Raw genomic sequence first — 57,671 nt, 5'->3', positions numbered from 1 at the left:
CTGGTCGCGGGCGCGTGAAGGTGGCATCTGGGAAGATTTGCTGACGGATAAAGACGGGCAATATATTGAGGCACAGTCGGGTGTGACATTCAACCAGGCGGCGGAGCGAAGCGGGTTCCATAGTCCGTATAACCAGAAGTCACTGGGACCATTTTATTCTGAGACCAAAACAGAATACTGGTTCCCGGTCAAAGGCGCGGGCGGGATGGTGGATGCATCGCCTTATGGTACGCTGAATGTGACATCTGCTGGTGATAGTTTGAAAATCATTATCAACCCGATTTCTTTCATTCATGATACGCTAAAAGTGGCGGTTAGCGGAAAAACGATTTTTCAAAATCCGCTGCAATTGAAACCGATGGAGGTCTTTGTGAAAACAATTCCGCTGTCGGGTATCGATCAAAAATCAGTTCGCGTAAGTGTTGGCAATGATCGGTTGGTGTATGCTGCTCAGCCCGAAAAGATTTTAGACCGACCTATTATTTCAGCCGAAAAACAGGATCCACATTCAGCGGAGCGCATTTTTGAATTGGGTGAAGATGAAAACGCGATGCGCAATTTTCAAGGCGCACATCAGCGTTTCCTGGCCGTCTTGGAAAAAGAACCGACGCACAGCGGCGCGTTGGTTAGGCTGGCGGAGTACCATTATCGCAAAGGTGAATATGCGCAGGGTCTGGATTTTGCAAGAAGAGCTCTGGCTGAAAATACCTATCACGGCGGCGCAAACTATTTATATGGAGCACTTCATCGCAAGCTCGGCGACCTGACGAAAGCGGAAGAAGCATTGTCGGTTGCAACCTGGACAATGGAATATCGATCGGGCGCCTACGCGCAGCTGGCGGGTATTGCATTGCAAAAGCAGGATTATGAAAAAGCGGAGCACGATGCGAGGAAAGCACTGGATTACAACCGCAACAACCTGACTGCCTATCAATTGCTAGGTACTGCGTTGCGAAAGTTGAACAAACCGGAACAAACCGCGCAGGTTTGGAAAGAACTGCTGGAAGTCGATCCGCTTAGCCACTACGCTCATTTTGAGCAATATCTGCTTGCGCCCAATAAAGAAAACCAGACCATTTTCCAGCAGGCGATCCGCAACGAGCTACCACATGAAACGTACCTGGAACTGGCGATGGATTATGTCAATCAGGGCCAGAATCAGGAAGCGAAACAGGTGCTCGCATTAGCACCCGCCTACCCTACTGTTTCTTACTGGCTAGCCTATTTAAATCGTGATTCCGCGCCTGCTGAAAGTAAAAAGCATTTGCAGGATGCCATTGCAATGTCGCCGGAGTTTGTATTTCCTTTTCGTTTGGAAACCATTCCCGTATTAATGTGGGCTGAAAAGCAGCTTCCTTCCTGGAAAAACCGCTATTATCTGGGTCTGATTTACTGGCATCTTGCGGATAAAGAAAACGCGAAGACGCACTTTGCAGCCTGCAAAAACGAACCCGACTTTGCACCTTTTTATATGGCGAGGGGAACACTTTTTCAAGGCGACGCTGCTTCCAAACAACAGGCGCAGCTTGATCTTGAAAAAGCAAACCAGCTCAATCCCAAGGAGTGGCGCACATGGCATTACCTAACCCAGCATTTCAATACTGGGGGCGAGAGCGTGCGGGAAAAAGCCTTAACCAACGCGCAGAAGGCGTACGAACGTTTTGCTGATAACCCGGTAATCGGAATTGATTATGCAAAATCGCTATTGAATGCAGGCAACTTTTCGGCAAGTTTGCGTGTGCTTGAAAAAGTGAAAGTACTACCGCAGGAAGGTGCGCGGGAGGGACATACATTATATGTAATTGCAAATCTGGCAAATGCGCTTACTTTGGTTGAAAATAAAAAGTACAAGGAAGCATTAAAATCACTTGAAAAGGCCCGCCTCTGGCCTGAAAACCTGGGCACCGGAAAACCCAACGAACCGGATACGCGGCTGATCGATTACCTGGCTGCCTATTGCGAAAAGCAACTTGGCCACGCGGAAAGAGCCCGCCAGTACGAGCAAAGAATTATTGACTATTCCCTTAATCCTGACAAAGCAGGCAACCGCAATGCATTCAGCAACTACCTTGGCGTGAAGCTGTTGAGGGATTCCGGCAAACCGGATCTGGCATCGAAATACCTGACTGAGTTTAAAGCAGAGCAGGATTCACTGCGCAAATGGGAAATTTTACCAGGCTCCGACGCGCCGGAAGTGAAATGGATTTTAGCCCAAACCGTAAACGATAAAACGCTCGCTGACAAGCTCAGAAAAGAATTAACAGCAGATAAAAAATACAACCTGACTACGCTCTTTTTTAGAACACTTGATCTGGTCGAAATGCGCAAAAAGGAGGAACAGTAATGCATGAACTCAATGATTTTGTTTAAAAATAAAAACACGAAAACGCAGCTTCTTATCGGCTTGCTATTATTGGCAGCAAGCCTGATTTCCTACGCGCAGTCGCCGCAGCCGAAAGGAATTATCGAAGACGCGAAGCATTATAGCGAGGTATTCAACGAGGAGCGTAATTTTCGGCTGATTTTGCCGGCTGATTACCACCAGCATCCCGAGCGTCGCTACCCGGTGATTTACTATTTTCATGGGAATGCGGGGCGGTTTAATGGTCCGGCGGAAGGTGAGGTTTCCCGCTCTGGTGAGGCACGCTACTATGATGATTTTAATGGAAACTACGCCCGCACCGGACCGGATTCGCTGGATAACTTTACGAGCTATGTAGCAGATAACGATGTGATTATTGCCAAATGGGACGGTTTTGTGCCCGCGCAATATCCGCGCCCTTACGACATTGCACCGGTGAAAGAAGACCGGCAGTTTGTGGACTACTTCCCGGAGTTTGTTAAATACATTGATTCGCATTATCGGACAAAATCGAACCGTGAAAGCCGGGCGGTTTCGGGGCTGAGCATGGGTGGATTTATGTCGATGCTGGTGGCTTCCAAGTACCCGCATTTGCTGTCGAGCGCTTCATTTTTTTGTCCGTCGGCATCATTTACAGTGGGACCGAAAGCCTTGCAGATTTTCACGCCGTTTAAGGAAATGGGCCGCAACTTTGTGGGTTTGCCGATTAGAATGCATCTGGGCAGCAAGGATTTTTTGCGGCAGCACGATCAGGAAATTGACAATGCTTATAAAACCTTGGAGCTGAATTACGAAAGCTGGCATTACGGGATCGGCTACTTTCGCGGCTTTCACAATGCAGTGAATATCAAAGGGCAGTTTGATTTTCACATGAAGTACTTCCGGATGCCGCTGGCAAAGCCTGAAAAGTGGCATCACATTGATCTTTATCCTAATTTTTCAGTCTGGAATTATGATGTGAAAACAGATCGGAAAATACCAGGATTCAGCATAATGGACGATGTGCGTAAAGAAGGATTTGGTTTACAAACCAAAAAATGGCTGCCCGACGGTCCGACGGTTTCTGGTTTGTCAGTGAAGATTGTTACCGATAGCATTTACACACCGAATACGCGCTACGAACTCATTCAGCTGGATGTTCCTACCCGTAAGATTTCTCGCACCAATGTGCGGAGCGATGCAAAAGGCCGTATTCAATGGCTGGGAACAGGAGAGCAAACAAATGTTGGTATTTATAAAAGCGGCGATCCCGGCCACATTACAATGGCGACGTACACGCTCGACCGACAGATGCCTGCTGTTGGGGACATTATCCCGCTGTATCCGGTGCTATTCAATAAAGGCGGCGCGGCGGTGGATTCCATTCGGGTTGAGCTGATTGCACAGGATGAAGACGTGGAAGTGATCAGTCCGGCGATGACGATTGCAAAGCTGGCGCAAGGAGCTTTGCATGAAAAGACAGGTTTCAAAATACGCTCGCGGAATGCCACCTTAGACCGCGCGAAGCTGAAATTAGTATTGAATTATAACGGTAAAAAAGACCAGTTTTTGCTGGAAGTACCATTTTATTCATCCGAAAAAAGACTCACAAATTTCATCATTGCAGACGGGCGGAATGTGAATCTGGAAGTCGAAAAGCAAACGCGTGTCGGTGAAGGAAATGGGGACGGAATCGCTAATCCCGGCGAATGGATCAGCATTTTTACCAAATCTGACCTGGATTCGCTGCATGACTTTGGTCTCCGGCTTTATACCGAAGATCCTTATGTGGCCATGGAAAATCGCCGGATGTTGTTCTTGGCCCGGGCCGATTGGTCGGGTGCGGAGCGGCTGACTTCGCAGGTGCAGATTAAGCCCAATTGCCCGGACGGACATGAAATTACGTTTTACGGCATTTACGAATATCCCAAAACCGGCAACACGCGCCGGGACAGCCACGGGGCGCATTCGTTTATCTCGGAGACGAGGCGGGTTGCATTTAAGGTGAAAGTCAAAAGATAGTTCGATGGAAAATCAGCCAGCCGGTCCGAGCCGGATATCGATCTATGCCAGCGACGTGAACAATGTTTTGAGCCGCATTTTGCATACTTTCGGCAAAAGCCGGTTTGACGTGCATTACATTCAGATCTTCAAAACCGAAGATCCTGAATTGAAACTCATTATTGTGGAAGCCTCTTTCCCAAAAGAAATGATGACGCTGATTATCAGCCGCATTGAAAAGATTATCGAGGTGCACCGTGCTTTTGCGCATTTGGAGGAAGAACAGGAAACGAAGGCACTCTGATTACGTTCCGACCCGTTTTTGCACAACCATCTGACTGAATGTTGCTACATTTACGAATCAAAAGATTTTAATTCCATGAAAAAGACTGCGCAGCGCCGCTCGCTCATACTTCAAAAACTGGACGAGCTGGGCGAAGTGAATGTGAACGATTTGAGCGAGATGCTGGAAGTGAGCGAAGTGACGATTCGCAACGACCTCGACAAACTGGAAAATAGCAACCTGCTCGTGCGGGCGCACGGCGGGGCTTTTAAAACAAATAACATCGCGCTGACCGTCACCGAAAAACGTAAGATCAACCATGACACCAAGCGCCTGATCGGCCGCAAAGCCGTGTCGCTGATTAACGAAGGCGACAGCATTATCCTCGATTCGGGCACGACGACTTTTGAGATTTCGAACAATCTCGAAAAATTCAAAAGTCTGACTGTGATCAGCAACGCGCTGGACATCGTCAACAACCTGGCCCAATACGAAAACCTGCAAGTGTACATGCCAGGCGGCTATCTGAAAGAATTCTCGATGTCACTGGTTGGCCCCATGGCCGAGCGGAATTTTAAGCAATTGTATTGCAACAAACTCTTCCTGGGCATTGACGGCATGAAGGCTAATGCCGGCTTTTTCACGCATTACATGGAAGAAGCGCATCTGAACCAGATCATGATCGATATTGCCGAAGAGGTCATAATTGTCTCTGATTCATCGAAATTCAAGAAATCAGGGCTGGCATTTATTTGCGGTTTTGAGAAAATTCACAAAGTAGTGACGGATGATAAGATCGAAGAGGCGGATTTGAAGATGCTGAAGCAGCATAATATTGAGGTGATTGTGGCGGAGGGGTAAATCACGAAGTAACTTCTATAAAAGCTCAAAAGGCAATCGGCTTCGCGCTGGTTGCCTTTTGAGCTTTTATACTGATCCCTAATACCAGATTTTCAAATATTTATTTTAAAAAAACCACCCGACACTTTTCGTTTGTTACCTAATTAGCTAACTTTACAAACAAGACTTACACCACTATAAAAACAATGAGCAAAAAGTTTATCAGGGATATCTTCTATTATGACAATCACTATCTCGACTTTTTTGGGAAGCTGAAACCCGAAGTAAAGAAGAAATTCAACTGGATATTACAGCTCATTGCGACGATTGACAAAGTGCCTGAGAAATACTTCAAGCACATGACTAACTCAACTGGAATTTATGAAGTCAGAGTAGAAGTTGGGTCTGACATTTATCGCGTTTTCAGCTTTTTTGACAAAGGAAACCTGATTGTATTGGCAAATGGATTTCAGAAGAAAACACAAAAAACGCCTAAAAGCGAACTAGATCTGGCAGAAAAACTCAAAAAACAATACTTCAATGAGCAACGAGACTCCAAATAAAAAGTTAACATCCTTTTCCGCACATTTGGATGACCAATATGGAAAACGGGGCACAGCCGAACGAGAGCAATACGAAGAGGAATTTGAAGCCTTCAAACTAGGCGCAATGATTCAGGAGCTACGCAAGAAACAAGGCCTGACACAAGAGCAACTCGCCGACAAATGCGGCACTACGAAAACGTACATTTCAAGAATCGAAAACAATGCGAGCGACATCAGACTTTCTACTTTGATGCGGATTGTGAGGGAGGGTTTGGGAGGGAATTTGAGGTTGAGCGTGACTGGGTGACACCAAGAACAAAATTAAAGAACAACACACTGTTTCCCAATTGGGAAATTTATGACTTTGATCTATCTTTGCATGAAAGCACACTTTGAAATTGAATTTTTGCCAGACGCTGTCAAATTCTTAGATAATCTTGATGAAAAGACAAGAGACAAGATTTATTACAACATCAGAAAATCTCAGTTTGTAAATGACAATGAGCTATTCAAGAAATTGAATGATTTTATTTGGGAATTTCGAACGCTATATAATGGCAAAGCTTATCGGCTTTTTTCTTTTTGGGATAAAACTGATGGTGAGGAAATAATGGTTGTTGCAACTCACGGACTTGTAAAGAAGACTCAAAAGACGCCGGCAAAAGACATTAAAAAAGCTGATGAAATAAGGAGGCAATATTTGAATCACAAAGCAAAAGGGAAATGATCATGGATAAATTTAAGACAGTTTCGCTTGACCAAATGATCGATAAACATATTGGCGAGCGGGGAACTGAAAAAAGAGAAGCATTTGAAAATGAGCTTAGAATTGATTTGCTAGGCCACGCCATTAAACAGGCAAGACAAGAGCGCAATTTGACTCAGGAACAATTAGGCGAACTTGTTGGTGTACAAAAGGCGCAAATTTCAAAGATCGAGAATAGTGTGAAAAATGCACGGTTTGAAACTATTCTGAAAGTGTTCGACGCGCTTGGAGCAACAGTTCATTTTAATGTAGAGCTTAACAATAAGAAGTTGGCTTTCTAATAATGTCATTTAGCTGAACACCCACACTCTGTGAAAACCTCCCTCTCCCACCTCCCCGAAGACAAACAAGAAGAATTAAAAACCATCACCAAAATCATCTTAGAAAAAATCCCAGCCGAAATGATTATCCTTTTCGGAAGCCACGCGCGTGGTGATTGGGTGGAGGATTTTCAGGAGCATACTCAGTATGTAAGCGACTACGATATATTAGTTATCGCCAAAGACAAGAAATCTGCAAAAGCTGACGAAAAGTGGTGGAACCTGAAAAAGGTTATAAATAACAATGGTGAGCAAACAAATATCAGCCTTATTCATCACGGTATTGGCTTTGTCAACAATGCGATTGAGCAAAATCAATATTTCTTTGTCGATATTTTAAAAGAAGGGATAATGCTTTTCAATTCGGGAAATTTTACTTTATCCGAGCCAAAGAACATGAATCCTGAGGAAAGACAAAGAAAAGCATTGGATCAGTTTGGCCCTTGGTTTAAGTCTTCAAGCCGGTTTTTAGAAGGCTTTGAAATGTATTTTCAGAAAGGAGAAGATGATCCCGAGTATTATAAAGAAGCTGCTTTTTTACTACATCAAGCTACTGAGAGATTCTACGTTGTCATTCTTTTGGTCTTCACAGATTACAAACCAAAAATTCACGATATAGAGGAATTGGGAAAGCAAGTTGAAAAACTTAATTCCGCCTTTGAATCGGTTTTCCCGAAAAACACTCCTGTGAAAAAGCGATTATTTGAGCTTTTGCAGAAGGCGTATATCGATTCTAGGTATAATATGAATTACAAGATTGAGAAAGAGGAATTGGAATATTTATCCGAGCGCGTGAAAGTGCTGCGGGATTTGACAGAGCGGATTTGTATGGAGCGGATTGGGGAGTTTATGGAAAAATAAAAATGATAACCTTAAAGCTTTATAGCTCAGAGGCAACCCTTTTCCGAACATTTGCGACATAATTTACAGTTACATCTAGAAAGACAGCGATCTGCTCATCAGTGAGCGATGATAGCTTGATCATTCTTTTTATAGCATCAAGGGCTTTTTCCTCCTGGCCCTCCTTCCGGCCTTTTTCTACGAATTGTTCTAAGGTGTCCATAATCGATTCTTTGTTTGGAAATGGTGGTAACGATGTAATCAGTTCTAAAAATTGTTCCCTACCTAGCGGATTCCCTACTAATGTATAAACTATCAAAGTGTTTAGCAAGTTCTTCTCCATGTCGCTTCCCAGCGTTAATATCGTGGGAATTAGTGCATTCAAATGTTCTTTAAACGCACTGTATTTCATCGCCAGAAACGATGCAGCCAGAAATCTGTTATGCAATGCTACAATATCCTCATCTGGAATCTGGCCCAGATTGTGAAAAATATACTGATAGTCAGGCACAAATCCTTGCAACACTGGTTCCAGATCTTCGAAGAGATCCACCAGCGTTTTGTACTCCCAGCGGTCTTTGCCGTGATAAAGTAGTATTGGGATGATCAGTGAGGGGCTTTCCTTGTTGCCGATTTGTTTCAGAAGTCCGGAGAAAATGTAACTCCCAATCTGGATCGGCACGTATTTGTCGACGTAGCTCTTATGCTCCACTAACAGTGAGATTTTTACTTCGCCTTTCCCGCCTGCCCTCTTGCAGGTGTACACAATGTCCGAAATGGACTTTTGCAGCTCCTTAGAAACGTATGTGTCCGGAAGTTGTTCGAGAGTCGAAAAATCGAGCAGATCCTGGATGTTTTGCGGGAGGCAGGTCCGGAAATAGTCCAGGGCGATCTCCTTGTTGGCCATGATGGCTCTTAGGAAGGTGTCGTGTTTTTGTGTGTGTTTGTCCATGCGGCAAATATAGAAGTTTGGCGCATATCTAATTCCAAGGCTGTGATCTCTGGTGTTTGCAATCTCTGCGAAATTCAGGATATACTATATCAGGAAATTAGGTTGAAGGCAGGCAAGTTAAAAAGAACCATTTGCAGCCCACGCCTAGCTCCGGAGGAGCACCCTGCCGCTCTGCGGCTGACTTCTATTTCCACGTATCCGCCGGATACCTTCTATATTTTACCATTTCACAAACAGGAAATTTCCCAAAAACCTCCGTTACCTTTCTTTTTGGATCGACAATATTATTTTTTTCTTACGAAAAGATTTTACTTTTGATAAAAACATTATATTTGTTTCGATACCTTTCGATTCAATCATTTCTAGACCACTAACCTTCCTATCTTATGGGAAACAAAATGTTTACTGAAAGTTTTTGTTATTTCCGCAGTACTGGCGGAGTGCCGCTGCGGATGCTTTTCGCAGTGTTGTTTCTGTTTTTATGTTGCAGTCCAGGACAGGCGCAGAATGCCGGACGGGCGGGGCAAGTTGCTGTAAGCGGACAGGTTACCGAGAAATCTACCGGCGAGCCGCTGGTCGGTGTATCGGTTCGTGTAAAGAATAGCACCGACGGGGTGGTTTCCGATGCGGATGGAAAGTACAGCATTCAGGTGCCGGCAAACAGCACTTTAGTGTTTACGTATATAGGCTATGGTGATGTGGAAGAGGTGGTAGGAAACCGTTCCAAAATTTCACCCCAGCTTGAATCCAGCGACAAATCGTTAAATGAAGTTGTCGTAGTTGGTTACGGAAGCCAGTCCCGGCGTGAGGTTACAGGTTCGGTCGTTTCAGTCGGCGCGAAGCAGATCCAGGACAGACCCGTGGTTTCTTTTGGTGAGGCATTGGCCGGACAAGTGGCCGGGGTGCAGATCCAGCAGACGTCGGCAGCACCGGGCGGTGGTTTGTCGATTAAAATCCGCGGTACAGGATCTATTACGGCAGGTATACAACCTTTATATGTGGTCGACGGCGTGCCGCTCGATAACTCGGTAACCAATGCGGCGGCACAGGGCGGTGATATCGGGAGCCAGTCTCCGGTAAACCCGCTGGCCAGCATTAACCCGGGCGATATCCAATCTATCGACATCTTGAAAGATGCAGCGGCGACTTCCATTTACGGATCGCGCGGCTCCAATGGTGTGGTGATTATTACTACCAAGCAAGGTGCGGCAGGTAAATCGCAGATCAGCGTGAATGCGAGCTACGGTTTCCAGCGGATTGCAACGAGAGTTGGCCTGATGACTAACGAAGAATATGCACGCCGCCAAATCGATATCCGGAACAACGACTGGGTACGCGCAGGCGGAAAAGCGACAGACCCTAACTCGGTTCGAAGCGGGCCGGGCTTCAAAATTCCCGAAGAATTCAAAAATCCATCCGCCTACCCTTATACTGACTGGCAGGATGAACTTTACCGCAGCGCGCCCATGCAGAATTACCAGATCGCGGCTTCGGGCGGAACGGAAAGTGCACGTTATTACGTATCCGGTAACTACCAGAACCAGGAGGGGATTATCGTCAATTCCGGCTTCAAAAAATATGCATTCCGTTTGAATGTAGACGCAAAAGTAACGGATAAAATCAGGGTTGGCGCCCGCGTGGCCCCATCTTACACCAACAACCGCATTGCTACGTCGGGTGGTATCCAGGATTACGGCGCGGTAGCTGTAACGGTGATGTCGACCCCGGGCTTTTATCCGGTTAGAAATGCGGACGGCTCTTATGCAAGATCTTTCACACTACATTACGACGATGGTACCACGCAGAACATCATTTATAACAATGCACTCGCATTTGGTGAAGGGATTCAGAATACAATGAACCAGTTCAGCACCGTCGGAAGCTTGTTTACTACTGTTGATATCTTGAAAAACCTGCAATTCAAAACCAGCATCAATGCGGATGTGAATACATTCAGTAACAACAAGTTTTCTCCGTCATACATCAGTGTAAATCCGTCTAACGGTCAATCTTTTTCATCCGCCAACATCAGCTGGATCAATGAAAATACGCTGACTTACGACAATTCGTTTGCAGAAAAACACCATGTAAATGTTTTAGTGGGTGTGACAGGACAAAAATCCTCATTCAATTCTACTTCGGTCAGCGCAAACTCATTCCCGAACGACCTTGTGCCTACATTGAATGCAGGTATTATTACTGGCGGAGGTTCGAGCCGCTCGCAGTGGACGCTCCTCTCCTTCCTGAGCCGCGCGACTTACAATTACGACGAGAAATATTTCCTGACAGCCACTTTCCGCCGCGACGGTTCATCACGTTTCGGAGCTGACAACAAATGGGGTAATTTCCCTTCTGTTTCGGCCGGATGGAGGATCGGACAGGAGAAATTCCTGGCTAATGTACCAACCATCAGCGAGCTGAAAGTCCGGGCGAGCTATGGGATGATCGGTAACAACCAGATCCCCGACTACGCATCTGTGGGACTGATCTACGGATCCAATTACATTCTCGGATCAGGGGACGGCGGGATCGTCAATGGTCTGGCGCAGGGCTCGCTGGGCAACTCGATTTTGGGTTGGGAAAAAGCCAGAGAATTTGATTTAGGAATTGATCTGGGATTATTCCAGAACCGCCTGTTCCTGAATGTCGATTACTATAACAAGCTGACTTCCGACCTTCTCCTCAATGTGCCCGTGCCGCTTTCAACCGGTTTTGAAACTGCATTGCGTAACCTGGGAAGTCTGCGTAACAAGGGGCTTGAATTTGCCGTGGAAACAAGAAATTTTGCGCGGAAAAATTTCACCTGGAATACCAACGCAAACATTTCATTTAACACGAATACCGTAGAATCACTCGGAGCAAGCGGCGCGCCGATCATCGTGGCCAACCGTGCGCAGGAAAACTCCCTGACCCACATTACGCAGATCGGCAAACCACTGGGCAGTTACTACGGCCTTGTTTTCGAAGGCATTTACAACACACGGGCGGAAATAGACGGTTCTGCACATTTGCCGAACACATTCCCGGGTGATGTCCGTTTCAAAGACCTGAACGGAGACGGGCAGATTAACGATCTTGACAGGACGATCATCGGAAACAACCTGCCGAAGTTCACCTACGGTATTACGAACACCTTGAATGTCGGTAGTTTCGACTTCGGTGTATCGCTGCAAGGTGTACAGGACGTGGATGTGCTTAACCTGACCAAGCGGAGCGTTTACCGCAACAATGCGTCGATCTCGAACAACTACTGGCGCTCACCGGAAGAGCCTGGCGATGGTAAAACGTGGGGACCGAATAACAACGCCATCAACCGCAACATTTCATCCTATTATGTAGAAGATGCGTCTTTCCTTCGCGTCAGAAACGTGACGATCGGATATCGTTTCGACAAGATATTCGGTGGAAAAGTGGTCAAGAATGCACGGGTATATATGAACATTCAGAACCTGTACACTTTCACGAAATACAGCGGATATAACCCTGAGGTGAACACGACCGAAGGCGACCCGTGGATTTCTTCTGCGCTGACGCCGGGTATGGATTATGGTACCTACCCCGTGGCAAGAGCGTTCGTATTTGGCCTTAACCTTGGTTTCTAATTCAACCCGGACCAATCTTTAACATTGATAATGATGATCTCAAAAAATATCAAAATAGCTGTCGCTCTGGTTGTCCTGGCTTTTTCAGGAACCTCCTGCGAAGACTTTCTCGAATCAAAACCTATCTCACAAATCGGCGAAACGGACTTTTTCAAGACTGAGTCCGACTTCGGTCAGGCCGTCGTGGGATCTTACTCTGCGCTGGCACAGGTGTACTCCGGCAATGGGTACTATCACCTGCTGGTAGACCTTCGCTCCGATAATACCAGCGAGCTGGTAGCCGGAGCCTCGGGTAATGATGCAAAAAAGAACATTGACGAATTCCGTGAAACAACCGACAATGAGCACCTTAACGCATTCTGGCAAAACAGCTACAACCTGATCGCAAGAACAAACAGCATCCTCGTCCGCATTGACGCCTCCCCCGTAGCGGACAACATGAAAAAGCAATACACCGGTGAATCACTTGCCATGCGGGCACTCGCGTATTTCAACCTGGTGCGTTTCTTCGGCGGTGTACCGCTGGTAACGGAGCCGGTTACTGATATCGATGCGAGCTACAATGTGGGCCGTGCGAGTGTTCAGGAAGTGTATGCACAGATTGAAGCGGATCTGGTGAAAGCACAGGAACTGGTACCTGCCTCCTACGATGATGCCAATGTGGGAAGAATTACAAAAGGTGCGGCGCAAAGCCTTCTGGGACAAGTTTACCTCACGCAGAAAAAATACGCCGAGGCGGCGGCAGAGTTCAAAAAGGTGGTAACGTCTGGTACTTACAGCCTGCTTCCTGTGTATGCAGACTTGTACAAAGCCGGTCAGCAGGGAAACCCGGAAGCTATTCTGCAGATCCAGTACAAAGGTGCGGCAAATGGTCTTGGATCAAACCTGCCCAACCACTTCGCGCCTACCGGCTCGGAAGGTATCACCATTCCGTCGGGTGGAGCTTACGGGTTTAACCAGCCTACTGACGATATCGCTGCGGCTTATACCAAGGGCGATGTACGCAGGAACAATATCGCTGACGGTTATATGCTCAATGGTGCGATGGTGGCAGCGAAATATGTGCGCGGCTATGTGGAGCGCGAAACGGGCGGCGGGTTTGGTGACTCAGGCGCGGATTGGTACGTAGTCCGCTATGCCGACGTGCTGCTGAATTACGCCGAGGCGATTAACGAAGCCGGCAAAGCACCCAATGCAGATGCTTATGCGGCGATCAACCTCGTGCGCAAACGGGCGGGACTGACGGACCTGAGCGGGCTTACCTACGAAACGTTCAAGACAGCCGTTTACAATGAGGAAAGACTCGAATCACCATTTGAAGGACACCGCTGGTTTGATCTGCTGCGCACTGGTCGCGCGATGGAGGTGATGAATTCAAAACTATCCGGTCCAGGCAAGCCGACGGTAGGCGTCTCCACGCCGATTAAAGAATACCAGCTCCTCTACCCGATCCCTACGCTTGTGGTTACGACCAGCAGTCCGGCCATCACGCAAAATCCGGGGTATTAAGAGCTATCCAATTTTTATAGATCCTGAACAAAAGAGTAGCTGGCGCGAGCTGGTTACTCTTTTACTTAACCATTAAAGATTTTCTTTTGAACACGACTCACATGTACCGGAAGATTTTTCTATTGATCCAATGCTGCTTTCTGATCCAGTTTGCGACCTATGCGCAAATGGCGGCTTCTAAAAAATTACCAATCAACAAAATGCAGCCCGGATCTGGGTTACTGCCGCTGCCGCAGCAAATGCGGCTGGGCGATAAAAGGTTTGTAATTGGTAAAAACTGGACCGTTGTAGCAGATCCTTCACTGGTAAAAGAACAATCTGTGCTGAGCTTGCAGGAGGGACTCAGGGAGGTAAACCTTCCATTGAATGTAGTCGGAAACATAGCCGCTGCTGGCAAGTCGCCTGTGATCCAGCTTGTTGTTCAAAAAGGTTCGGTTGAAATCGGAAGCACTGTTGATACGAACCGCGTGGCACTGGCGCGGCAGGCTTATAAGTTGAGTTTGAAGCCCGGGTCAGTGACCATTTCAGCCAATGCGCCGCAGGGTTTGTATTATGGTGTTCAAACTTTTTTACAATTACTTAAAACAGAAAAGCAGCTTCCCGAGGGTGAAATCACCGACTGGCCGAATGTGGAATTGCGCATGATTTACTGGGACGACGCGCACCATTTGGAGAAAATGCCTGCCTTAAAGCGCATTATCAAACAGGCTTCCACCTACAAGATCAATGCATTTTCAATCAAACTCGAAGGTCACTTTCAATACAAATCCGCGCCTGCAATTGTAGAACCCTATGCATTAACTCCGCAGGAATATCAGGAACTGGCCGATTTTGCCAAAGCCCATTACATTGACTTAGTACCATTTCTGGACGCACCCGCGCACGTTTCGTTTATCTTAAAACACCCGGAATACAAACATTTGCGGCTGATCGACGACATTAATTACCAGTTTTCGGTCACAAATCCCGAGACTTACAAGCTGCTCGACAACATGTTCGGCGAGCTGATCAATGCAAGCAAGGGCAGCGAGTACATTCTGCTTTCCAATGATGAAGCCTATTATACGGGTAAAGCACCTTCGGAAAAAGCGATGGCAGATAGTTTGGGTGGAAACGGGAGGTTACTGGCCTGGTTTATCAAGAAAATGGCCGACCGGTTGCACGAGCAGGGCCGTAAGGTTTTGTTCTGGGGCGAATTTCCGTTGCGGAGAGAAGATATCACTGCGCTGCCTTCGCATCTGATCAATGGGGTTTATAATAAGTCGATAGCGGCTGACTATAAAAAACATGGTATCCGCCAAACTGTATACACCGCCACACAAGGCGCCGAGCCTATTTTTCCAAATTATTACCCGTTGCACACGAAAACAGAAACAATGGCCGACGGCAGCGACCGCTCCTCGGGCCGGGTTGCAGGAATGTTCCACGAAATCGGGACTGCATTCAAGGATAACCTGTCCTCCTTTATGGGTGTAATAATTGCCGGCTGGGCGGATGCCGGGCTGCATCCCGAAACATTCTGGCTGGGCTACGCGACGGCCACAGCCGCAGGTTGGAACAATAAAAACCTCACGCCGGCAGACGCTTCCGCAAGGTTTATGACTTCATTTTACGGCCCCCAACAAAAAGACGTTGATAGCATTTACCACGTTCTGAGTGAGCAGGCAGAGTTTCATACCAACAGCTGGGACTGGATCCCGTCCAAATGGCGGCCACAGATCAAGGGCAACTCAGACAGCCTGTTCCTGCAGGATGAAAGAGACCAAACCCTGCCCCTGCTGCCTGTTCCGGCGGCTGGTACATTAGCAGTTGCAGACACTGCATACCCCGTGAACGCAAAACGTTTGGCAACCGCAAAAGCAATGCTGCCACGCAATGCCTACGCGCGTCAATTGCTTCAACAAAATAAGTCACTGGCCAAAAATCAGCTTTACAACCTGGAAGTACTGGAATCGGTAGCTGCGATTTGCGGGCAGAACCTGCGCATGCTGGTTGCATTGAATAAGGTAACGGATCTTTTGAAAGAAGCTGCCACGGCGAAACCGAACCCGAAAATGGCGGTTCAGAAGCTGGATGCGGCGATGAATATGGTCAGCAAAATGAAAGAGCAGCGCGACAGTACATTTGCATTGATTGAAAAAACGTGGTTTAAAGAATGGCAGCCGCTGGTAGAAGAAGCCAACGGACGCAAATTCCTGCACCAGGTAGACGATATCAAGGATCACCAGCCTGTGCGTACCACCGATCTCAGCTACCTCATTTACCGCGAACTACACTACCCGCTCGATCAGTGGTGGAACGATGTAAAAAAGGTAAGGAACGAATATGCGCAGCAACATCAGTTACCGCTGATGAACAAGGATCTGGACTGGCAACAGTACAGATAAGCCGGAATTGGAAAGCTTTCAATTCCGGTGATTGTTACGGAAAAAGGTTTGCAGCAGCGACAGGATCTTGTTTTCTGAATGTTGGTCGATGTACGGATTATTTACAAACAGAAGCTGATCCTTCAACTCGTCCATATTCCGGGTATTGGTTGTAATGTACCCCATAGACCATTTTTCAAACGATCTCGCATTTACCTCGCCCTGAAAAAGCGTGATCACCTGCGTGTGGCGCGCATCATTTTTAATTTTGTCAAATAACGGAGTCACAGTATCCTTCGGTCCTTCGAGGACTTGAATGATACTGCCGTTACAATACAGCAATGCACCCGTAATATCCAGCGAAGCATTGTTCTTCCGGCTTTGTTCGAGTATTGCACCTAACTCCGGCTCGTCTGCGAGCGTCTTCGCTGAACTCAAATAAACTATGGAGTGAATCATGAAGTAGTTTGTAGAATAATATGTCACCTAAGGTAAGATAAAGTTTTGTAGGCAACATTCGTACCAATGCTTTATTGACCGCAATGCACATCAGCGCGGGCATTGCTGCATTACTCCCTCTCGCGTCATTACCATTCCCTTAAACGTCATTTTTGCTGTTTAGCGGCACCTATATTTGCACTCAATATAATTAGTCTAAATAAGGTGCAACTAAATTTACTCTTCACGGCATTACTTACCCTGCTACATATCACGTCCGCTGCACAGACTGCACCGAAAACGGCAACGATCAAGGGCACAGTAAAGGATGATAAAGGTTCGGTGATCAGCTTCGTGACGGTCCGCATTGACGGTACCAGCATTGCTACTTTCTCTGAGACCGATGGTACGTTCCAGCTGAAAGAGGTGCCTTACGGAAACCGGGATCTTGTGATCACATCCGTTGAGATCAAATCAAAAACAACGAAAATCCACGTTCACAAGCCTCTGCACGAGATTAACCCGGTGGTAACGCGGACTGCCCTGGACCTCAATGAAGTTCAGATCGTTCAAAAAACCGAAAAGAAGGAAATCGAAACGACGGGCTTTGCCGTGGCAGTCATTGAAACCAAGGAAGCCTCCCTACGCAACCTGACCACCAACGAGCTGCTCGACCGGGCCGTGGGGGTGCGTGTTCGTCAGAATGGCGGTATTGGCTCGCGGGTTGAGTACAACCTCAATGGAATGTCGGGCAGCGCTGTGGGGATTTTTCTTGACGGGATCGAAATATCCACTTACGGGTCTTCCTTCAATCTGAACAACATTCCGCCGGCAATGATCGAACGCATTGAAGTATACAAAGGAGTACTACCCTCCCACCTCACAGGCGATTACGTGGGCGGCGCAATCAACGTGGTGTTGAAAAAAGATGCTTCGCAGAACAACATCACGGCCGCTGTGGCTTACGGTTCGTTCAATACATTCCAATCTGACATTTCAGGGATTTACCGTAATAAACAAACCGGCTTCACGACGAGGGCTTCGGGATTTTATACGTATACAGATAATAGTTACACTACCTGGGGCAAGTTTTCCAAGTTTGTACATCCGGACAGAACATTGGAGCGCTATTATCGCGCCAGGAGGTTCAACAATCAGTACAAATCCATCGGGGGGCGGTTTGAAGTCGGGTTTACCAATGTAAAATGGGCTGACCAGTTCTTCCTAGGCTACAATGTCTCAGACACTTACAGCGAAATACCGCATGGAACTACCATGGCGCGGCCTTATGTGGGCAGGTTTGGCGAGTACAGCGCCAATGTCGTGAGCCTGAACTACAACAAAAATAACTTCCTGGTGAAGGGATTGGCTGTCAATGTGAATGCGGTAAGAAGTTACCGGAGCACTTACGTGCAGGACACGGTCGGGCAGGTTTACAACTGGGACGGAAACCCTAGAATGCTGATCAGAAACGGGCAGATCGTGCCGGTCCCGCCAACGCCGGGAATGGGACAGCAGGGCGAAAAGAGCATTGTGGAAGTGAACCGGCAAATCACCAACATGCGGACCAACCTGGGTTACACGCTTTTCCCCGGTCACCGCATTTCCCTGAACCACAAGCTGGAAACGACCGACAGGGACGACAATGACCTGCTTAATCCTGAGAAGAAGGAAATGGTAACGGTAAGCAGCGTGATGAATAACATCCTCGCGATGAACTACGAAGCCCAGTTTTTTAACGATAAACTAAAAACCAACCTGCTCGGAAAATACACTTCCAACAGGACCATTCAAACACGGCCGGAGCTGGTGGAACAAGACGGCGTGAATGTGGTGAACAGGGTACAGAACAAGACTGTATACCACAACAAAGGCTATGGGGCGACGGTATCTTACAATGTATTTTCCAAAATGCATATCATCGGATCGACGCAAAACGCCTATGTGGCAGCGACTGAAAACCAGCTTTACGGTGATCCTGAGAACAATATCCTTGAAAGTCCCGGCCTGATACCTGAAAAGAATGTGAACTACAATCTGGGTTTCCGGCACGGGCCGGTTCAGCTGGGCAAACACAAGATTACACTTTACGCCAGCGCATTCTGGCGCAACGGTTTCGACAAAATCACCCAACAGGCTGTGGAAGACCAGATCGTGCCGGGCCGGGAAAGTGATGCCGATATTCAGGTGACCAAGTTCGTCAACCTGGGCAGGACACAGTCGCGGGGATTTGAGGGTGAGATCATCTATGTGTATGACAATCGCCTGAATGCGCTCTTCAACTTTTCCAAGTTCAATACGCTGTTCAAGCAAAAGTTCGACCCGAAAGGCAAGCCGCACGACCTCTACAATTTGCAACTGCCCAACGAGCCTTTCTTCACCATGAACGGAAGTGTGCAGTACCGACTGAACGATAAAATTCAGAAAAGATCAATCCTCAATATCTACTATAACACAGGCTTTGTCGCTCCATTCCGGACCGTTTGGATGGAATCTGAGTGGTTTACGACGCCCACGCAGTTCTACCACGACTTAGGCGCGAGCTACCGGTTCCCGAATGGAAAGATGGTGGCCAGCTTCGATCTGAAGAACATTTTCAATGCAGAGATGTACGACAATTTCGGAGTGCAAAAGCCCGGTAGAAGCATTTCAGTTAAGTTAAATTATACAATCAGTAAATTTTTATAATCCCTTTTAAGATGAAAAAAAATCTGTTAAGTGCTGTGATACTAGGGTTTGCGCTGACGCTTTCGGGCTGTAAAGAGGACGTTACAGATCCGGATGGAGGCGGCGGCGAAACGCCGGCTGCAAGAGAATTCGTTTCACTCACAGCCTCGATCCCGGATGAAGCCGGAACAGCTGGTAACGGGGGTACAATGGCATATGCGATCACCCACGCACAGGCAATCGACCCCAACTTTTCGATCAATATTTACCAGAACGGATTTGGGTTAAGATCAGCGCGTACTGCCCGCGTGCAGGCTTCCGAAAACGGGACCGAACTGTACAACATTCAGTATACCGGCGAGGACGGCGGTGTTTTCAATAAATACCTTGTAAAAGGCGGCAAGGATTACCAGGATACAGGCAATGAACTGGACTTGTCGGACATCATCGGGACTTCTCCGCGCTGGACGAAAGCGGCTGAGAACATTGGTATCGGCGTGCATTTGACAGGGAGTACGACGGTAACGGAGGGTGCCGCTCCCAACCATATTTTTAAATATACGAGGGGAAAAGTAAGGATCGCAGTAATCGATCTGGAAACAGCGAGGGTACCTAACTCCACTGAATTTGACTTCCCGCTCCCGGCAGAACTGGAAGCGCAGGGTTACTCGGTAGGACGCATTGATGTGCCGGTTTTGAATGAGGATAAGTCCAAAATTTTCATTGGTTGCAATGTGAGCAAAATTGACCCGACCAAATTGTCTTACAATGCAAGCGGCGCGCCGGTTTGGGCCAATGACGCCGAAAACAGAACAATTGGAACTACCACGCTGGTGGTAGATTATCCTTCATTGCAGAATCCCAAACTGATTTATTCGACCCTTTCGAAAACGAACAACCATTCCTACCGCACCATGACGCAGTATGTAGGAAATGATGGTCACATTTATCAGGCTACTGCAACAGGCGGAAAGGACATTTTACGCATCAACAAAAGCACAAACGATTACGACAGCGGCTACCATTTCAATCTGGATGCAGCGCTTAACCTGACAGATACGCGCATTCAGGCTTGGAGGTACATTCAGGACGGGATTGGTCTGGTACTGTATAACATCGCAGGCGCAGGCGGCTACATTGCCCTGATCGACCTGAATGCAAAAACTGCAACCAAGATCAGCAACGATTACGAAGCGGGACTGGACTTCGGTCAGTATCAGAACCTGGCTGTGAGCGGAGATTACGTTTACGTACCGCTTACCCCCACAGGCGCAGCAGGTAAATTGTACGTGATCAACTGGAAAACGAAGGAAGTGATTAAAGGAGCCACATTAACAGGTCAGTCGGGATCGAGCTACCTGGGTTCATATTAACAGATTGCAGCTTACGAATGCAACAAAAAGGCCTGCTGGTGACTCACCGGCAGGCCTTTTTGTTGCATTGAAAAATCAGGGATGACCACTGCCACCAGCAGCGCCATAGATCTGCCCAGTAGAATAGCTCGCGCTTCCGTCGGCAAGCTGCACGTATATGGAAGCCAGCTCAGCCGGTTGGCCTGGTCTGCCCAGTGGTGTAGCCTGACCAAATTCGACGATCTTATCCTGTGGCTGTCCTCCGCTCACCTGCAATGGAGTCCAAACCGGCCCCGGCGCAACGCCGTTGACGCGGATACCCTTGGGTCCCAGCTGCTTGGCGAGTGATTTCACAAAAGCGACGTTTGCTGCTTTTGTCTGCGCGTAGTCGAACAGATTTTCCGAAGGATCGTAAGCCTGGACAGAAGAAGTTGCAATGATCACCGAGCCTGCGCCGAGGTGCGGCAAAGCGGCCTTGGTAATCCAGAATGGAGCATATATGTTGGTTTTGATCGTAGCGTCGAAACCTTCCGACGAAATGTCAAGCAGCGACTCGACAGCCTGCTGATGCCCGGCATTGTTGACCAGGATATCCAGTCCGCCCAGCTTCTGCACAGCCTGCGCTACCAGCTCCTGACAAAACGATTCAGTCGTAATATCTCCGGGAATACCAAAGCCTTTCCTACCCTCCGCCTCGATCAGCGCGATCACCTCGTCGGCGTCGGATTGTTCGTCAGGAAGGTAATTGATGACCACATCAGCGCCTTCTCTCGCATAAGCAATGGCAGCTGCACGCCCGATACCGGAGTCACCGCCGGTAATCAGCGCCTTTCTGCCCACCAGTCTTCCTGCACCTTTATAGCTTTCTTCACCGTGATCAGGTTTGGGGTCCATTTTGGACGCAAGTCCGGGTACCTGTTGCGGTTGTTTGTTAAATGGCGGTTTCGGATATTTTTCTACCGGATTTTGAAGCGATACATTGATTGTCTCAGACATGTTGATGAAATTATATTAAGAAAATAATTACACAGGCCAGCGAACCAGCCTGTTTTAACATCTTCTAATAAAACTTTGCCAACCATTAATCCGAACCGGATATTACGCCCGCCAAAATTTCGGGAGGAATGCGCAATCAATCCCATTATTCACTCCTGAGAGACCTAATGGGGTTCATCAGTGCTGCTTTGATACTTTGGAAGCTGATGGTTAAAACGGCGATCAGTACGGACAGCAAACCTGCCAGAACAAACATCCACCATTCGATATCGATCTTGTAAGCAAAACTTTGCAGCCACTTGCTCATCAGCCACCAGGCAACAGGAGAAGCGAGCAGGATGGCAATCGCGACCAGTTTCAGGAAGTCTTTGGATAACAGTCCCACAATCCCGGCCACCGAGGCGCCGAGCACCTTCCGCACGCCGATCTCCTTGGTACGCTGCTCGGCAGTGAATGTCGCCAGCCCGAATAATCCCAGACAAGAAATGAAGATCGCCAGGAATGCAAAATAGCTCGACAGCTTGCTTACCACCTGCTCACTCTGATATTGCCGCGCGTATGCCTCATCAGTGAACGAATACGTGAACGGAAATTTGGGATTGAGCTGTTTGCAAAGCCGCTCCATTGCGGCGATCGCCTCCGTCGTTTTCCCGGCTTCAATGCGGATAATTGCATTCCCAGAAACCCTGTTTGCACCAAGATATGCGATCAGCGGGCGAATGCTGGTGTGCAGTGATTGAAAGTGGAAATCTTTTAAAATACCAACAATATGACCTTTCCTGCCTCCCCAACTCAATTCTCGGCCGATGGGGTCTTTGTACCCGATTACTTTGAGCGCCGCTTCATTGATCAGGAAACCCGATGAGTCTGTCGGGAATTGTTTTGAAAAATCGCGTCCCTCGGCCACCTGCAGGTTCATTGTTTTGACAAAATCATAACCTACTCCTACCGGCGTAAACCGTACCTTATTACCTGGATCGCTCCCCAGCCACGTGATCCCCTCTGTCCCTGAACCATTGGAGGCAGGCGATTCTGTCATGTGGGATACTTCTTTGATGCTCGGGATATCCAGCAGCGCGTCGTGGAGTAAGTGATAGTTTTTAGCCAAATCACCATCCAATGGGAAATAAATGAGGTTTTCGCGATCGTAGCCCAGGTTTTTGGTTTGTACAAACTCCACCTGTCTGTAAATAATGATCATTCCCACGATCATAATAATCGATAAACCGAACTGAAATACGACCAATCCCTGTCTCAGGAAAATGGATTTCATGTCGAATCTCAATGTGCCTTTCAATACGCGGACCGGACTGAGCGAAGACAGGAAAAAGGCGGGATAACTCCCGGCAACCAGCCCGGTAACCACAAGCAAACCTGCCAGTGCTCCCCAAAATGCAGGCTCCCGGAAGGGCAGCGTGATCTGCTTCTCTGTAAGGTTATTGAATGCAGGCAATGCGAGCGCAACCAGCAAAACGGCCAGCAGCACAGAAAAGACCGTCAGCAAAATCGCCTCGCCCATAAACTGCCCCACGAGCATGGAACGCATTGCGCCCACTACTTTACGCACGCCCACTTCCTTCGCGCGCTTCGCCGAACGCGCGGTGGCCAGGTTCATGAAATTAATGCAGGCAATAAGCAGGATAAAAACCGCCACAAAGCTGAACAGACGCACATATTCAATGCGCCCGCCGTCCATTTTTGCGTCTTTGATATTGCTGTTCAGGTAGTACTCGTGAATTGGCTGCATAGCCAGCTGCGTTTTAAAACTCTTGCCCGGGTCACGGTTATATTTATCCAAAAGGTGGGTGAGCTTGGCTTCCACTTTGGCAGGATCAGCATCCGGACGGAGCATAAAAAAGGTCAGCGGGTCGGTGGTACCCCAGTCTTTGGCCCAATCATTATCGGCCACAAAACCGTCCCAATTTTGAAGGCAGTCGAATTTCAATGTGCTGTTTCCGGGTATGTTTTCAAAAACGGCGCTGACCATGAGATCTTTCCGGTTATCGAGCCGGATTGCCTTGCCCATCGCCGCCTCCGGGCTCCCGAAGAAAGTAATGGCCATATTCCTGGAAATCGCCAGGTTGTTCGGGTCTTTCAAGGCTGCATCAGGCGTTCCCTGCAAGAGCTGAAAGCTGAACATTTTGAAAAAATCGGCACTGACTGCATTGGTAAGCTGTTTGTTGATCTTATCGCCTACCGAAAAGGTCTGGTTACTGGCCCATTCAAATGGCGTTGAAAGTTGTATTTCAGGCACCGATTTCTTCAACTCCTCTGCCAGCGGACCGGGTGTCCAGATCACACCCTGGATTTTTCCGCTGAAATATTCCTTCATATAGATCCGGTACAACTGCCTTTTATTAGCGTGGAAAGCGTCAACGCTCAATTCGTCTTTGATCCAGAGCATGATCATCAGGCTGCAAGTCATTCCCAATGCAAGACCAAGCACATTAATGCCTGAGAAAGTCTTGCTGCGGGCAAGGTTGCGGAAGGCGATCTTGAAGTAATTGCGTAGCATATTGGAGCGGGTTAAAGAAGAATGGGTACTCACACGGAGATTTCGCCTATGTGACCAATTAAATGCCGTGCCATTTTTCGAATGCACTTTAAACCGCTGTTAGCAAGCTCGTTTGACCGATGTTCCAATGCAAACCGGCCTCTGCATTGTTCACAACCGGACGCGATGCTGTGCACTAGCGGACATTCTATAAATACAAACCGGGGTTTATGCGTCTTCCGGGCACATCGCGGAAATGGTAAGGTATTTGCCGGGATTCAATGGTAAATTGCTTGAACATAAAGAACCTAACCCTGATCAATATGCTACATAACTACATCAAAGTCGCATTTCGAAACCTCGCTAAAAACAGCACGTATTCCGCGATCAACATCGCCGGTTTGTCCATTGGTATGACGACGGTCATCCTGATCAGCCTTTGGATGTGGGACGAGCTTTCGTACAACAAATACCACCAAAACTATGACCGCATTGCGCGCGTCATGCAACATCAAACCTACAACGGTACCACCACTACCACGCAGGCAACTCCCCTGCCGATGCGGGAGGCGCTGGCCAATGAACATGCCAGCGAATTCAGCCGCATTGCCTCCTCTTCATGGACCGAGGACCACATACTGGCTGTCGGGGACAAGAAAATTTCCAGAAAAGGAAACTGCGTGGAACCCGACTTTACCGCAATGATGTCACTCAGGATCACCAAAGGCACAGCAAACGGCCTTAAAGATCCCTCCTCCACCCTGCTCTCCGAGTCGGTGGCTAAGGCGCTGTTTGGTGATGAAGATCCCATTAACAAGTCTGTCAGGATTGACAACAAACGCTTTTTCAAGGTGACCGGCATTTATGCGGACATTCCTTTCGATACCGAGTTCCGCGAAGTGTCTTTTCTGCTGCCCTGGAAATACTTTGTAGAGGAAGAGCCCTGGGTCAAACGCTCCGAAACCAATTGGGGCAATAACTCATTTTTGTTGCTCGTACAAATTGCGCCACATACCAGCTTTGAGCAGGTAAGCGCCAAAATCGAGAAAATCAAAGCGCGTCACGCCAAAGAAGAAGCGAGATTTGATCCAAAAGCATTCCTGCACCCCATGAGCCGCTGGCATCTTTATTCGGAATGGGAAAATGGCGTGGCAGTCCGGGGACAGATTCAGTTTGTCTGGCTTTTCGGCATTATCGGCTTGTTTGTGCTGCTGCTTGCCTGCATCAATTTTATGAATTTATCGACCGCACGATCGCAAAAACGCGCGAAGGAAGTGGGTATCCGCAAGGCAGTAGGCTCGCTCCGCAGCCAGCTCATTGCCCAGTTTTTTAGCGAGTCCATGATGGTCGCTGTATTTGCATTTGTACTTGCGTTGCTGCTGGTGCAGCTGCTACTGCCGTGGTTTAACCAGGTTTCAGATAAACAGATCAGCTTTCCTGGGACAATGCAGTCAGTTGGCTCCCCGGACTGGGCTTTGCATTGTTAAGCGGTTTGCTTGCCGGAAGTTACCCGGCCTTGTACCTGTCGGGATTCCAGCCGGTGAAGGTGCTTACCGGTGCCGGCTCATCCTTGCTGGTCCGCGCAGGGAAGTTTGCGGCTATCCCGCGACAAACGCTGGTCGTCATTCAGTTTACCGTATCAGTGACACTGGTGATTGGCACGCTGGTGGTGTTGCGGCAGATCGATTATGCCAAAAACAGGCCCACAGGCTTTGACCGCTCAGGATTGCTATCTGTGGCAATCAATACGCCCGATCTGCAAAAACACGCTTCGGCACTCCGCCAGGAACTACTGCAAACCGGTGCGGTCATGAATGTAGCGAAGTCATCGAGTCCGGCATCCGAAGTATGGAGCAGTGACGCGAGTTTCAACTGGCCGGGTAAAGATCCTGATCAGCTCGGCGATCTCGGAACCGTGGGCATTACCCCCGAATACGGCGAAACCATCAACTGGCAAATCAAGGAAGGCCGCGACTTCTCCACCGACTTTTCCTCTGACCGCCTTGGCATGGTAGTAAATGAAAGCGCCGTTCAGTTTATGGGGCTCAAAAAGGCGGTAGGTACTAATGTGCAGTGGAATGGCGATCAATATACCATTGTGGGTGTCATCAACGACGTGATTACCGGCTCACCGTTCATGCCTATCCAGCCCACGGTTTTTATGTTAAAAGAAGACTGGACCTCTTTCATCCACATCAGGCTTAATCCTGATCTCAATGCAAGGGACGCACTTGCCAAACTTGAACCTGTTTTCAGGAAATACAATCCGGGAAGTCCGTTTGAATACAAGTTTGCCAGCGAGGAATACAAACGAAAGTTTTATGCAGAAGAAAGGATTGGCCAGCTCTCCACCACGTTTGCGTCACTGGCCATTTTCATCAGCTGCCTGGGTCTTTTTGGTTTAGCCTCCTTTTTCGCGGAACAACGGCAGAAAGAAATCGGCATTCGCAAGGTACTGGGCGCTTCGATAGCCGACCTTTGGCGGATGCTGACCAGGGATTTCGTGATTTTGGTATTGATCTCCTGCCTGCTTGCCACGCCGGTTGCCTACTACCTGATGCGCGACTGGCTGCAACAATATACTTATCAGACGAGCCTGTCCTGGTGGATTTTCGCAGCTGCGATCATGGGCGCAATGGCGATTACATTGCTCACCGTGAGCTTTCAGGCGATCAGGGCTGCATTGCTTGATCCCGTAAAATCTTTGAAAAACGATTAGTCGGCTGGTCAGACTATCAACTTATACCCGATTCCGCGGATGTTAACAATCTGAATTTGCGGGTCTTCTTTAAGGTAGCGGCGCAGCCTGGTGATGAAAACATCCAGGCTGCGTCCATTGAAGAAGGAATCGTCGCCCCAAAGCTCCAGAAGCACCACATTCTTTTTCAGCACCTGGTTACGGAGCTGGTACAAACGGCGCAGCAGCTCTGCTTCCCTGTGCGACAATGCAATATCGTGTCCGTCAATTGACAGGCGCTGCCTGGCCGGGTAGAAAGTGTACCTGCCAATATTAAAATGCGCATCATGCTCCTTTGCAGCGTTTCTTGGCCGGAGCAGTGCCTGAATGCGCACAACTAGCTCGTCGAGGCTGAAAGGCTTTTTGAGGTAATCATTCCCGCCCAGCTCAAAGCCTCTCACGACATCGGAAGTTTGCGAGCGCGCCGTCAGGAATATAATGGGTATATCCCGATCCTGCCTGCAGATGTGCTCGGCCATTGTAAAACCATCCATATCCGGCATCATCACATCTGCTACTATGATATCGGGCCGGTGCTCGGCAAACAGTAACAAACCGGCGCTTCCGCTTTCCGCATAAAAAACGGTGAAGCCACGGTAGATCAGACTGTCTTTCACGATCATACCCAATGCGGCTTCGTCTTCGATCAGCAGGACTTTTGACATTGTCTAAAATTTAAGGATAAACTCACTTCCCCTGCCCGGTTCGCTTACCAGCTCAATCCGGCCGCCATGCCGCTCCACAACCTGTCTGACATAAGCGAGCCCCAGCCCAAAGCCTTTCACCGTATGCAGATCGCCTGTGGGCACCCGGAAAAAGCGGTCGAAAACTGCCTGCTGGTAATGTCTAGCAATGCCGATCCCATTGTCAGCCACCGAAAGCTGCCAGTGATCACCTTCTTTTTTGTATTTAAAGTCAATTTGCACCTGATCATTCGAGTACTTAACGGCATTATCGACCAGGTTGCTCAGCACATTGCCAAAGTGCATTCTGTCGACTGATATTACATCGTGGTCGCTGACATCCTGATTGAAATGCACGGGCTTTGCGGCATTCAATGCATAAGCTGCTGTGATCTCACTGATCAGTTCGCGGAGGTTAACCGGCTCGCGGTGCAGTTGCAGCTCCTGCTTGTCTTCCACAGCGAGATGAAGCACTTTCTCCACCAGCTCCGACAAGCGCCCGAGGTTGTTATAGGAAATCGAAAGGTAGTTTTTTGTCTTTTCAGGATTGTCAAGCACGCCGTAATTCATCATCGCTTCCACGGCGGCGGTTACCGTCGCAATGGGCGTTTTCAGCTCGTGGGTCATGTTGTTGATGAAATCGCTTTTGATCTCCGAGAGCCGCTTTTGTTTCAGGATAGTCTGCAACATATAAATAAAGCAGCCGCTGGTGAGTGTCAACAGCACAAAGCTCGCCGCCAGCAAGCCGCCCATTTTTTTGAACAAATAAAAAAACGGCATATCGAATGTAGCCTGCACAAACAGGTTTTTGACAGGATTAATGGGAACGGGGAATGTTTTAAACTGATTTGCTGCATTCAGTCTACCCGTTTCCTTATCAATAAAAATGGAGTTACTGCCCGAAACCTGGGGTACAATACGCAGTGTATCGATCAGAAATGCAGCCTGTATGCCGCGCTCACGCAGTTCGTACCGGTATGCCCTGAACAATTTCCGCTTGTCAATCTGATCGCCCTCAGCCCAGCCCATCACCAGCATTCTGGAAATCCGGTCGGCCAATTTATCGCCCGGAGCTATGCTTTTCTCCTCCCCGCTCTCCGACCGGATATACAATCTGGCCTGCGCATCCGGGCCTGACTGAAACTTGCGAACGATCATCCGGGGCTGCGAGGTTGGCGGCGGGCCCGGTGCGCCGGGCTTCTGTCCGCTACGACCGAAGAGCGCATCCGCGCGCGTGATCTGCTCCCTTTCCACCACCCGGAACAAGGCTTCCTGTACGGTGTCCTTAAACTGCGACCGGTGCAGCCGGTAGTTTGTCAACAGCCAGTAGCCTTGAAATACATTGATCGCTACAATGCAAGTGGTCATTAACCAGAAAATGAATCTGATACGGGAGCTGCTCATGTTACAAAGCTACATTGCGGCACGCACGATTGGCGCGGCTGTAACACTATTTAACACTAAATAGCAGTGCCTAACATAGCTTCTGTTCAATTTTGAATCGTCAAATCAAAACAGGAAAATGCTATGAAAATCACAATTCTGCTGGCCGCATTGTGGCTGGCCGCCGGGCAGGCTTATGCACAGTTTTCAGGACAGATCAGCTACGAGATCGTTCGCAAAATTGACCCTTCGCAATTAAGGATGGTTATCAATGGAGAACCCGTAAAACCCGGCGACCCCAACTTCCCGACAGACCTTCCCGACTCGCGCACTTTTGGACAGAAATCTTACTTTTCGGGGAATTATGTCAAAGAGGTTTTAGACGATCAGAATACAATTGTCAGCCGGGTTTCGGCAAATGGCGGTCCCGGCCGCACGATCAACCTCGGCCGCCCATTCGATGAATACAAGCTGGTAGACCAGGAAGGCAGTAAAATCGTCACTTTTTTGACGATGAAGGGCCCGGAATCAAAAAGCTACCAAACTGAAACGCCCATTGAACGCGCATCCGGCTGGCAGGTCACAGGTGAGACAAAGAAAATAGCAGGTTACCCTTGTAAAAAGGCCGTTGTAAAATTGAAAAACGAACCCTGCTCAGTGTGGTTTACCGAAGCGCTTCCCGTCACCTACTCGCCTGTGCATGAGCTTACACCGGAGAAGGGCGTTGTGTTGCTGATTGAAGGTACCCGCGAACAGTTCAGGGCGGTGAAGGTGCAATCGGGCGATGTAAGCGACAAAGATGTGGCACCGCAGCCAGACGCTCAGCCTGTTTCCAAAGAAGAACTGAACGACATTCGTGAAAAGGCGCTGGCCGACTTCCGTCAGCAGAAAATGATGCCCGGAGACGGCGGGAGATAACCTATGAAATTCGCATTCCTATTAGCCATGATCCTGACCTGCTTCACCGCCTCGGGACAGAAGTCAGCTGTCCGGGCGGAAGTGTCGGGAACCATTCTTGACTCGATCAGCCAAAAACCTTTGCGTACGGCGTCGGTATCACTGCTCACACAAAGCGATTCCGCCTATGTTACCGCGGGCATTACCGATGGCGCCGGCCATTTTAAACTTAAAAATGTGGCCGCAGGCAGCTATCGGTTGCTGGTAACGTTTATAGGGTATCGTAACAAATCTGTGCTCTTTGAAGTAGCAGCGCAGAATGTGCGGCTCGATACATTATGGATGACCGAGCAGGGTACCGATTTGCAGGAAGTGGTCATCAAACAGGAAGCCCCTCCGGTATCGGTGAAGGGAGATACGGTGCAGTTCAATGCAGACGCATTCAAAACCGAGCCGAATGCACAGGTGGAAGAATTGCTCAAAAAGTTACCCGGCGTGGAAGTCTCGCGCGACGGACAGATTAAAAGCAATGGACAGGCTGTGCGCAGGGTGTTCGTGGACGGGAAACCGTTTTTCGGCGACGATCCCAAAATGGCGACACGTAACCTGCCCGCGGGCATTGTAGATAAGGTACAGGTTTACGACCAGTCTTCTGACCAGTCGCAATTTTCAGGGATCGATGACGGTAACCGCGAGCGCACGATCAATATCACTATCAAGAAAGACAAAGGGAAAGGTTATTTTGGCCAGAATGCGATTGGGGCCGGCCGGAATACCGAATTGAATGCAATGCGCTACCAGGGAAAGCTGAGCCTCAACAGGTTCAACAACCGCAATGGAGGACCGGGCAGGCAGATATCACTGGTAGGTGAAGCCAATAACCTGAACCGGCAGAACTTTTCGCTCGGTGACGGAAGTCTGCCCGGCGGGGGAATGGGCGGGCCGATGTTCACAGGCCAGCCAGGGTCTTTTGGGGACGAGGACGGCCAGGGTCCGGCGAATATGACCGAAGTTCGGGCAGGCGGCTTCAACTATCGGGCTGAGGGTGAAAAAGTGCGTTATGGAAAGCGGGCGGAGATTTCTGCAAGCTATTTTGCCAATCAGGCGATCACGACCACGGACCAGGAAAGCCGGCGTGAATACATTTTGCCGGGGCAGTCGTTTGTAGCGGACCAATCCAGCTACAACAGGAACAAGGCTTTTAACCAGCGTTTTGCGGGCAGGTTCGAGTTTCAGCTGGATTCACTGACAAGTCTCCGCTTCACACCTCATTTTTCGTGGCAAAAGGTCCGGTACCAAAGTGATGTACTGAATGCTGCGAATACAAAGGCAGGAGATTCGCTGAATGCCGGAGAGACGCATTACCGCTCGTCGGGGAACGGAATGAACGGGTACAACAACCTGATACTGATGCACAAATTCGCAAAACAGGGCCGCACATTTTCCGCTAACCTGAACACGGTCTTGGCTGACGGAAAAACCACCGGCTACAACCAGTCGCGGAACATGTTTTACGATTCAGCCGTTATTGAAAAACTTTCCGACCATATCGATCAGCAAAACAGGCAGAGCAGCTTTTCGGCACAAAACAACCTGAATATCTCCTATACCGAGCCGCTTTCATTTCGCCAGAAACTGGAAGTAAGGTATGCGCTGATCAATCATCAAAACCGGCAGTCGCGGTTTGTTTTTGATAAAAATGAGGAAACAAACAGCTATTCTGTTGCCGATTCAATGCTTACCAACCGGTTTGCGGGTACGTTTGCGGCGCACAAAGCCGGCGCCACATTACAAACGCAGCGACTCCGGTTCAGCTACACGCTGGGCATCGATGTACAAAGCGCGCGTCAGGTCTCTGACAATCTTTCGCAGGAATCGCGCATTGACAAAAGCTATTTCCATTGGCTGCCTAACGGATTGTTCAGCTATACCTTCCCGGGCAACCGGCGTGCACGGCTGCAATATCGCACGCGCATTGCGCCAGCAAGCATCACGCAGTTGCAGCCTGTTGTTGACAATACCAATCCACTGGATGTAAAAAGCGGTAATCCTGCGCTTCTGCCAGAGTTCTTTAACACACTTACATTGACCTACAACAGCTCAGACAATAGCGGCGACCGCAGCCTTTTTCTTTTCGCCAACCTCAATCAGAGCAACAGCCGGATCAACAATGCCATGTCGATCAGCGAAAATGGAGCCAGGTTTTCGATACCGATTAACACGCATGGTTTCTGGGCGCTGAACAGTTTTCTGTCGTGGAGCAGAAATATGAATCCATTGAAATTGAACCTGACACTGAATTCTCAGGTGAATATGTCGGGAAGTAAAAGTTTGATAAACAACCTCGAAAACCGGGCGAATACCACTTTGCTCAGTCAGGGAATACGCATTCAAAGCGCATTTAATGGTAAAATCGACTATGGATTGGGCGCGCGGATTAGTTACCAGCAGGCCCGGTACTCTCTTTTGCGTGAGCAGAATACGCATTACTGGTCACAGTACCTCACAGCAGATTTCCATTGGCAGCTGCCTTTTCAATTCACATTCAGTTCAGACCTGACCTACAACGGGACGACGGGACGCGCCCGCGGCTTCAACCAGCAGTTCACGCTCTGGAACGCAGCATTGTCCAGGCAGTTTTTGAAGGGCAAACAGGGAGAAGTGAAGTTGCATATTTTCGACATACTCAACCAAAACCGCAGCCTGACGCGCAACACCACCGAGACCTACATAGAAGATGTCCGGAGTATAGTTTTAAAGCGCTATTTCCTGGTGAGTTTCGTATACAATCTTCGGAAGTTCGGGATTTGACATTATTTTGATTTTCGTACAACCATTGTTGTGGTTCCTGGCCACTTTAAGCCGGAGCCTAAATAAGCTTGTATGATCAACCGACAAATCCTGACCTATTTTACGTCAATAAGATGTATCTGCTTTTTCTGTGTTCTTCTTTGCTGCTGCACTGCGTATAGTCAGGACAGTACAGCTATAAAGTTCAGTGAAGAGCCGGATACGCTGACCAGGCAACGCTTTATTGACCGGTACGAAAATGTTTTTATGACAAAGGTGCCAACCAGACACATGTTTAAGTTTGGCTTGTCACAGTACTATCAGGCCGTGCCTTACCCGCTGACTGATGATAAAACTTTAAATAATTTATCACTTCACCTAGGCTATGAAGTCAAATTCCTCCCTGCATTCTCGCTTGCCTTGTCGGGGCACTTTCCACTTTACGGTGTGCAGGCGCCTTTCAGAGAATCTGTACAGAACACGGTAATGGATGCGCAGCTCCGCTGGTTTGTGGATATGCGCAGGCGGATCAGGAAAGGCAAGAGCGCGAATAATTTCAGCGGAAACTATGTTGCGCTCTTCTTTAATATGCCCGGCGCATTTGATGATGATCCTAAGGCTGGTATCAAATTAGGGTTTCAAAGGAGGTTCCTGAATCATGGCTATATGGACTTCTCTTTTGCCATCTTCAAGTCTGTCTTTGACTATCATTCTTATTATGGATTAGCGACTGGCCTGTCGTTCTCGACACAAGCAAGCTTCGGCTTCGCGCTGGGAGATTGGAAAAAGTCTGCCGTCGCTCCGCTCTGTGAGATTCTTCTGTGTGACGAATTTCAGCCCCAGCAATGGAAAATACGGCTTCCCGAAATCACCGTCGGCTATTATCTCAACAGGATCAGGACCGGCGTCGCTTTTGAACGTAAGGTGAAAGCATCTTCCTGGACGATCAATGTACAGCTGGATGCAGCCATGAACAGGGGTTTCAATTTTCTCAGATATGATCATACCGTCGATTTGTATGATGGGAATACAGTAAATCAGCGCACGTTTAAATATGCGCAAGTTTATTCCCGCGAGGGTATTGTCATTTTTTCGGTACAGCCAAGATATTATTTCCTTCAGAAGCGGCAGCGACTTAACGGCAAAGGCGGGAATGGACTATCAGGCTGGTATACCGGCCTGAATACGGAGTATAGCTACTATAAAGGGTGGCATGGCGGCTGGGCTCTTGCCGGCGGTGAGTTTCGAACTGAGACCAATACTATACAGGCTGGCCCACTGGCAGGATTCCAGCTACGGCTTTTTCGCCGCGGCTATCTCGATCTGAACACTTCGTACAATTTCAAGCAACAGCTGGGCGATCAGAAAACATCGTTTGGACTGAGATCCAACATCGGCGTCGGCCTGGCACTTTAGCCAAGCCGACGTCAATATCCCTTGCACAATTGGTACGTTCCAACAAGCTACTTCTTAGCTTCTCTCACCGCTTTGATCGGGAATTCTCCGTATTGGGAGGAGATCATGCCGGTGAGCGTGTCGCCTTTTTGCATTAAACTGTACTTGAATTCGCTGCCCTGGTTTTCGGTCATAAAAGTGACTTTTCCCTGATCTACCATCAGGTTTTTCACCTCCTGCCGCTCCGTTGCCTCCACGTAACCGACTGTCTTATTTTCTTTTTGTTCGAAAATCAGAAATCCCGATTCGTATTCAGGCGGAACGTCGCTGATCATGTACTTCCATGTTCCAAGCAGATCGTCGGCTGTAAATGCTTTTTGCGCGGCAATGGAGAAGACCGCCACCGCCATGACCATCAGAATGTAAAGTTTTGTTTTCATGTTCATCCGGGAGTTTATGTTGAATGCACCGGTAATTAATACAAAAATTAACACAAATTCTCCGCATTGTAATAATTATCCCTGGCATTGGTGCAGTTTCACTTTCCCGGCACTGACTTTACTCTGCCTCTATCACGAATGCATTGAGTTCGGCCATCTTGCCATCGCGAAACCGCCACACATCGCAATAACGGTAATTGGTCAGCTTTCCGGCTGCATCCTTCAAGGCGATTTTGCCTACAGCAGTAACAAAGTCGCCCTCGGCGATCAGGTGTTCCACCATAAATTTCGGCGGTTCCTGGTAAGTAGCGGCCATATATTGCCGCACAGCCTCTTTACCCCTCAATACCTGCTCTCCCACAAAATTCCATTCGGTATCCTCCGTACAGAAAGTCAGAAAGCCCTCGTATTCGCCGCGTGTAATTGCAGCATTAGCTTCTTCCAGTATTTTTTTGTTGTTCAAATCCATAAATACATCTGGTTTGTGTTTCAAAAGTTTGTCACGGCTGATTACTTCGCGAAATGAAGTATCACGTAAACGAATCGCATTTTACCGCTTACAAGTTCCATTAGCACGGATAGCAGCGCGGTTTTCCAGCTAAGAAACTGCAAAGATTTAAGTTGATCAGGAGTATAGTCGAGCATATTTTTTCCTTTATATCAAATTAAATTATATAACCATTGATACGTATGAACTTCTGCCGCTCTGCATTCCTTGTTGTTTCCGCATTCCTTACATTCATTCAATGGACGCACGCGCAGCCAGGTTCATTGTCGGCACAGATCAACAAGGTATCGATCAGCCTGGATTCCTCTGCCCTGATGCATTCCGCACCTTTTAACCTGCAAAATTCCATTGATACCGATTTTAAAGTACTGGGAATCGGCGAGCAGTCGCACGGTACTTCCGAATTCTTTAAAGCCCGGATCTCTCTGATTAAGTCGCTGGTTAAATCGGGCGGCGTGACCAGAATTGCGCTGGAAGCGCCAGTGGCCGAAGTAGAAAATCTGAATGCATATCTGCTCACAGGATCCGGGGATCTCAAAGCTGTGCTGAAATCCTTCCGGCTGTTTAATTATGAATGTCAGGAGTTCGTAGATCTGGTAGCGGAAGTGAAAACATTGAACAAAACGGCAAAAAAACCGATCACATTCTTCGGCGTTGATATGCAATCCCCTTTTCAGGCATTGCAAAATATTTCAGCATCCTGCTTTTCAGCTGATAAAGCAGCCGCTGATTCGGTCACGAAGCTGACAGGCAATTATAAGGCTCTGGACAATGAACTGTACAGCCACAACATCAGCGGGGAAGATTACCGGGAGCTGCTCGGGCTGAGCAATGCGATTTTTACGCGAATGGAACAGAATGGGTCCGGGTGTTTGAAAAACAGTCTTGTCAGTCGCAGCGTAGCCATTTACAAGCAATTTTTGCAATTGAATAAACCGGGTAACTTCTACGATGTGCTGTCTACATTAAGAGACTCGCTGATGGCGGAAAACCTGCTCAATGCTTTAACAACAAATGACAAGGTAATCCTCCTGGCCCACAACGGACACGTACAGAAAACGCCCAATGCATTCTCCCGAAGCATGGGACTTTTCCTGCAAAGAAAGCTAGGCAATAAGTACCAATCCCTGGCACTTACTACTTCTACGGGATTCTTTACGGCGTTCACACCCGAGGCTGGCAAGGTTACCGACAAAAATCCGATCCCGACCGCGGAAGCAGGGACTTTCGAAGCGCAGTTTTCTCAAGTTGGAAAACCTGTGTTCCTTTTCAAAACTTCGCGTGTCAGCCGGAAGGATATCAGGGAACTGCCTGCGAGGTACAAGCTGCTTCCCTTCGGGATCACCGACAAACCCTTCGTGACCGGGAACCTGCTTGACGATTTTGACTATGTACTTCACATTGAAAAAACAACCGGCAACCAAAGCTTTTATTTAAAGTGATGCGCCGCTTCTGAGGGTTTTACGTTCCAAAAGTAAGTTCCTTGACGTAACTTGGGGGCTGATAACGGGTACTCTTAACTTAAAACCTCACTTAATGGATATTTCACAGATCTTTCAAAACAATCAGGACTGGGTTCAGAAAAAGCTCAACGTTGAACCGGACTATTTCAGTAACCTGGCCAAAGGACAAACGCCAGGCATTCTTTATATAGGCTGCTCCGACAGCCGCGTTACTGCCGAAGAGCTCATGGGCGTCGAGCCAGGCGAAGTATTCGTGCTGAGAAACATTGCCAACATGGTCCCCAATACGGACCTGAGTGTGATGTCCGTGATCAACTATGCGGTCGATCACCTGAAAGTAAACCACATTGTGGTATGCGGCCATTATTACTGCGGCGGTGTGCAGGCGGCGATGAAATCGGGGGACCTGGGTATCCTCAATCCCTGGCTGAGAAACATCCGTGACGTGTACCGGACGCACAAAGAAGAGCTTTCGGCGATCGAGAATGAAGAAGAACGCTACAAAAGACTGGTTGAGCTGAATGTGGAAGAGCAATGTATCAATGTGATCAAAACCGCAGAAGTGCAGAAAGCGCAGCGCGACCGCAACCTTACCGTTCACGGCTGGGTGTTTGACGTGCATTCGGGAAAGCTCATCGACCTGAACATTAATTTCAAAAAGCTGCTGGAAAACATCATGGAGATTTACCGGCTGGACCTGAAAGATCCGGAGGTACAAACTGCAAATCCCTGATTTTTTGGAAACATATAAGTAACAAAAGCGGCCGGGCAAAATCCCGGCCGCTTTTGTTTTATGCATTGAACACGCAAAGGTTATTTGCTTTCACTCTCAGGCGAGGTCTGATTTAATTTCCAGCGTTTCATGATGATGCGCCCGGAGTACTTTTTCAAATGGTATTTTTCAGGTTCTCCGATCAGGAATCCGTATGCTTTCATCGATGGAATAGCGTCGAATACGACTTTTAAAACGGCTGTGATTGGAATTGCGAGGATCAGACCGGCGAGTCCGAAAAGCAAACCTCCCAAAAGCAGTCCGACCAGCGCCATCAGCGGGTTAATACTCACTTTTCCACCTACGATATTCGGTGTGAGGAAGTTACCTTCGAGGAACTGGACTACCTGAAACCAGATGATCACACCAACTGCATACCACGCACTATCTTTGGTAGCCAATGCAAATAGCGCAGGCAGCACCGAGCCGATCGCAATGCCGATGTAGGGCAAAAGCATCAGCAGCGAAGCCAGAATGCCGAAAAACCATGCATAAGGAATGCCAAGAACCAACAAGCCAACAGTGTTCAAAACTGCCACTATCCCCATCACCGTCACCAGCCCGATCAGGTAGCTCTGAACGACATAATAGATTTTGTCAAGTACCCCGCTGACCAGTTCTTTGGGTGTAGATAAAAATGCGTGAAAGAAGAATTCACGGAAGAAATCACGGTAGTACAGAAGGAAGAATGTAAACAAAGGCACAATGATCACGCCTGCCAGTATACTTCCCATTGAACCAAAGGCCGCGCCCAGGATCACGCCCGCATTGGACACCGCCCTGTTGGTAAAAGCAGTGATCTGTTTGGTAATCTCACCTTCTTCAATACCAAACCGCAGCACGACCCATTGCTGAATGGTGTCGAGGATATGTTTAAATTTCAACTGCAGATCATCCCCGTTTGCACCGATAACAATCACCTGATGCACGATAAACCAGATCAGTCCGCCGATGAGGATAATGGCGATAATAACCGCCAGCAGCGAGGCACCCACCCGGTTGATCTTATACTTTTCAATAAAGCGTACGATCGGGAACAGGGAGATGGCCAGCAATATGGAAAACATGAGCGGCACCAGCACGCTTTGCAACGTATATAGCAATGCGATGATCAGGACAAGAGACAGCAGCGAAGCCGCAATGTCGACGCTTTTTGACTTAGCGGAAATATTATTCATGACAGGTGTAAGTGAGATTTACAACCAAACTGAAAATTTCATGCCCGGCCTCCTCTATCCTCTTTTTTCGGTTGCCAAACTGCATTTACAGGATTATACCCTTTTCACTTTTTTTTATAAGTATTCCAAGCATCCACCCGGGCTTTTAAGGATGTTCAACTTCCTAACCCTTTAACAAATGTTCGTATGCGAATAATATGTAGCTGTTTACTCACGCTGGCTATGCTTGTCATTTATGCCATACCGGCCCGTGCCCAATCCCGGCAGGTGTCCGGAAAGGTTGTAGATGAGACCAATGCAGCTGTGCCCGGCGCAAGTGTGCTGATCAAGGGTACCACTTCGGGTACCAATACCAATGCAGACGGAGCCTTCTCGATCAGCGTGCCTGACGGGAACCAGAAGCTGACCGTCTCGTCAATCGGATTTCAAACGGTGGATGTAGACGTACCGCGTTCCGTGTCGCAAGTGACCGTGCGGCTTTCTGCTGATGTGAAAAGTCTGGGGGAAGTGGTAGTAACTGCGCTCGGTGTGCAGCAAAGCACGCGGAATGTAGGCTACGCGGTGCAGCAGATCGGTGGCGGCAGCATTCAGGAAGCCAGGGAGGTCAACTATATCAATGCATTGCAGGGTAAGCTGGCCGGTGTGCAGATCGGCGGCAACAGCGGCTCCATGGGCGGCTCGTCGCGGGTTACCATACGCGGACTGAAATCGATTTCAGGTAATAACAATGCATTGTTCATCGTGGACGGCGTACCGATGGCCAATATGAACATGAATTCGTCCAGCGTAACCGGCGGCCAGGGAACAGGCGGCGGCGGTTTTGACTACGGAAACCCTGCCCAGCTCATTAACCCGAATGATGTGGAGAATATCTCCGTACTGAAAGGCGCAGCGGCAACCGCGCTTTACGGGAGCCGCGGTCAGAACGGGGTTATTTACATTACCACCAAAACGGGTAAAGGATCGGGTAACCTGTCGCTGAACTACGATTTCAACATTCAGATGGACCAGGTTTCGTACCTGCCGAAATTCCAGAATGCATACGGAGGCGGCGGCAGCTCGAATTTTACCAAATTATATGTCAATCAAAACCCGGGCGGTTTCCTGCCGGGCGGAGGTACTTATGATGACAATGATGGAAAAGGCAGGTACGATTTCATTCCCGATTATGGAACGGATGAATCGTGGGGACCAAAAATGGACGGTACGCTGGTGCGGCATTACTGGTCGTGGGACCAGGACCGCAACAATCCCAACTTCGGTAAGACCGCGCCTTGGAGCCCGCATCCTGACAATGCCAAAGATTTTTTCAAAACAGGTATCACTTTCTCCAACAACCTGTCTGTGGCCAGCAGCAGCGACAAAGGTTCGATCCGGTTTTCCGTGGGACAGACGAAGCAGAACTTCATTTATCCCGGAAGCGAGCTGAAACGCTTCTTTATCAGTCTGAACACTACCTACAAATTCACTGAGAAATTCACATTCAGCGGGGGGATCAATTATGTCAACGACCATTCCAAAGGCCGGCCGGGAACGGGCTTCATGGGTAACAACCCGATGCTTTTCTACGTTATGTACGGTCAGCGGCAGATTGATGACGCTTATCTGAAAAATTACAAATATGCCGATGGTACCGAACAGTCCTGGAACCGTACTGCATGGAACATTCAAAAACCCGCATTCAGCCAGAATCCTTACTGGAACCAGTACGAAAACTACAACACGGACAGGAACAACCGTTACTTCGGTAATGCGGGATTGACCTACAAGTTTGCCGACTGGCTTTCCGCCGATGTACGCGTGTTCTCCGATTTCTTCGACCACCTCGACGAAGTCCGCAGCGCGAAGGGATTCTTCGTGGGCAGCTATGCAAAACGCGTATTGCGTAACAACGAGAACAACTACCAGGCTACATTAAACGTCAATAAAAACCTGGGCGACAAATTCAGCCTGGAAGCTGTGGGGGGAGGTAATATATTGAGTATCAAATCGAGCATCGAGTCGGGTACAACGAATGGCGGCTTGCAGACACCGCTGGTATACGTGCTGCAAAACTCCGTAACGCCGGCAACTGTATCGACGACTTATGGAAACAAACAGATCAACTCGCTGTTCGGGTCGGTTACATTGGGCTACAACAAATACCTGTACCTGACCGCTACGGGCCGGAACGACTGGGCTTCGACGCTGAAACAAACGGGCAATTTCTCGTACTTCTATCCGTCGATCGCAGGTTCGTTCATTTTCTCCGATGTGATTGCGAAAACATCCTGGCTCACGCTCGGCAAAGCCCGCCTTTCTTACGCGCGTGTCGGCAATGACGCAGATCCTTATTCGGTATCGCGGTACTACGATATCGTGACGCAATTCGGGACATTCCCGCTGCAAAGCACGCCAGACAGGCTGCACAACAGCCGCCTGAAACCGGAGCTCTCCGCAGAAGTGGAAGGTGGGGTTGATTTCAAATTTTTCAATGAGATCCTCGGCGTCAATTTCACCTACTATGACCGCCGCACCGAAAACCAGATCTGGAATGTGCAGATCCCTGCGGAAAGCGGTTTTTCAACCAAAATCGTCAATGGTGGAACCGTGCAGAACAAGGGTATTGAACTTTCGGTGAATGTAATGCCGGTGATGACGAAGAATTTCAGCTGGCGTGCGTCCCTTAATTTTTCCAAAAACAAAAACAAGGTACTTAACCTGAACAGCTCGGATGAAAGCATTCAGGGAATTGAACGGTTTGTAATTGGTACTGAAAGGCGGACCAACCGGGTGTCCATGGTGGCGCAAAAAGGCATGTCGCTCGGAACCATGCTCGGTACCGACTATGTGTATGATGCAAAAGGAAATAAGGTAGTGGTAGCGAACGGAACCTACGCGGTAACGCCCACGCCGGTGATCATCGGCGATGCCAATCCTGACTTTATCGGCGGATTGAACAACACATTCAGTTACAAAAGCCTGTACCTGTCTGCACTGATTGATTTCCAGAAAGGCGGCGATTTCTTTTCTTACACCAACTTGTATGGTAACAAATCGGGAATGTTTGAAGAAACCGCATTACCTGGTATCCGCGAGAACGGGCTGGTTAACCCTGGTGTGAAGGAAGATGGAAGTCCTAACGACATTGTCGTTCCTGCGCGTACGCACTTCAACTCCGACGGGGGTAACCGGATCAGTAAGGCCAATTTGTACGATGGCAGCTTTATTTACCTGCGCGAAGTAAGGCTGGGCTGGCAGCTGCCGGATGCACTTGCGAAAAAGATCAAAATGCAGGCGCTGCGTTTCACATTGACCGGTCGTAACCTGTGGCTGATCAAAAGCAATGCACCGAATGTGGATCCTGCGAACATCACCAACTCCATTGGAAACCAGATCGGATTCGAAGGAGGCGCATTACCGCCGGTCCGCAGCTTTGGCGCCAACCTCAACTTTACATTCTGACCCCATTTCCAGAACCCATTTTAGATCGATTTAGATATGAAATTGACAATAACTATTCTGCTGCTGGCGTGTGTGCTTGTACTCCCCGGCTGCGACAATTTTGATAACCTGAACAGCGACCCGGCGCGGTCGGGCGAAACCCAACCCGAGTTCCTGATGGCCAATGCGCAGAAGCGCGCTTCCGACCTGCTGTACGATACCTATTTCAACGGGCGGGTCGGCATGCAGCTCTCGCAGTACTGGACGGGGACAGATAAGACAGGTGAAACCCGCTTTTTGTTTACCAATGACGGGCTTTGGAATGGTATGTACGCAGGGCCGTTGATGGATCTGCAGGAAATTGAAAACTATTACAAAAGGCACCCCCAGGAGTCGAGCGAGCACATGCTGGCTGCTACGGCGATCATGAAAGCCTGGCTTTTCCATATCCTGACAGACGTTTACGTTGACATTCCCTACTCCCAGGCGCTGAAAGGCGACGAGATCGTGCAACCCGTTTACGACAAAGGAAAAGATGTGTACGCAGCATTGCTTACTTCATTGAAAGCACAGATCGATATCCTTGCCGGTCCTACTTCGGGAGCGATCCGCGGCGATGTGATCGCAGGCGGAAATGCAGCACAATGGATCAGGATCGGAAATGCATTGCGCATGCGGATTGCGATGAGAATGGCCGATGCGCAACCAGCCGAGGCCAAAGCGATAATTGAAGATGCGGTAAAAAATACGCTGACCTCTACAAGTCAGGATGCGTTTTTCCCCTATAACACGGCAGCAGCTACCAACCGCTTTCCGTATAATGATGTGGACCGGCCGCTTGTTGAATTTGCAGTTACTTCCACGCTGGTCGATTACCTGCAGGAAGTAAGTGATCCCCGGTTGCCAGTGTATGCCCGCCCGGATGAAACCAATGGAAAATATGTGGGTAAACCGTACGGTGTGGAGGCCAATACGCCGACGATGATCGGCTTATCAAAACCGGGTGTGCTCGCTTACAGCGGCTCGGCGCGGGGTAATATAATCACTTATGCGGAGGTTGCTTTTATCAAAGCCGAGGCTGCGGCGCGCGGAATGAATGTGGGTACTGCCACTGCCGCAGACCTGTACAAAGAGGCCGTGACCGCTTCCATGACGCAATGGGGCATTACAGATGCAAAGGCCATTGAAGCCTACCTGATAAGGGTGCCGTACAAGGCAGCAAACTGGAAGAATGTAATTGGCACACAAAAGTGGCTCGCGCTGTACATGCAGGGCATTCAGGGATGGATGGAGCGGTTGAGACTGGACATTAAAAAACCAGACGGAGATACGCTGTTCATCGCGCCGGTTTCGGGAAGCCTGGATCAGGAAGTGAAAGATGGTATCGTTAAACGCCTCAAATACCCGAGCGCCAGCCGCGCATCCAATGCAGCGAACAGCGAACAAGCAGCGAAGAGCATCGGGGGTGATTCGCAGGCTACAAAAAACTGGTGGGATATCTATTAAGCTGACATCATCAGGCAAATCGTCGAACGCGCGGCTAAGTTTCTTCCATTCCGCGATTATCGACCGCCGTTCGTCGATTATTGAACCTTCTGGCCTGCTGGCTGCGGTAGTTTTGAATCGTACAGTAACAAGCTGTACGATTCAAATTCCGTATCCACCCGAAAACCAGATTGATCATGAAAAACATGCTATTTTTTATAAGGGCATCATTCACCATTTTGTCCGTTGTTTACCTGACTGCCTGCTCCGGGCTGAAAGAAGAACAAGCGCTGGTCCCGACAGTTGAAAAGACTTCTGAGCAGGTGGTGCCGGAGCTGGCCTACCCGGGCGAGACAGGGGAAGAAAAGGAAGGTACCTTGTTTGGAAGAAACATCAAATACGCTGAAATCAATGGAGAGGCGGTATTTGAAGGCGACATTATCCTCTCCAAAAAGCAGCTTAACGCAGCAGCCGGCGCACGCACGGAAGGCACCGGAGTTTCCCTCAATGCGCAAAAGTGGGCGAAGGGAATTGTTTATTACACCATTGAAAAAACAGTTACAAACACTTCCGCGATCTATGCGGCTATGGCGATCATTGAAGCTTCAACGCCCATTACGTTTGTGTACCGTTCCAATCAGTATAATTATGTAACCTTCAAGTATGGACGCGGCTTTTCCTCCTCCGTAGGCGTGACCGGCGGGCAGCAGTTCATTACGCTCGGACTTGGTTTCAGCAAAGGCGGCGCGCTCCACGAGATCTGTCACACGCTGGGGCTTTTTCATGAACATACCCGCGACGACAGGGACCAGACCATCACCGTCAACTTCCAGAACATTGCGCCAACATTGCAGGTCAATTTTCTGACCCACAAACAGTCGGGCAGTGCAGGTTTCGGCTTTGATAAAATGGACCTGAAATCGGTGATGATGATGAATTCCGATTACTGTTCCAGCAACGGACTGCCTTCTATGACCACCAAAGACGGACAGCCTTTCTCCGTTCAGCGTACGGAATTGTCGCCCAATGATATCCGGTGCCTTACCGCGATGTATTCCAACATCTATTCTGTTTCAGACGACGGCCTTTATGCTTCGGATACACGAAAAGGCAAAAGGGCTTTGCTATCTCAGGGCTGGTTTTACACGCGCGCTGTCACTGCCGATCCCTATTTTGTTTATGCATGTAAAGGCGGCTCGCTCGTCAGAATACGTCCGGATAATGGAGATACAAAAGTGATCGCAACGGGCTTCTACTATGTGCAGTCGATGGTGCTCCTGAAAGGTTTCCTGTATGTGATTGACAATGGGGTGATCAAAAAAGTGAGCACTGATACGGGTGTAACCACGACGGTCGGCACGCAGCTCTGGCTTCCGGCCACTGACATTGCCTACATGGATGGATTCTTCTATGTTATGACCAAGAATGCCATTTTCCGCCTTACTCCGGACACTGAAAACTTCGTCCAGATTGCTGCTGTTGCCGATGCACGAGAACTGGTAGCGATGGGTGGAAGGCTCTACTACGTGAAGACTACGCCAGGCAAAACATCCGGTATCTATAAACTGGATCCAGCGGTCGGATTTGCGCTCCTCTTCTCACCGCTATTTACGCCAACTGCGCAGATGGTCTCCTCGGAAGGCTCTTTGTACATCGCTGATATGGGCAATTTGTACAAGATAGAAGCCAATGGAAACAGCGTCAACATTTCCCCGGGATGGTCATTCACGGCCCAGCTGGCTGCACTTAACTACTACAACTACTAGCATCTATTAGCCCAAACAGGCGCAAAGCCGCCCCTGGCAACAGGAGCGGCTTTGCGCATTTATCAAAAAGGTTATCCTATTTCTGGTTTTCGATCGCGTCAAGCAACTTTTGGAAAGGTTTGTTGAATTTCTCAATTCCCTCTTCTTCGAGCTGTTTGGTGATCGCGTCCATATCAATGCCAGCGGCTTTCACCTTTTCCATTACACTGGTTGCTGCATCCAGATCCTCTTCAAGCCGGCTCGCCGGATCGCCATGGTCGCGGTAAGCTTCCAGCGTTTCCATTGGGATTGTGTTTACCGTGTTGGGACCAATGAGCGCTTCCACGTACCGGGTATCCTTGAAAGCAGGATTTTTGTTACTGGTACTTGCCCAGAGCAGCCGCTGCGGAACCGCGCCTTTATCGGCCAGCTTTTTCCAGCGATCTGTGCTGAACATGCGTTTATAGATCTGGTAAGCCAGCTTGGCAGAGGCAATAGCCACTTCGCCTTTGAGCTCGGCCAGTCCTTTTTCTTCCAATATCGGGTCTACCAAAATATCAATGCGGCTCAAAAAGAAGCTCGCTACCGATGCAACATGGTCTACCGGCAATCCGATTTCCGCACGCTTTTCCAGACCGGATATATAGGCTTCTGCCACCGCTTCATACCGGTCAAGCCCGAAAAGCAATGTCACATTGACATTGATCCCTTCGCTGATCGCCGTTTGTATCGCGGCAAGTCCCGGCTGTGTTCCGGGGATTTTGATCATTACATTTTCACGGTCTACTGCCATCCAGAGCTCACTCGCCTGCTTGATGGTACCCTGGGTGTCCAGCGCAAGAAACGGGGAAACTTCCAGGCTCACATACCCGTCGGCTCCTACCACGTCTTCTTCATTGTAAACCGGCCACATCAGATCGCAGGCCGACTTGATGTCCTCGATCGCAAGACTGAAAAATATCTCTTCGTTGGTACTATCCCCTTTGGAAAGTTCTGCGATATCGGCATCGTAATCCGAGCTGCTGCTGATTGCCTTTTCGAAAATGGCAGGATTGGAAGTAACGCCCCGTACGCCATCTTCCTCGATCAGTTTTTTCAATTCACCGGAGTCGATGATTTTACGGTCAATGAAGTCCAGCCAGATGCTTTGGCCGAAGTCGTGTATTTGTTTTACTTTACTCGTAGCCATAACAAACTTGTATTTATGATTAAAAACGATGAACAGGTAAGTGCTGAAATATCATGCCATGCATGTAGCCGATTGGCTGCTGACCGAAGACGCTGAATGAAGCGATCTACTACTCTACCGCTTTGATAAATGAAGTACCCTCGCAATTTTCGCAGGATTTGGTAGGCTGAGCAATGCCGCGATCGTGACCACAATTGGAACAAACCCAATTATCGGCAACGGCGCTGATCCTGTGCTGAAAATCCTGGTCCCAGATCGGCAGAATGGGCAGGCCGGGTACCGATTCGTGCCGCTTGACCAATGTAAATGTGCCGCCTGCCTCAAAATACAGTCTCTTTACTTCTCCCAGGTGGCGGATCCTTTTGCAGCGAAGCTGGGCAAATACCCGTTCCCTGGTGATCCCCGCCCTTTTCATCAGTTGCAAATTCAGGCGCGAATCCTCAATGAGGGGCGTAATATCTCCCTGTGTGATTTTTTCAAGCGTTTGGTTTCGCATTGCCAGTCTGGCGATCAGCTGCTGTACAAAAACGACGATCCCGGCGATAACAACAGCTGCCAGAATGCCCCGGTCGGGCGATTGCAGGGGTACCCCTATCGCAGCTGCCAGCGAAACCATCGCCGCCATTTCGTTCCGGCTGAGCTGAGAGGCCATTCTTTTGCCCATCAGTCGCATTGCTACCATCAGGATCAGGTAAATGACCGCCACGCGCAGCACTACTTCCGCGTAAAATGCACCTGGTACGTCACCTACAAAAATGCGCTGCCAGTCGTTAATGAATATTTCTTCCGGCTTCATTTGTCGATGAGATCATATTTGACGGAAACAGCAGCGGGTATCCAGACGTCGGAACCGCACGCTTCACAGGTTTGAGACTCTTGCGCGCCGGGCGCTACATTGCCGCAATTGATACAGGCGCTGTGTTCCTCCACGATCCGCTGTGAGTAGCATTCGATACTGGTATCCGAAGGCGGGAAAATGCATAATCCTGCCGCCGGCTCGGCATTCATGTAAATGCTGAAACAACCGAATGCCTCCATATACACCCGGCCTACATCACCGAGGTTGAACACATTCTCGTCCCGGAGCGCGGCAAAGAGCTGCTGCCGGGATACTTTGGCCATTTCCAGCTGGTCTATCTGGATGATCCCGTCTTTGACGAGCATCTGCGTGGTTCCCTGACTGATTTTTTCAAATTTCCTGCTCGAAAACTCGGCAAGACTCACTCCCCGGCGAAACACCAGCGCACAAACCAGGATCATCACGCCCATCAGCAATCCAAGCTGCGGGATCTGCATAGCCGGCGAGACAATCGCACCGAGGGTGACCATAATGGCCATTTCCGAAATGCTCAACTGTCCGCCCATCCGCTTGCCCATCGCGCGGATGATCACGAGCAATGCAATGTAAATCAGGCTGGTTCTCAGGAAAACTTCTATCAGGTATTCAGGCGGAGCTTGTCCAAAAAGGATGCGGTGCCAGTCCCAGGGGATTATATCATCTTTCTTCATACACCAAGGCTGCAAACCCTTTTAAATAATCCATCTGCTCGTACACACGTTAAAATCAGACACCTTTTAAATAAATTGTGTGCCAGTAACTACCCTACAATGCAGGAGTGCAACATTTACGGCAAATGTTCATATTCAATTGTTTAGATACGCCGCCACCATAGCAGAAAGCCGCTCACAGCAAGTAATCCGGGCGTGAGTCCCAGAATTACGTAGAAGATCTTAACCCAAAATCCGCCAAAATTGCCCACGTGTACCGGTTGTACAGCTGCTTCAATGCGCTCGTTGACAGATTTATCGGCAAGCCGGGTAATTTTCAGCAGTTCACCGGTTTGCTGATCAAAGCGTACCGAGTTGGACGCGCCCCAGATTTTCCATTGACCCTGATGATATCCTCTTACTTCAAACTTGCGCTCCGGCTGCGTTGGCAGGTAAACATGGGTCGGTTCAAGGTCCGGCATTGCGTGCAATGCATTCAGGTACATTTCGTCGGCAGGTATCTGCATCACTGTGTTGGGCCGTGCGGGGGCGAGTTCCTTTTCCCAGGTTTTTGCCTCAAAAGCAAACAGGTTCATCCAGAATCCGGTAAAGAAGATCACCGCATTGAAAAGCAGTGACCACACACCTACTATGCGGTGCAGCCCCGAGCTGATGGTGCGCCAGTTTTTCCAGTTGATTGAAATCCGGAAGGTCAGGACTTTCCAGATCATTTTTTTGTAAACAACCATCCCGGTCAGCAGCGAAAGCAGCATGGTAATGCCAAAGATTGCGGTAAGCGCCGCACCGGGCATACCCAGCTGGAAACTGAAATGGAACTGGAACAGCCACTCAATAAAGCTGGGTGTAAAGTCGGTTGCCGGTCCCTCGCGCAGAATAACGCCGGTATAGGGATTGAAAGAAATCAACGCCAGATCATAGGTGAGCAGCCGGGCATCATTGAAGTAAATTCTGAAATTATACGCCTCGCCAGGCCCCGCGTCGGGATTAAGCCACGCGATACCGTCGAGATTGGGATACTTGCCGGTGATCTTTTCATAGCAGCGCATCAATGCGTCTGCGGGCAGTTTATTGCCGGCATTAGAGACGTGCAGTAACTCCCGGTTTGCAAGCGCATCGAGCTCCGTTCTGAAAACCAGAACGGAGCCGCTTAACCCCAGCAAAATCAGAAAGACGCCTGTTACGAGTCCGAGCCAGCTATGTAGCCTGAACAAGCTTCGGTTCGATGTGATCTTTTTCATAAAACCTGAGCTTACCAGAGCTGATAACTAACCCCCACCCTGATATTGAACGGGTCGCCCAAGCCTGCCGTCGTCACGCCCGACCGGCTTCCCGTAAAGTAGTGCCTGTTGGTCAGGTTATATGCATTGATTTGTACCTGGTACCGGTTCCGAGAGTAGGAAAGCGCCGCGTCGAGCACGGTATATGATGGAAACACAAAATTCTGATTGCTCAGTAACCCTACCTGATCACTTACATAACGAACGCCAGCAGCAATGCCGAGCCCTCTCAGCGCCTGTTCAGTCAGTGTGTATTTACCCCAGAAATTGACCTGGTGTTTCGGCGCATTGGCAAAGCGGTCGCCCTTTTTGCCGTAGGTACTCGTGCTCACCAGCACATGCTCGTTAAATGCATATCCTGCGATCAGGCTCAGGTTGCGGAGACTGCCCGTTACCGAAAATTCGCCGCCGCGGCTGCGTGTACCGTCAATGGCGGCCTGGCGGTGGGAGTTTTCTTCGGTAGGTGCCGCCGTGAGAATATTGGCGTAGTTGATCTGGTAAAGCGACAAAGTAGCCGATAAGCGGTTACTGATCAGATCTGCCTTGCTGCCCACTTCGTATTGCGTAGCCTGGCGCGTGGGGAACGGGCCGCCAGCAAGTACATTGTTGGAAGTTTGCGGATTGAAAGATCTGAGGTAGGTACCATACACCGAAAGGTTCTTCACCGGCAAATACACAAGCGCCACGCGCGGTATCCAGCCCGACGTTTTCAGTTCGTCACCCTGCTTGTTATCACGTTCCGATAATGGCGTTTCTTTTCCATTGTAACTGTCAAACCGGACAGAAAGAAGCACTTTCAGCTTGTCGCCGATACTCACCTGGTCCTGGACGTAAGCACCGATCAGGTTGGTAATGCGTTTGTTGTCGTCGGATTCGTCTGCCGGAATAGAAGGGTCGGGAATGCTGCCCGTGTAATCAGGATGCAGAATGGAAATGCGGGTGGACGATTTGTACTGATAATCATTCTTCGTCCAGCCATATCGGTTATAGTCTGCCCCGGCAATAAGCTGGTGCCCTAGCGCGCCCGTTTTCGCGTTGTAAGTTGCAAATGCAGTGGTCTGCAGACTAAACCGGTCCGTTTCCCAGTCCTGGTATCCCCTGCTGATCGAGTCATTCCTTATTCTTCCCACCGGAATATGGTCTGTATAATCCAGCACATTCCGCACCGCGCGTTCCACGACCGTGAGTCTCAGTTTTTGGCTGAATTGATGGTTGAAGGTCAGCGTAGCCGAAGTATTACGCGTTTTTCCATAATCCGTCGGACTTTGGATCGTCAGATTGTCCGGGTAATAGTTAAAGTCGAATGTACCGTCGGGCCGGGAAAGAATGTAGCTCCCATTGTCGTATTGCTGCACAGCTTTTGCATAGGCGTAGTTGAGTTCGAGGTTCAGGGAAGTTCTTTCGCTGGCCAGGTAAGTCAGCGAGGGCGCGACGAAAAGGTTTTGTTTTTTCTGATAATCCCTGAAACTTTCAGTCCGGTCGTATCCGACGATGGCACGATATAAGAGCTTTTTATTGCGGGAAACAGGCCCGGTAAAGTCAACAGAACCCCTGCCGAATCCCCAGCTTCCCAGCGACAGATCAACTGACGCTCTTTTCTCGGCAAGGGGTTTTTTTGTAATAAAATTAATAACCCCACCCGGCGAACCTTCGCTGAACAATGCGCCCGAAGGCCCGCGCAGCAGCTCTACCGATTCAATATTATACAGCAAAGGCTGCTGGCTCCACAAGTACAGGTTTCCTCGAATCCCGTTGAATAGCAGAAAACTGGCATCATTTGGCGAGTATGCCGTGAATCCGCGGATCTGGAAATTGCCATTTCCATTGTTGGCCTTCATGCCCGTGAATGTACCGGCGATCTCATTGAGAGTAAAAGCCTGCCGGTCACGCAGGGCTGCCGAGGATACCACCTGCACAGACTGTGGTGTTTCGAGCAAAGGAACGTCCAGTCGCGTTGAGGTGCTGGACGCAGCTACCTGGTAGCTGCTCCTGGCCGCGCTAACCGTCACCTCTTTCAGCTCCTGCCGGCTTTCTGAAAGTTGGAGGTTTAGAAAAGGATTTTTCCCTTTCGAGATCTTCATCGTCTGCGTGTGAGCCGTATAACCTATGTTGGACACCGTCAGGATATAGGAGCCCGGCGTAATACCTGCAAGCGTAAATTCCCCGTCAGCATCGGTAATGGTTCCCCAGCCCGTGTTCAGGAAAGCGATGGAGGCGCCGGCGACAGGTTCGTGTTCTGCATTGACAATGCGGCCGGTTAATGTGCCCGTTTCAGATTGGGCAGCAGCTTTTAAGCCACTTGTTAAAATGGCTAGTAACAGAATCAGATATTTCAGTTTCATTGGGATACAATTGTAGATACAACCCATCGGAAAGCCGAGCGGGTGCGGTTAGGTAAAAAAACAAGAAGTGCGACCTAAGCGCAGGGTGGCGGAACTACAACTGTAAGCGGAGCTTGGTAAGCGGCCAGATGATAAGGAAAGGTGTGCTGCTGATTGGGAATGAAAATACGCGGCAAAAACTCGAATGAGGCCAGTGGAGATGCAAAAAGATGCAGTGAAGGAAGATTCTGAACGCGTTCGCTGGTTTGCTGGTCTTTCTTCGCCTCCTGGGCTTTCAGCTTTTTAGCCAGGAAACAATGCCCGTCGCAATGGAGCTGCGGTTTGTCTCGGTTTTCGCAAAGCACACGTGTAATGTACTCTTTGTTGATCTGGTAATATGCGATGGTACCCCACTGACTGAATGTCGGCAGGATGGTTGCGATTAGCCATATGTATAGCAGAGTGGTACGCATCGTTTGCGAAGCAAATATAGTTACGGAATGTTTGCGACATTTATATTAGATAGAGATTTACCCGATCTTTTACGCAAAACCTCCCGCTCGTTCGTAGGCTCACGTTCGTTTTAATATGAAAAAATTTGTACAGTGCCTGATCCTGGTACTATTTACCGGGCTCCATTTGCTCCCCCTGGCCGGACAGGATTTGTCGGGTTTCTGGCAGGGAATGGACTATGGGCCGAGACCAGCGACGGTTTCCTACTGGCCTGGTGCCATGCAGATTACCCAAAACGGCGCCAAGCTTACCGGCGACTTTTTACAGCAGGTAACCAGTCAGACGAACTACTTTGCCAGGTGGGACATCAGCAATGGAACTGCCAGCGGGAATGCAGGCGAAATGCATTTCAACGTCATCAAAGAAATAAATGTGGCCGACCCTGCCCTGTTTTGTTACAGTAAATATTCTTTCACCTATGATCCGCAGGAAGAAAAGATAACGGGCTTGCGGGAGTTTGACTGTGCGGGCATGAAGCTCACACTGGAACTTTACAGACTGCGGCTGAAATCACCTGATACATTTTGTAAAGGAGAAGTTGCCAGGCTCGAAGTTACCGGCAAAGATGTACGCTGGTACGCGGATCCCAAAAAATCAAAATTGCTTTATCGGGGCAACATTTACCAGACACCGATCACCGAAACTGATACCTTTTTTCTCTCCCAAACCTTTCACGACACAGAAACGCCTGTAGTACCTGTGATTATCAAGGTTAATGAGGCCAGGATTACGGATATCGGGCTGACAGATGCCAATTGTGGGAAAGACAACGGGACTATCACGGTAGCAGCCACAGGCGCTGAACCTGTTACTTACAGCATCGATAATGGTGCATTTCAGACATCGCCGGTTTTCCAGGGGCTTTATCCTAAAACATACAAAATAACGGCCCGGACATCTGCCGGTTGTACAGATACCCGGGAAGCGACGGTGGGAAAGCGCTTTATGCCCAGCTTTTTACAGTTACATACCTTGAATCCGTGCGAAGCCGGTTCAAATGGTATCAGCGCAGTTGCCCAGGGCGGTTATGACCAATTTTCTTATGCATTGGACGATGGTCCATTCCAGGGAACAGGCTATTTTCCCGACCTGCCTGGCGGCGAGTACCTCGTGAGAGCAAGAGATTTAGTAGGTTGCGAAGTCAGTTCGATGATAAGAGTACCTGATGCAGCGGAGAGAGGAGTAACATTGCAGAATGTGGAAGTGCAGAACGGAAACTGCGGTGCGAAATTTGGCTCCGTTACGATCACCGCCTCGGCTACGGGATTACTCAGCTACTCACTTGACGGACTTACTTATGTAAGCTCGCCATTTTTCGGTGAAGTTGAACCAGGCACCTATACTGCTTATGCTAAAAATCAGGGCGGATGCGTTGCCAGTAAACTGATCACAGTCAGCACAGCTCCTGCTCCCGTGATCCACCATGTAACCGAACGAAATCCTAGCTGCAATGGAAGCGACGGATCTATTTCAATCTACGCGACCGGCAGCGGCCCCTTGTTGTACTGGATAGACGCAGGTGATTTCAGAAGTGACACACTATTCACCGGGTTATCGGCAGGTAGTGGGACCGTATTCGTCGCCGATACCGCAGGTTGCAATGTAGGCCGCTCTTTCCGAATAGTGGAAGATTGTTTGGCGCAGGTATTTATTCCAAATGCATTTTCCCCTAACCTCGACAGTAAAAATGAATCAATGGATCTCAAATTTTCGGGAGACGCATTGAAGATCCGGTATTTCAGGCTGTATAACCGCTGGGGCAGTGTGATCGCCCTGCGTGACGGGCAGACTGTCGAGAGTGGCTATGCTTTATGGGACGGTTTTTACAAGGGCACCAGGGTGCAGCCAGGGATTTACCCCTATGAACTCATGATCGAATTCACCGACGGCCGGACTCAGGTTATCCGCAAGACCATTACCCTGCTGCGTTAACAGTACGCTGGCAGCATTTTTTTGAAGGTGGCATTATGAAAACTATAATCATAATTTTTCTCATGATGGTCAACGTAGCGGAACAGCCGAGGAAGGTTTTGGTGTTTCATAACGCAGCAGGCCAGCAACTCCTGAAATCACAGTTGAACGAACTGGAAGCGGCTCAGGACGGATTTCGCGAGCGGGACATTGAAATAGAGTCCATTGCGGCTTCTGCACAAAATGCCGGCAAATGGAAAAAGTGGCAGGTCGACAGCTCCGAGGCATTTACTTTCATCCTGGTTGGCCGTGATGGCGGCGAAAAGCTGAGGTCCACCGAGGTTGTGAAAGTGAGCAAGCTCTTCGGCCTGATTGACGCGATGCCGATGCGGAGGAGAGAAATGAATGAGTGAATGAGCCGCCGTGGAACGGGGAATTAGTGAATAATTTAATAATATAGCCGTAGCAGCGGCGGCTACATTAAAACACAATTTATGTCTATTACAAAAGAATCTGATTTACAGGGAATGCAAAAGGCGAGTGAGGCGGTTGCACAAACATTGAAGAAAATGACTAATTACGCGCAGCCCGGAATGACCACGAAAGAACTCGACGAGTATGCAGCGAAGTTGCTGTCGGAGTTTGGAGCAAAGTCTGCGCCGCATTCAACCTACAAATTTCCCGGCTGGACTTGTATCAGCGTCAATAATGAATTTTGCCACGGAGTACCTTCCACTAAAAGGAAATTGCAGGAAGGCGATCTCATTAACATCGACGTTTCTGCCGAGCTGGACGGTTTTTGGGCGGATAATGGCGGCTCGTTTGTTCTTGGTCAGGATATTCACAGACACCAGAAGCTTGTGGATGCTTCCAAAGAGATTTTGCTGAAAACGATCCATAATATCAGGGGCGGCGTCAAAATAGCGGACATTGGTTACCTGATGGAGTCGGAAGCCAGAAAACGCGGGTTTAAAGTAATCAGGAACCTGGCAGGTCACGGTATTGGCCGCGGGCTGCACGAACAGCCCAATGAACTGATGAATTTCAGGAACAAAGCCGATCACAGACGTTTCAAGAAAAACTCGGTTGTCGCAATCGAAACATTTATTTCAACCACATCCTCCTACGCTACCGCGCTGAATGACGGCTGGACAATGGTCGGAAACAAAGGCGGTTTCATGGCACAACACGAACATACCATTGTAGTAACCGACAATGCACCGCTGGTACTAACGGCAATGAATGGGATCAACTGACTACACAAGGTTACGCCACTATAATGAAACAAAACAGCGCCCCGGTATCCCGCGGCGCTGTTTTGTTTCATTGCTCTATTTCACTTTTGCATTAAGCCAGCTCCCACTCTCTCCTACCATGGACAATTGGCTGGTGCCGGGAAGTATTCTTCACTGAAAAACTGGCCGGTTGGTCCTTGCTCGTCGATGAACGCGAACTTGATAATGCGTTGCGCGGCTTCTTCTGCTGTGCTCGTGCCCTGATGACCGGTGAAGTCAGTTTTTGTCCAGCCGGGACAAACTGCATTGACTTTGAAAGCGGTGTCACGAAGCTCATACGCAAGATTGATCGTGTACATATTGAGCGCAGCTTTGGAAGATTGGTACGCTACATACCGCGTTGGATAATTGGCATTGCTGAGGTCAGATGCCAGGTTAAGGGACGCCATACTGGTACTTACATTCACAATGCGCGGCGCTTCCGATTTTCTCAGCAGATCCATCATCGCCTGCGTTACATTCACCACACCGAATACATTCGTTTCATAAACGGTTTTAAAAACATCGCTGTCGGTCGAGAGCGCAGACTGTTGAAAGCCGCCTGAAATGCCTGCATTGTTAACAAGTACATCCAGGATACCTGTTTCAGCAGCGATCAAATCCTTCGCCGCGCTGATCGATTGCCGGTCCGTTACATCAAGCTGCACAGCCCTGACATTTTCAAATCCTTCTGCCCTGAGCTTTTCTGCTGCGATTTGTCCGCTGCTCAAATTTCGGCTGCCGATATATACTATAAACCCATTTTGGGAGAGCTGTTTGGCCACTTCCAACCCGATCCCTTTATTTGCTCCTGTTACTAATGCTGTTTTCATTTTTTGCCTGTTTTAATGAACAGGACAAAAGTAGCGGGGAGCCCAAAAGCGCGAATGGACGAATCATTTCACTTGCTGGACAAATCGCGCAAATCCTCCAAAAAGGCGCTTACACTCTTGCCCGTGCTCTTTTTGAAAAGTCGCGAGAAGTAATCAGGATCATTGAAACCCAGATCATAAGCAAGTTCTTTAACCGGAACGGGCGAATAATGCAGCTTTCGCTGTGCCTCCTGCATCAGCCTGTGCGTAATCCATTCTTTGGGTGAAAACCCGGAAAACTCCTTTACAACACTGTACAGGTTGCTCGTGGTCATAGCGAGCGTATCAGCAATTGTGTGTACATCCTGCTGCTCGGTCAGGTGTGTTTCCACAGCGAGCTTGAAGGCAACATACTTTGAAAGTTTTGCATTGCTCACGCTATCGGGATAGCCCTGCTGCTGATATGCGCTGTTGATCTCGGTAAGCAATGCGTGCATATGCGCCAGGATAATATCCGCGTTCCGTTGCTTGCCGGGCGAATGAAGCAATTTGAACAAAGTAGAAAACAGTCCTTTCACGCGGATCTTCGATTCTGCGTCAAACGAAACGGTGTTGCTTCCAAAAGGATTAACAAGAAAGGAATAAGCGTGCGGCAGCAGCGCCAGCGTATTTTCATCAAAAGAAACTGCATAATGCTGATCGTCCGGATTGAATGGCATATTGGTAAAGATCTGGTTGGGTAAGCCAAATACCAATTGCCCGTCTGTCAATGTGATTTCCTGCAGATCTGCCTTGAAGGTTGCTGTGCCCTGGTCCACGTACATCAGGTAGTAGAATGATAACCGGTGTGGGTTAAACAGCTTTTCAAGAACATCCTCCGGCAGTGGTATCGCGCAATTTTCATTGACAGCAATCGACAATTTCTTGTGATGCCTGATCTGATCCAGTAAGCCCGTTGTTTCGCGCATTGTTAATTATTTTACATAAACTAAAACCAAAACCGCACTAATAAATTCCATTGCAGGTTATATTTGTTTTTTACATATACACTCATGTACAAGACAATTTTCGAAGAACTCTGCGAACGCTTTACGAGCGGCGACTCGGCCGATCTGAGTGCGTTGCTACCCGAGGGGATACAGGACGAGGTCGGACATTTCAATGTGTTCAATCTGGACGAGATTCTGCCGACACAGCGCGAAAGGCCGACGGTATCCTGCGCGTCCCGCGCATTCTACAAGATCAGCTTTCTGACCGGCCACTCGCAGGCGGACTACCCCGATCGCAGCATTGAAATTTCGAAGCCAACGCTGGTTTTTACAACACCCAAAAGTCCGTTCTACTGGTCACCGGCGGGACAACAAACCGGCATGTTCTGCGTATTTACCGCTGAATTTCTGCATCCGGCAAAAAGTGGGGTGATGATCGATGAGCTGCCCATTTTCAAGTCGCCCGAGCATCCTATCTATGCTTTGTCCGATGTCGATATCGCCCGTACACAGCGTATTTTCGATAACATGAATGAAGAAATCAACTCGAACTACGCTTATAAGTACGATCTACTGCGTGCCTACACGCTTGAACTGATCCACCTCGGACAGAAGCTGCAGTCGACCGTCATGTTGCACCCTAACCACAGCGCTTCGGCACGCAC

45 protein-coding genes (2 of these 45 running past the window's edge) are annotated in these 57,671 nt (G+C 48.9%); 28 read left to right on the top strand and 17 right to left on the bottom strand.

Translation table 11 applies throughout. From position 1 onward, the window contains the following. From ASG33_RS15625 to ASG33_RS15585, 9 genes are all read left to right on the top strand, one after another. On the top strand, positions 1-2,344 hold the 3' portion of the coding sequence (locus tag ASG33_RS15625; RefSeq protein ID WP_157474796.1) for a DUF5107 domain-containing protein. 923 nt of this gene lie to the left of the window's left edge; the window shows 2,344 of its 3,267 coding nt (coding positions 924-3,267); its start codon lies beyond the left edge, outside the window; the stop codon is at positions 2,342-2,344. A gap of 12 nt (positions 2,345-2,356) precedes the next feature. Further along, complete coding sequence (locus ASG33_RS15620) at positions 2,357-4,363, top strand: esterase family protein (RefSeq protein ID WP_162242749.1); 2,007 nt, start codon at positions 2,357-2,359, stop codon at positions 4,361-4,363. A gap of 4 nt (positions 4,364-4,367) precedes the next feature. Then, positions 4,368-4,646 (top strand): ACT domain-containing protein, encoded by a 279-nt coding sequence (locus tag ASG33_RS15615; RefSeq protein ID WP_056287243.1) that lies wholly within the window; start codon positions 4,368-4,370, stop codon positions 4,644-4,646. A gap of 75 nt (positions 4,647-4,721) precedes the next feature. Next, on the top strand, positions 4,722-5,486 hold the full coding sequence (agaR, locus tag ASG33_RS15610; RefSeq protein WP_056287241.1) for a transcriptional repressor AgaR: 765 nt from the start codon (positions 4,722-4,724) through the stop codon (positions 5,484-5,486). Between the two features lie 185 nt (positions 5,487-5,671). After that, positions 5,672-6,028, top strand: a complete 357-nt coding sequence (locus tag ASG33_RS15605) for a type II toxin-antitoxin system RelE/ParE family toxin (RefSeq protein WP_056287238.1) — start codon at positions 5,672-5,674, stop codon at positions 6,026-6,028. Then, complete coding sequence (locus ASG33_RS15600) at positions 6,006-6,317, top strand: helix-turn-helix domain-containing protein (protein ID WP_056287235.1); 312 nt, start codon at positions 6,006-6,008, stop codon at positions 6,315-6,317. The genes ASG33_RS15605 and ASG33_RS15600 overlap by 23 nt, the downstream gene beginning before the upstream one ends. A gap of 72 nt (positions 6,318-6,389) precedes the next feature. Beyond that, positions 6,390-6,737: a type II toxin-antitoxin system RelE/ParE family toxin gene (locus tag ASG33_RS15595; RefSeq protein WP_056287233.1), complete on the top strand. Its 348-nt coding sequence runs from the start codon at positions 6,390-6,392 to the stop codon at positions 6,735-6,737. A 2-nt stretch (positions 6,738-6,739) separates the two neighbouring features. Then, positions 6,740-7,057 (top strand): helix-turn-helix domain-containing protein, encoded by a 318-nt coding sequence (locus tag ASG33_RS15590; protein ID WP_200942785.1) that lies wholly within the window; start codon positions 6,740-6,742, stop codon positions 7,055-7,057. A gap of 30 nt (positions 7,058-7,087) precedes the next feature. After that, positions 7,088-7,957 carry a HEPN domain-containing protein gene (locus ASG33_RS15585; RefSeq protein WP_056287227.1) on the top strand — a complete coding sequence of 290 codons (870 nt, stop codon included), beginning with the start codon at positions 7,088-7,090 and terminating at the stop codon, positions 7,955-7,957. A gap of 19 nt (positions 7,958-7,976) precedes the next feature. Here the strand turns inward: ASG33_RS15585 and ASG33_RS15580 are convergent, their stop codons facing one another. Beyond that, entirely contained in the window at positions 7,977-8,888 is a 912-nt protein-coding gene (locus ASG33_RS15580) for an Rpn family recombination-promoting nuclease/putative transposase (protein ID WP_056287225.1), read from the bottom strand. A gap of 386 nt (positions 8,889-9,274) precedes the next feature. Here ASG33_RS15580 and ASG33_RS15575 point away from each other — a divergent pair, with 386 nt between their 5' ends. From ASG33_RS15575 to ASG33_RS15565, 3 genes are all read left to right on the top strand, one after another. Continuing rightward, positions 9,275-12,490: a TonB-dependent receptor gene (locus ASG33_RS15575; RefSeq protein WP_056287223.1), complete on the top strand. Its 3,216-nt coding sequence runs from the start codon at positions 9,275-9,277 to the stop codon at positions 12,488-12,490. Between the two features lie 30 nt (positions 12,491-12,520). Beyond that, entirely contained in the window at positions 12,521-13,999 is a 1,479-nt protein-coding gene (locus tag ASG33_RS15570; RefSeq protein WP_229238664.1) for a RagB/SusD family nutrient uptake outer membrane protein, read from the top strand. A gap of 86 nt (positions 14,000-14,085) precedes the next feature. After that, on the top strand, positions 14,086-16,386 hold the full coding sequence (locus ASG33_RS15565; protein WP_229238662.1) for a glycoside hydrolase family 20 zincin-like fold domain-containing protein: 2,301 nt from the start codon (positions 14,086-14,088) through the stop codon (positions 16,384-16,386). Between the two features lie 18 nt (positions 16,387-16,404). On the opposite strand, the gene ASG33_RS15560 is transcribed toward ASG33_RS15565, so the two are convergent. Then, positions 16,405-16,824, bottom strand: a complete 420-nt coding sequence (locus ASG33_RS15560; protein ID WP_056287216.1) for a BLUF domain-containing protein — start codon at positions 16,822-16,824, stop codon at positions 16,405-16,407. 204 nt (positions 16,825-17,028) lie between these two features. Between ASG33_RS15560 and ASG33_RS15555 the strand changes: the two genes are divergently transcribed. Together ASG33_RS15555 and ASG33_RS15550 are read left to right on the top strand one after the other, a co-directional pair. Beyond that, complete coding sequence (locus ASG33_RS15555; protein ID WP_082489251.1) at positions 17,029-19,491, top strand: TonB-dependent receptor plug domain-containing protein; 2,463 nt, start codon at positions 17,029-17,031, stop codon at positions 19,489-19,491. Between the two features lie 11 nt (positions 19,492-19,502). Beyond that, positions 19,503-20,843, top strand: a complete 1,341-nt coding sequence (locus ASG33_RS15550; protein ID WP_056287214.1) for a hypothetical protein — start codon at positions 19,503-19,505, stop codon at positions 20,841-20,843. Positions 20,844-20,918: 75 nt separating this feature from the next. Here ASG33_RS15550 and ASG33_RS15545 read toward each other — a convergent pair whose 3' ends face one another. Together ASG33_RS15545 and ASG33_RS15540 are read right to left on the bottom strand one after the other, a co-directional pair. Continuing rightward, positions 20,919-21,818 carry an SDR family oxidoreductase gene (locus tag ASG33_RS15545; RefSeq protein ID WP_056287212.1) on the bottom strand — a complete coding sequence of 300 codons (900 nt, stop codon included), beginning with the start codon at positions 21,816-21,818 and terminating at the stop codon, positions 20,919-20,921. A gap of 145 nt (positions 21,819-21,963) precedes the next feature. Next, positions 21,964-24,333, bottom strand: a complete 2,370-nt coding sequence (locus ASG33_RS15540; protein WP_056287209.1) for an ABC transporter permease — start codon at positions 24,331-24,333, stop codon at positions 21,964-21,966. A gap of 302 nt (positions 24,334-24,635) precedes the next feature. Here ASG33_RS15540 and ASG33_RS26225 point away from each other — a divergent pair, with 302 nt between their 5' ends. Both ASG33_RS26225 and ASG33_RS26220 read left to right on the top strand, forming a co-directional pair. Continuing rightward, positions 24,636-25,799 (top strand): ABC transporter permease, encoded by a 1,164-nt coding sequence (locus tag ASG33_RS26225; RefSeq protein WP_310589206.1) that lies wholly within the window; start codon positions 24,636-24,638, stop codon positions 25,797-25,799. A 5-nt stretch (positions 25,800-25,804) separates the two neighbouring features. Beyond that, positions 25,805-27,031, top strand: a complete 1,227-nt coding sequence (locus ASG33_RS26220; RefSeq protein ID WP_310589205.1) for an FtsX-like permease family protein — start codon at positions 25,805-25,807, stop codon at positions 27,029-27,031. A gap of 8 nt (positions 27,032-27,039) precedes the next feature. On the opposite strand, the gene ASG33_RS15530 is transcribed toward ASG33_RS26220, so the two are convergent. After that, positions 27,040-27,714: a response regulator transcription factor gene (locus tag ASG33_RS15530; protein ID WP_056287205.1), complete on the bottom strand. Its 675-nt coding sequence runs from the start codon at positions 27,712-27,714 to the stop codon at positions 27,040-27,042. A gap of 3 nt (positions 27,715-27,717) precedes the next feature. Then, positions 27,718-29,100 carry a cell wall metabolism sensor histidine kinase WalK gene (locus tag ASG33_RS15525; RefSeq protein WP_229238660.1) on the bottom strand — a complete coding sequence of 461 codons (1,383 nt, stop codon included), beginning with the start codon at positions 29,098-29,100 and terminating at the stop codon, positions 27,718-27,720. A 159-nt stretch (positions 29,101-29,259) separates the two neighbouring features. Here ASG33_RS15525 and ASG33_RS15520 point away from each other — a divergent pair, with 159 nt between their 5' ends. The 3 genes from ASG33_RS15520 to ASG33_RS15510 all read left to right on the top strand — a co-directional run bounded on the left by ASG33_RS15520 (position 29,260) and on the right by ASG33_RS15510 (position 34,218). Next, positions 29,260-30,033: a hypothetical protein gene (locus tag ASG33_RS15520; RefSeq protein WP_056287199.1), complete on the top strand. Its 774-nt coding sequence runs from the start codon at positions 29,260-29,262 to the stop codon at positions 30,031-30,033. A gap of 3 nt (positions 30,034-30,036) precedes the next feature. Further along, complete coding sequence (locus ASG33_RS15515) at positions 30,037-32,823, top strand: TonB-dependent receptor (protein ID WP_056287196.1); 2,787 nt, start codon at positions 30,037-30,039, stop codon at positions 32,821-32,823. Positions 32,824-32,895: 72 nt separating this feature from the next. Next, a complete protein-coding gene (locus tag ASG33_RS15510) occupies positions 32,896-34,218 on the top strand; it encodes a hypothetical protein (protein WP_157474794.1) in 1,323 nt (440 codons plus the stop codon). Positions 34,219-34,265: 47 nt separating this feature from the next. Here the strand turns inward: ASG33_RS15510 and ASG33_RS15505 are convergent, their stop codons facing one another. Next, the gene (locus tag ASG33_RS15505) at positions 34,266-34,637 is read right to left on the bottom strand and encodes a hypothetical protein (RefSeq protein WP_056288512.1); all 372 of its coding nucleotides are present in this window, start codon (positions 34,635-34,637) and stop codon (positions 34,266-34,268) included. Positions 34,638-34,755: 118 nt separating this feature from the next. Further along, on the bottom strand, positions 34,756-35,106 hold the full coding sequence (locus ASG33_RS15500; protein ID WP_056287190.1) for a nuclear transport factor 2 family protein: 351 nt from the start codon (positions 35,104-35,106) through the stop codon (positions 34,756-34,758). A gap of 221 nt (positions 35,107-35,327) precedes the next feature. Between ASG33_RS15500 and ASG33_RS15495 the strand changes: the two genes are divergently transcribed. Continuing rightward, a complete protein-coding gene (locus ASG33_RS15495; RefSeq protein ID WP_056287187.1) occupies positions 35,328-36,587 on the top strand; it encodes an erythromycin esterase family protein in 1,260 nt (419 codons plus the stop codon). Positions 36,588-36,681: 94 nt separating this feature from the next. Continuing rightward, a complete protein-coding gene (locus ASG33_RS15490) occupies positions 36,682-37,341 on the top strand; it encodes a carbonic anhydrase (RefSeq protein ID WP_056287182.1) in 660 nt (219 codons plus the stop codon). An 80-nt stretch (positions 37,342-37,421) separates the two neighbouring features. Here the strand turns inward: ASG33_RS15490 and ASG33_RS15485 are convergent, their stop codons facing one another. After that, on the bottom strand, positions 37,422-38,558 hold the full coding sequence (locus ASG33_RS15485) for an AI-2E family transporter (RefSeq protein WP_056287180.1): 1,137 nt from the start codon (positions 38,556-38,558) through the stop codon (positions 37,422-37,424). A 186-nt stretch (positions 38,559-38,744) separates the two neighbouring features. Here ASG33_RS15485 and ASG33_RS15480 point away from each other — a divergent pair, with 186 nt between their 5' ends. The 3 genes from ASG33_RS15480 (at position 38,745) to ASG33_RS15470 (ending at position 45,232) form a co-directional block, all read left to right on the top strand. Further along, a complete protein-coding gene (locus ASG33_RS15480) occupies positions 38,745-42,002 on the top strand; it encodes a SusC/RagA family TonB-linked outer membrane protein (RefSeq protein ID WP_082489249.1) in 3,258 nt (1,085 codons plus the stop codon). A 36-nt stretch (positions 42,003-42,038) separates the two neighbouring features. Then, entirely contained in the window at positions 42,039-43,487 is a 1,449-nt protein-coding gene (locus tag ASG33_RS15475) for a SusD/RagB family nutrient-binding outer membrane lipoprotein (protein ID WP_056287174.1), read from the top strand. 176 nt (positions 43,488-43,663) lie between these two features. Continuing rightward, complete coding sequence (locus ASG33_RS15470; RefSeq protein WP_056287170.1) at positions 43,664-45,232, top strand: M12 family metallopeptidase; 1,569 nt, start codon at positions 43,664-43,666, stop codon at positions 45,230-45,232. A gap of 76 nt (positions 45,233-45,308) precedes the next feature. Here ASG33_RS15470 and tal read toward each other — a convergent pair whose 3' ends face one another. The 6 genes from tal to ASG33_RS15440 all read right to left on the bottom strand — a co-directional run bounded on the left by tal (position 45,309) and on the right by ASG33_RS15440 (position 51,980). Continuing rightward, a complete protein-coding gene (tal, locus tag ASG33_RS15465) occupies positions 45,309-46,400 on the bottom strand; it encodes a transaldolase (protein ID WP_056287168.1) in 1,092 nt (363 codons plus the stop codon). Between the two features lie 109 nt (positions 46,401-46,509). Further along, entirely contained in the window at positions 46,510-47,196 is a 687-nt protein-coding gene (locus tag ASG33_RS15460) for a DUF421 domain-containing protein (protein ID WP_056287163.1), read from the bottom strand. Then, a complete protein-coding gene (locus ASG33_RS15455) occupies positions 47,193-47,909 on the bottom strand; it encodes a DUF421 domain-containing protein (protein ID WP_056287160.1) in 717 nt (238 codons plus the stop codon). Before ASG33_RS15455 ends, ASG33_RS15460 begins: the two co-directional genes overlap by 4 nt. 143 nt (positions 47,910-48,052) lie before the next feature. Beyond that, positions 48,053-49,147 carry a PepSY domain-containing protein gene (locus tag ASG33_RS15450; protein WP_056287156.1) on the bottom strand — a complete coding sequence of 365 codons (1,095 nt, stop codon included), beginning with the start codon at positions 49,145-49,147 and terminating at the stop codon, positions 48,053-48,055. A gap of 11 nt (positions 49,148-49,158) precedes the next feature. Then, positions 49,159-51,528 (bottom strand): TonB-dependent receptor, encoded by a 2,370-nt coding sequence (locus ASG33_RS15445; protein ID WP_056287153.1) that lies wholly within the window; start codon positions 51,526-51,528, stop codon positions 49,159-49,161. 74 nt (positions 51,529-51,602) lie between these two features. Next, positions 51,603-51,980, bottom strand: coding sequence for a hypothetical protein (locus ASG33_RS15440; protein WP_056287150.1), 378 nt, complete (start codon positions 51,978-51,980; stop codon positions 51,603-51,605). A 115-nt stretch (positions 51,981-52,095) separates the two neighbouring features. Here ASG33_RS15440 and ASG33_RS15435 point away from each other — a divergent pair, with 115 nt between their 5' ends. The 3 genes from ASG33_RS15435 (at position 52,096) to map (ending at position 55,187) form a co-directional block, all read left to right on the top strand. Further along, the gene (locus ASG33_RS15435) at positions 52,096-53,952 is read left to right on the top strand and encodes a gliding motility-associated C-terminal domain-containing protein (protein WP_056287148.1); all 1,857 of its coding nucleotides are present in this window, start codon (positions 52,096-52,098) and stop codon (positions 53,950-53,952) included. 35 nt (positions 53,953-53,987) lie between these two features. Beyond that, on the top strand, positions 53,988-54,344 hold the full coding sequence (locus ASG33_RS15430; protein WP_056287144.1) for a DUF4174 domain-containing protein: 357 nt from the start codon (positions 53,988-53,990) through the stop codon (positions 54,342-54,344). 81 nt (positions 54,345-54,425) lie between these two features. Next, positions 54,426-55,187, top strand: a complete 762-nt coding sequence (gene map, locus ASG33_RS15425) for a type I methionyl aminopeptidase (RefSeq protein ID WP_056287141.1) — start codon at positions 54,426-54,428, stop codon at positions 55,185-55,187. Between the two features lie 113 nt (positions 55,188-55,300). On the opposite strand, the gene ASG33_RS15420 is transcribed toward map, so the two are convergent. Together ASG33_RS15420 and ASG33_RS15415 are read right to left on the bottom strand one after the other, a co-directional pair. After that, on the bottom strand, positions 55,301-56,038 hold the full coding sequence (locus ASG33_RS15420; RefSeq protein ID WP_056287138.1) for an SDR family oxidoreductase: 738 nt from the start codon (positions 56,036-56,038) through the stop codon (positions 55,301-55,303). A 68-nt stretch (positions 56,039-56,106) separates the two neighbouring features. Then, positions 56,107-56,985, bottom strand: a complete 879-nt coding sequence (locus ASG33_RS15415; protein WP_056287135.1) for an AraC family transcriptional regulator — start codon at positions 56,983-56,985, stop codon at positions 56,107-56,109. Between the two features lie 84 nt (positions 56,986-57,069). Between ASG33_RS15415 and ASG33_RS15410 the strand changes: the two genes are divergently transcribed. Next, positions 57,070-57,671: the 5' portion of an AraC family transcriptional regulator gene (locus ASG33_RS15410; protein WP_056287131.1), read on the top strand. It continues 349 nt past the right edge of the window; the window shows 602 of its 951 coding nt (coding positions 1-602); its start codon is at positions 57,070-57,072; its stop codon lies off the right edge, out of view.

Source organism: Dyadobacter sp. Leaf189 (assembly GCF_001424405.1).
Taxonomy (GTDB): Bacteria; Bacteroidota; Bacteroidia; order Cytophagales; family Spirosomataceae; genus Dyadobacter.
This window is presented reverse-complemented; position numbering and strand designations above follow the sequence as displayed.

Coding starts and splice junctions, on each gene's coding strand:
- ASG33_RS15620 (WP_162242749.1), top strand. CDS start 2,357: ATGATTTTGTTTAAAAATAAAAACACGAAAACGCAGCTTCTTATCGGC.
- ASG33_RS15615 (WP_056287243.1), top strand. CDS start 4,368: ATGGAAAATCAGCCAGCCGGTCCGAGCCGGATATCGATCTATGCCAGC.
- agaR (WP_056287241.1), top strand. CDS start 4,722: ATGAAAAAGACTGCGCAGCGCCGCTCGCTCATACTTCAAAAACTGGAC.
- ASG33_RS15605 (WP_056287238.1), top strand. CDS start 5,672: ATGAGCAAAAAGTTTATCAGGGATATCTTCTATTATGACAATCACTAT.
- ASG33_RS15600 (WP_056287235.1), top strand. CDS start 6,006: ATGAGCAACGAGACTCCAAATAAAAAGTTAACATCCTTTTCCGCACAT.
- ASG33_RS15595 (WP_056287233.1), top strand. CDS start 6,390: ATGAAAGCACACTTTGAAATTGAATTTTTGCCAGACGCTGTCAAATTC.
- ASG33_RS15590 (WP_200942785.1), top strand. CDS start 6,740: ATGGATAAATTTAAGACAGTTTCGCTTGACCAAATGATCGATAAACAT.
- ASG33_RS15580 (WP_056287225.1), bottom strand. CDS start 8,888: ATGGACAAACACACACAAAAACACGACACCTTCCTAAGAGCCATCATG.
- ASG33_RS15575 (WP_056287223.1), top strand. CDS start 9,275: ATGGGAAACAAAATGTTTACTGAAAGTTTTTGTTATTTCCGCAGTACT.
- ASG33_RS15570 (WP_229238664.1), top strand. CDS start 12,521: ATGATGATCTCAAAAAATATCAAAATAGCTGTCGCTCTGGTTGTCCTG.
- ASG33_RS15560 (WP_056287216.1), bottom strand. CDS start 16,824: ATGATTCACTCCATAGTTTATTTGAGTTCAGCGAAGACGCTCGCAGAC.
- ASG33_RS15550 (WP_056287214.1), top strand. CDS start 19,503: ATGAAAAAAAATCTGTTAAGTGCTGTGATACTAGGGTTTGCGCTGACG.
- ASG33_RS15545 (WP_056287212.1), bottom strand. CDS start 21,818: ATGTCTGAGACAATCAATGTATCGCTTCAAAATCCGGTAGAAAAATAT.
- ASG33_RS15540 (WP_056287209.1), bottom strand. CDS start 24,333: ATGCTACGCAATTACTTCAAGATCGCCTTCCGCAACCTTGCCCGCAGC.
- ASG33_RS26225 (WP_310589206.1), top strand. CDS start 24,636: ATGCTACATAACTACATCAAAGTCGCATTTCGAAACCTCGCTAAAAAC.
- ASG33_RS15530 (WP_056287205.1), bottom strand. CDS start 27,714: ATGTCAAAAGTCCTGCTGATCGAAGACGAAGCCGCATTGGGTATGATC.
- ASG33_RS15525 (WP_229238660.1), bottom strand. CDS start 29,100: ATGACCACTTGCATTGTAGCGATCAATGTATTTCAAGGCTACTGGCTG.
- ASG33_RS15520 (WP_056287199.1), top strand. CDS start 29,260: ATGAAAATCACAATTCTGCTGGCCGCATTGTGGCTGGCCGCCGGGCAG.
- ASG33_RS15515 (WP_056287196.1), top strand. CDS start 30,037: ATGAAATTCGCATTCCTATTAGCCATGATCCTGACCTGCTTCACCGCC.
- ASG33_RS15510 (WP_157474794.1), top strand. CDS start 32,896: ATGATCAACCGACAAATCCTGACCTATTTTACGTCAATAAGATGTATC.
- ASG33_RS15505 (WP_056288512.1), bottom strand. CDS start 34,637: ATGAAAACAAAACTTTACATTCTGATGGTCATGGCGGTGGCGGTCTTC.
- ASG33_RS15500 (WP_056287190.1), bottom strand. CDS start 35,106: ATGGATTTGAACAACAAAAAAATACTGGAAGAAGCTAATGCTGCAATT.
- ASG33_RS15495 (WP_056287187.1), top strand. CDS start 35,328: ATGAACTTCTGCCGCTCTGCATTCCTTGTTGTTTCCGCATTCCTTACA.
- ASG33_RS15490 (WP_056287182.1), top strand. CDS start 36,682: ATGGATATTTCACAGATCTTTCAAAACAATCAGGACTGGGTTCAGAAA.
- ASG33_RS15485 (WP_056287180.1), bottom strand. CDS start 38,558: ATGAATAATATTTCCGCTAAGTCAAAAAGCGTCGACATTGCGGCTTCG.
- ASG33_RS15480 (WP_082489249.1), top strand. CDS start 38,745: ATGCGAATAATATGTAGCTGTTTACTCACGCTGGCTATGCTTGTCATT.
- ASG33_RS15475 (WP_056287174.1), top strand. CDS start 42,039: ATGAAATTGACAATAACTATTCTGCTGCTGGCGTGTGTGCTTGTACTC.
- ASG33_RS15470 (WP_056287170.1), top strand. CDS start 43,664: ATGAAAAACATGCTATTTTTTATAAGGGCATCATTCACCATTTTGTCC.
- tal (WP_056287168.1), bottom strand. CDS start 46,400: ATGGCTACGAGTAAAGTAAAACAAATACACGACTTCGGCCAAAGCATC.
- ASG33_RS15460 (WP_056287163.1), bottom strand. CDS start 47,196: ATGAAGCCGGAAGAAATATTCATTAACGACTGGCAGCGCATTTTTGTA.
- ASG33_RS15455 (WP_056287160.1), bottom strand. CDS start 47,909: ATGAAGAAAGATGATATAATCCCCTGGGACTGGCACCGCATCCTTTTT.
- ASG33_RS15450 (WP_056287156.1), bottom strand. CDS start 49,147: ATGAAAAAGATCACATCGAACCGAAGCTTGTTCAGGCTACATAGCTGG.
- ASG33_RS15445 (WP_056287153.1), bottom strand. CDS start 51,528: ATGAAACTGAAATATCTGATTCTGTTACTAGCCATTTTAACAAGTGGC.
- ASG33_RS15440 (WP_056287150.1), bottom strand. CDS start 51,980: ATGCGTACCACTCTGCTATACATATGGCTAATCGCAACCATCCTGCCG.
- ASG33_RS15435 (WP_056287148.1), top strand. CDS start 52,096: ATGAAAAAATTTGTACAGTGCCTGATCCTGGTACTATTTACCGGGCTC.
- ASG33_RS15430 (WP_056287144.1), top strand. CDS start 53,988: ATGAAAACTATAATCATAATTTTTCTCATGATGGTCAACGTAGCGGAA.
- map (WP_056287141.1), top strand. CDS start 54,426: ATGTCTATTACAAAAGAATCTGATTTACAGGGAATGCAAAAGGCGAGT.
- ASG33_RS15420 (WP_056287138.1), bottom strand. CDS start 56,038: ATGAAAACAGCATTAGTAACAGGAGCAAATAAAGGGATCGGGTTGGAA.
- ASG33_RS15415 (WP_056287135.1), bottom strand. CDS start 56,985: ATGCGCGAAACAACGGGCTTACTGGATCAGATCAGGCATCACAAGAAA.